54 protein-coding genes, 1 pseudogene and 1 riboswitch (2 of these 56 cut by a window edge) are annotated in these 57,671 nt (G+C 40.3%); of the genes and pseudogenes, 26 read left to right on the forward strand and 29 right to left on the reverse strand.

Going from position 1 to position 57,671, the window contains the following annotated elements:
* The 8 genes from ung to MTP24_RS13370 all read right to left on the reverse strand — a co-directional run.
* A protein-coding gene (ung, locus tag MTP24_RS13335; protein ID WP_243531625.1) for a uracil-DNA glycosylase crosses the window boundary here: on the reverse strand, nt 1–512 show its 5' portion. 151 nt of this gene lie to the left of the window's left edge; the window shows 512 of its 663 coding nt (coding positions 1–512); the start codon lies at nt 510–512; its stop codon lies beyond the left edge, outside the window.
* Nucleotides 512–1,369, reverse strand: a complete 858-nt coding sequence (locus tag MTP24_RS13340; protein WP_243531627.1) for a cobalamin-binding protein — start codon at nt 1,367–1,369, stop codon at nt 512–514. The genes ung and MTP24_RS13340 overlap by 1 nt, the downstream gene beginning before the upstream one ends.
* Nucleotides 1,369–1,968 (reverse strand): cob(I)yrinic acid a,c-diamide adenosyltransferase, encoded by a 600-nt coding sequence (cobO, locus tag MTP24_RS13345; protein WP_006793153.1) that lies wholly within the window; start codon nt 1,966–1,968, stop codon nt 1,369–1,371. Before cobO ends, MTP24_RS13340 begins: the two co-directional genes overlap by 1 nt.
* Nucleotides 1,961–3,442, reverse strand: a complete 1,482-nt coding sequence (locus tag MTP24_RS13350; protein ID WP_243531629.1) for a cobyric acid synthase — start codon at nt 3,440–3,442, stop codon at nt 1,961–1,963. The genes cobO and MTP24_RS13350 overlap by 8 nt, the downstream gene beginning before the upstream one ends.
* Before the next feature lie 2 nt (nt 3,443–3,444).
* On the reverse strand, nt 3,445–4,449 hold the full coding sequence (locus MTP24_RS13355; protein ID WP_008128980.1) for an iron ABC transporter permease: 1,005 nt from the start codon (nt 4,447–4,449) through the stop codon (nt 3,445–3,447).
* A gap of 1 nt (nt 4,450) precedes the next feature.
* Complete coding sequence (locus tag MTP24_RS13360; RefSeq protein ID WP_058429722.1) at nt 4,451–5,251, reverse strand: ABC transporter ATP-binding protein; 801 nt, start codon at nt 5,249–5,251, stop codon at nt 4,451–4,453.
* A 75-nt stretch (nt 5,252–5,326) separates the two neighbouring features.
* A riboswitch (cobalamin riboswitch) is annotated at nt 5,327–5,466 on the reverse strand.
* A gap of 47 nt (nt 5,467–5,513) precedes the next feature.
* Nucleotides 5,514–6,443 (reverse strand): porin, encoded by a 930-nt coding sequence (locus MTP24_RS13365; protein ID WP_243531631.1) that lies wholly within the window; start codon nt 6,441–6,443, stop codon nt 5,514–5,516.
* A 185-nt stretch (nt 6,444–6,628) separates the two neighbouring features.
* On the reverse strand, nt 6,629–7,483 hold the full coding sequence (locus MTP24_RS13370) for a LysR family transcriptional regulator (RefSeq protein ID WP_008128976.1): 855 nt from the start codon (nt 7,481–7,483) through the stop codon (nt 6,629–6,631).
* Between the two features lie 91 nt (nt 7,484–7,574).
* Here MTP24_RS13370 and MTP24_RS13375 point away from each other — a divergent pair, with 91 nt between their 5' ends.
* Both MTP24_RS13375 and MTP24_RS13380 read left to right on the forward strand, forming a co-directional pair.
* On the forward strand, nt 7,575–7,949 hold the full coding sequence (locus MTP24_RS13375) for a DUF413 domain-containing protein (RefSeq protein WP_243531633.1): 375 nt from the start codon (nt 7,575–7,577) through the stop codon (nt 7,947–7,949).
* Nucleotides 7,950–8,034: 85 nt separating this feature from the next.
* A pseudogene (locus tag MTP24_RS13380) lies at nt 8,035–9,271 on the forward strand (diguanylate cyclase).
* A gap of 8 nt (nt 9,272–9,279) precedes the next feature.
* Here the strand turns inward: MTP24_RS13380 and rarD are convergent.
* Nucleotides 9,280–10,200, reverse strand: coding sequence for an EamA family transporter RarD (gene rarD / locus MTP24_RS13385; RefSeq protein ID WP_010556565.1), 921 nt, complete (start codon nt 10,198–10,200; stop codon nt 9,280–9,282).
* Between the two features lie 51 nt (nt 10,201–10,251).
* Nucleotides 10,252–10,707 carry a thioesterase family protein gene (locus tag MTP24_RS13390; protein ID WP_171047556.1) on the reverse strand — a complete coding sequence of 152 codons (456 nt, stop codon included), beginning with the start codon at nt 10,705–10,707 and terminating at the stop codon, nt 10,252–10,254.
* A 107-nt stretch (nt 10,708–10,814) separates the two neighbouring features.
* On the opposite strand from MTP24_RS13390, the gene recQ reads away from it, so the two are divergent.
* The 4 genes from recQ (at nt 10,815) to MTP24_RS13410 (ending at nt 15,436) form a co-directional block, all read left to right on the forward strand.
* Nucleotides 10,815–12,638 (forward strand): DNA helicase RecQ, encoded by a 1,824-nt coding sequence (recQ, locus tag MTP24_RS13395; protein ID WP_008128967.1) that lies wholly within the window; start codon nt 10,815–10,817, stop codon nt 12,636–12,638.
* Between the two features lie 7 nt (nt 12,639–12,645).
* Nucleotides 12,646–12,930, forward strand: coding sequence for a DUF3630 family protein (locus MTP24_RS13400; RefSeq protein ID WP_138739873.1), 285 nt, complete (start codon nt 12,646–12,648; stop codon nt 12,928–12,930).
* Between the two features lie 104 nt (nt 12,931–13,034).
* On the forward strand, nt 13,035–14,744 hold the full coding sequence (locus tag MTP24_RS13405; protein WP_243531635.1) for a ShlB/FhaC/HecB family hemolysin secretion/activation protein: 1,710 nt from the start codon (nt 13,035–13,037) through the stop codon (nt 14,742–14,744).
* 119 nt (nt 14,745–14,863) lie between these two features.
* Nucleotides 14,864–15,436 (forward strand): mechanosensitive ion channel domain-containing protein, encoded by a 573-nt coding sequence (locus tag MTP24_RS13410; protein WP_243531637.1) that lies wholly within the window; start codon nt 14,864–14,866, stop codon nt 15,434–15,436.
* Between the two features lie 60 nt (nt 15,437–15,496).
* Here the strand turns inward: MTP24_RS13410 and MTP24_RS13415 are convergent, their stop codons facing one another.
* The 3 genes from MTP24_RS13415 to MTP24_RS13425 all read right to left on the reverse strand — a co-directional run bounded on the left by MTP24_RS13415 (nt 15,497) and on the right by MTP24_RS13425 (nt 17,944).
* Nucleotides 15,497–16,555 carry a succinylglutamate desuccinylase/aspartoacylase family protein gene (locus MTP24_RS13415; protein WP_006793167.1) on the reverse strand — a complete coding sequence of 353 codons (1,059 nt, stop codon included), beginning with the start codon at nt 16,553–16,555 and terminating at the stop codon, nt 15,497–15,499.
* Nucleotides 16,542–17,447: a 30S ribosomal protein S6--L-glutamate ligase gene (gene rimK, locus MTP24_RS13420; protein ID WP_243531639.1), complete on the reverse strand. Its 906-nt coding sequence runs from the start codon at nt 17,445–17,447 to the stop codon at nt 16,542–16,544. Before rimK ends, MTP24_RS13415 begins: the two co-directional genes overlap by 14 nt.
* A gap of 74 nt (nt 17,448–17,521) precedes the next feature.
* Nucleotides 17,522–17,944, reverse strand: coding sequence for an ATP-dependent zinc protease (locus tag MTP24_RS13425; RefSeq protein WP_058552430.1), 423 nt, complete (start codon nt 17,942–17,944; stop codon nt 17,522–17,524).
* Between the two features lie 268 nt (nt 17,945–18,212).
* Between MTP24_RS13425 and MTP24_RS13430 the strand changes: the two genes are divergently transcribed.
* Nucleotides 18,213–19,184, forward strand: a complete 972-nt coding sequence (locus MTP24_RS13430; protein WP_243531640.1) for a zinc transporter ZntB — start codon at nt 18,213–18,215, stop codon at nt 19,182–19,184.
* A 219-nt stretch (nt 19,185–19,403) separates the two neighbouring features.
* Here MTP24_RS13430 and rraB read toward each other — a convergent pair whose 3' ends face one another.
* From rraB to MTP24_RS13475, 9 genes are all read right to left on the reverse strand, one after another.
* Complete coding sequence (gene rraB / locus MTP24_RS13435) at nt 19,404–19,739, reverse strand: ribonuclease E inhibitor RraB (RefSeq protein WP_006793171.1); 336 nt, start codon at nt 19,737–19,739, stop codon at nt 19,404–19,406.
* Nucleotides 19,739–20,452, reverse strand: a complete 714-nt coding sequence (locus MTP24_RS13440; RefSeq protein WP_006793172.1) for a 1-acylglycerol-3-phosphate O-acyltransferase — start codon at nt 20,450–20,452, stop codon at nt 19,739–19,741. Before MTP24_RS13440 ends, rraB begins: the two co-directional genes overlap by 1 nt.
* A 225-nt stretch (nt 20,453–20,677) precedes the next feature.
* Nucleotides 20,678–22,975: a DNA topoisomerase IV subunit A gene (gene parC, locus MTP24_RS13445; RefSeq protein ID WP_243531643.1), complete on the reverse strand. Its 2,298-nt coding sequence runs from the start codon at nt 22,973–22,975 to the stop codon at nt 20,678–20,680.
* A gap of 10 nt (nt 22,976–22,985) precedes the next feature.
* A complete protein-coding gene (locus MTP24_RS13450) occupies nt 22,986–24,080 on the reverse strand; it encodes a PQQ-dependent sugar dehydrogenase (RefSeq protein ID WP_243531644.1) in 1,095 nt (364 codons plus the stop codon).
* Nucleotides 24,081–24,109: 29 nt separating this feature from the next.
* Nucleotides 24,110–25,999 carry a DNA topoisomerase IV subunit B gene (parE, locus tag MTP24_RS13455; protein ID WP_243531646.1) on the reverse strand — a complete coding sequence of 630 codons (1,890 nt, stop codon included), beginning with the start codon at nt 25,997–25,999 and terminating at the stop codon, nt 24,110–24,112.
* Between the two features lie 42 nt (nt 26,000–26,041).
* Complete coding sequence (locus MTP24_RS13460; protein WP_008128958.1) at nt 26,042–26,602, reverse strand: YqiA/YcfP family alpha/beta fold hydrolase; 561 nt, start codon at nt 26,600–26,602, stop codon at nt 26,042–26,044.
* Nucleotides 26,587–27,372: a metallophosphoesterase gene (locus MTP24_RS13465; RefSeq protein WP_243531649.1), complete on the reverse strand. Its 786-nt coding sequence runs from the start codon at nt 27,370–27,372 to the stop codon at nt 26,587–26,589. Before MTP24_RS13465 ends, MTP24_RS13460 begins: the two co-directional genes overlap by 16 nt.
* Nucleotides 27,359–27,817, reverse strand: coding sequence for a DUF1249 domain-containing protein (locus MTP24_RS13470; RefSeq protein ID WP_243531652.1), 459 nt, complete (start codon nt 27,815–27,817; stop codon nt 27,359–27,361). Before MTP24_RS13470 ends, MTP24_RS13465 begins: the two co-directional genes overlap by 14 nt.
* Nucleotides 27,818–27,850: 33 nt before the next feature.
* Nucleotides 27,851–28,489, reverse strand: a complete 639-nt coding sequence (locus MTP24_RS13475; protein WP_008110587.1) for an NUDIX domain-containing protein — start codon at nt 28,487–28,489, stop codon at nt 27,851–27,853.
* Between the two features lie 151 nt (nt 28,490–28,640).
* On the opposite strand from MTP24_RS13475, the gene tolC reads away from it, so the two are divergent.
* The 3 genes from tolC (at nt 28,641) to MTP24_RS13490 (ending at nt 31,638) form a co-directional block, all read left to right on the forward strand.
* Complete coding sequence (gene tolC / locus MTP24_RS13480; protein ID WP_243531654.1) at nt 28,641–29,996, forward strand: outer membrane channel protein TolC; 1,356 nt, start codon at nt 28,641–28,643, stop codon at nt 29,994–29,996.
* A gap of 98 nt (nt 29,997–30,094) precedes the next feature.
* A complete protein-coding gene (gene lpxL / locus MTP24_RS13485) occupies nt 30,095–31,021 on the forward strand; it encodes an LpxL/LpxP family Kdo(2)-lipid IV(A) lauroyl/palmitoleoyl acyltransferase (RefSeq protein WP_010556574.1) in 927 nt (308 codons plus the stop codon).
* Nucleotides 31,022–31,065: 44 nt separating this feature from the next.
* Nucleotides 31,066–31,638 carry a toxin co-regulated pilus biosynthesis Q family protein gene (locus tag MTP24_RS13490; protein ID WP_033025327.1) on the forward strand — a complete coding sequence of 191 codons (573 nt, stop codon included), beginning with the start codon at nt 31,066–31,068 and terminating at the stop codon, nt 31,636–31,638.
* Between the two features lie 98 nt (nt 31,639–31,736).
* Here the strand turns inward: MTP24_RS13490 and glnE are convergent, their stop codons facing one another.
* Complete coding sequence (gene glnE / locus MTP24_RS13495) at nt 31,737–34,529, reverse strand: bifunctional [glutamate--ammonia ligase]-adenylyl-L-tyrosine phosphorylase/[glutamate--ammonia-ligase] adenylyltransferase (RefSeq protein ID WP_243531655.1); 2,793 nt, start codon at nt 34,527–34,529, stop codon at nt 31,737–31,739.
* A 77-nt stretch (nt 34,530–34,606) separates the two neighbouring features.
* Between glnE and MTP24_RS13500 the strand changes: the two genes are divergently transcribed.
* The 6 genes from MTP24_RS13500 (at nt 34,607) to ruvX (ending at nt 39,206) form a co-directional block, all read left to right on the forward strand.
* Nucleotides 34,607–35,500: a hypothetical protein gene (locus MTP24_RS13500; RefSeq protein ID WP_138529104.1), complete on the forward strand. Its 894-nt coding sequence runs from the start codon at nt 34,607–34,609 to the stop codon at nt 35,498–35,500.
* A 73-nt stretch (nt 35,501–35,573) separates the two neighbouring features.
* Complete coding sequence (locus tag MTP24_RS13505; RefSeq protein WP_006793185.1) at nt 35,574–36,050, forward strand: hypothetical protein; 477 nt, start codon at nt 35,574–35,576, stop codon at nt 36,048–36,050.
* 88 nt (nt 36,051–36,138) lie between these two features.
* Complete coding sequence (gene rsmE, locus MTP24_RS13510; protein WP_006793186.1) at nt 36,139–36,873, forward strand: 16S rRNA (uracil(1498)-N(3))-methyltransferase; 735 nt, start codon at nt 36,139–36,141, stop codon at nt 36,871–36,873.
* Between the two features lie 76 nt (nt 36,874–36,949).
* Nucleotides 36,950–37,900: a glutathione synthase gene (gene gshB, locus MTP24_RS13515; RefSeq protein WP_008132396.1), complete on the forward strand. Its 951-nt coding sequence runs from the start codon at nt 36,950–36,952 to the stop codon at nt 37,898–37,900.
* Between the two features lie 170 nt (nt 37,901–38,070).
* Complete coding sequence (locus MTP24_RS13520; protein ID WP_008132397.1) at nt 38,071–38,628, forward strand: YqgE/AlgH family protein; 558 nt, start codon at nt 38,071–38,073, stop codon at nt 38,626–38,628.
* Between the two features lie 128 nt (nt 38,629–38,756).
* On the forward strand, nt 38,757–39,206 hold the full coding sequence (ruvX, locus tag MTP24_RS13525; protein ID WP_006793189.1) for a Holliday junction resolvase RuvX: 450 nt from the start codon (nt 38,757–38,759) through the stop codon (nt 39,204–39,206).
* Between the two features lie 73 nt (nt 39,207–39,279).
* On the opposite strand, the gene MTP24_RS13530 is transcribed toward ruvX, so the two are convergent.
* Together MTP24_RS13530 and MTP24_RS13535 are read right to left on the reverse strand one after the other, a co-directional pair.
* On the reverse strand, nt 39,280–40,410 hold the full coding sequence (locus MTP24_RS13530) for a PilT/PilU family type 4a pilus ATPase (RefSeq protein WP_138529105.1): 1,131 nt from the start codon (nt 40,408–40,410) through the stop codon (nt 39,280–39,282).
* Between the two features lie 9 nt (nt 40,411–40,419).
* Nucleotides 40,420–41,460, reverse strand: a complete 1,041-nt coding sequence (locus MTP24_RS13535) for a type IV pilus twitching motility protein PilT (protein WP_006793191.1) — start codon at nt 41,458–41,460, stop codon at nt 40,420–40,422.
* A gap of 2 nt (nt 41,461–41,462) precedes the next feature.
* Here MTP24_RS13535 and MTP24_RS13540 point away from each other — a divergent pair, with 2 nt between their 5' ends.
* The 8 genes from MTP24_RS13540 (at nt 41,463) to MTP24_RS13575 (ending at nt 48,519) form a co-directional block, all read left to right on the forward strand.
* Nucleotides 41,463–42,176: a YggS family pyridoxal phosphate-dependent enzyme gene (locus MTP24_RS13540; protein WP_138529107.1), complete on the forward strand. Its 714-nt coding sequence runs from the start codon at nt 41,463–41,465 to the stop codon at nt 42,174–42,176.
* A 17-nt stretch (nt 42,177–42,193) separates the two neighbouring features.
* Nucleotides 42,194–43,015 carry a pyrroline-5-carboxylate reductase gene (gene proC / locus MTP24_RS13545; RefSeq protein WP_006793193.1) on the forward strand — a complete coding sequence of 274 codons (822 nt, stop codon included), beginning with the start codon at nt 42,194–42,196 and terminating at the stop codon, nt 43,013–43,015.
* 27 nt (nt 43,016–43,042) lie between these two features.
* Nucleotides 43,043–43,576, forward strand: coding sequence for a YggT family protein (locus MTP24_RS13550; protein WP_006793194.1), 534 nt, complete (start codon nt 43,043–43,045; stop codon nt 43,574–43,576).
* A gap of 59 nt (nt 43,577–43,635) precedes the next feature.
* Complete coding sequence (locus MTP24_RS13555; protein WP_008132403.1) at nt 43,636–44,082, forward strand: DUF4426 domain-containing protein; 447 nt, start codon at nt 43,636–43,638, stop codon at nt 44,080–44,082.
* 4 nt (nt 44,083–44,086) lie between these two features.
* Nucleotides 44,087–44,686 (forward strand): XTP/dITP diphosphatase, encoded by a 600-nt coding sequence (locus MTP24_RS13560; protein WP_243531657.1) that lies wholly within the window; start codon nt 44,087–44,089, stop codon nt 44,684–44,686.
* On the forward strand, nt 44,683–45,819 hold the full coding sequence (gene hemW / locus MTP24_RS13565) for a radical SAM family heme chaperone HemW (RefSeq protein ID WP_243531659.1): 1,137 nt from the start codon (nt 44,683–44,685) through the stop codon (nt 45,817–45,819). Before MTP24_RS13560 ends, hemW begins: the two co-directional genes overlap by 4 nt.
* An 84-nt stretch (nt 45,820–45,903) precedes the next feature.
* Nucleotides 45,904–47,736: a DUF885 domain-containing protein gene (locus tag MTP24_RS13570; RefSeq protein ID WP_006793198.1), complete on the forward strand. Its 1,833-nt coding sequence runs from the start codon at nt 45,904–45,906 to the stop codon at nt 47,734–47,736.
* Between the two features lie 114 nt (nt 47,737–47,850).
* Complete coding sequence (locus tag MTP24_RS13575) at nt 47,851–48,519, forward strand: hypothetical protein (protein WP_243531661.1); 669 nt, start codon at nt 47,851–47,853, stop codon at nt 48,517–48,519.
* A gap of 135 nt (nt 48,520–48,654) precedes the next feature.
* Here the strand turns inward: MTP24_RS13575 and MTP24_RS13580 are convergent, their stop codons facing one another.
* A complete protein-coding gene (locus tag MTP24_RS13580; RefSeq protein ID WP_010556584.1) occupies nt 48,655–49,371 on the reverse strand; it encodes an SIMPL domain-containing protein in 717 nt (238 codons plus the stop codon).
* 113 nt (nt 49,372–49,484) lie between these two features.
* Here MTP24_RS13580 and MTP24_RS13585 point away from each other — a divergent pair, with 113 nt between their 5' ends.
* Complete coding sequence (locus MTP24_RS13585; RefSeq protein WP_243531663.1) at nt 49,485–52,154, forward strand: bifunctional acetate--CoA ligase family protein/GNAT family N-acetyltransferase; 2,670 nt, start codon at nt 49,485–49,487, stop codon at nt 52,152–52,154.
* A gap of 130 nt (nt 52,155–52,284) precedes the next feature.
* Here MTP24_RS13585 and MTP24_RS13590 read toward each other — a convergent pair whose 3' ends face one another.
* The 3 genes from MTP24_RS13590 to MTP24_RS13600 are packed head-to-tail and all read right to left on the reverse strand — an operon-like array spanning nt 52,285 to nt 57,444.
* Nucleotides 52,285–56,811 carry an EAL domain-containing protein gene (locus tag MTP24_RS13590; RefSeq protein ID WP_243531665.1) on the reverse strand — a complete coding sequence of 1,509 codons (4,527 nt, stop codon included), beginning with the start codon at nt 56,809–56,811 and terminating at the stop codon, nt 52,285–52,287.
* Between the two features lie 25 nt (nt 56,812–56,836).
* Nucleotides 56,837–57,238 (reverse strand): GNAT family N-acetyltransferase, encoded by a 402-nt coding sequence (locus MTP24_RS13595; protein WP_243531667.1) that lies wholly within the window; start codon nt 57,236–57,238, stop codon nt 56,837–56,839.
* Nucleotides 57,239–57,240: 2 nt separating this feature from the next.
* The gene (locus MTP24_RS13600; RefSeq protein ID WP_243531669.1) at nt 57,241–57,444 is read right to left on the reverse strand and encodes a DUF3283 family protein; all 204 of its coding nucleotides are present in this window, start codon (nt 57,442–57,444) and stop codon (nt 57,241–57,243) included.
* 124 nt (nt 57,445–57,568) lie between these two features.
* Between MTP24_RS13600 and MTP24_RS13605 the strand changes: the two genes are divergently transcribed.
* Nucleotides 57,569–57,671 carry the beginning of a transporter substrate-binding domain-containing protein gene (locus MTP24_RS13605; RefSeq protein ID WP_243531671.1) on the forward strand. It continues 596 nt past the right edge of the window, so only the first 103 of its 699 coding nucleotides appear in the window; its start codon is at nt 57,569–57,571; the stop codon falls past the right edge of the window.

Genomic DNA, 57,671 nt, shown 5'->3' on the forward strand with positions numbered 1-57,671 from the left:
TTTCCTTTTTTTTGCGCATGTGCGCCCCATAAAATAAATACTACACCTTCGCAGTTCGCGTTAATATGGTCAATAACATTATCAGTAAATTGCTCCCAACCTAAATGTTTATGGGAGTGGGCCTGCCCTTGCTCTACCGTTAAAACAGTATTTAGTAAAAACACGCCTTGTTCTGCCCAGCTTTGTAAGTAACCATGCTCAGGAATAACAAAGCCATCAATATCTGTAGCTAGCTCTTTGTACATATTTTTAAGCGAGGGTGGGAGTTTTTTTACCTCGGGCATAACAGAAAAACACAACCCATGAGCTTGCCCTTCGCCGTGGTAAGGGTCTTGCCCTAAAATTACCACCCTAACATTGTTTAGCGGCGTGGCATTAAATGCATTAAATACGTGCGACTCAGGAGGGTAAACAGCAATACCTTCCGCTCGGCGGTTTTCAACTGCATTTAAAGTTTGCTGCATATAAGGGTGCTGTAGCTCGTTTTGTAAAAATGTATCCCAGTCGCTCATTACATACTCTTTATTATTTTTCGTGACGTGTCTATTTTATCACACATATCAGCAAGCCCATCTAACATACGCGGTGTAAAACGGTGAAGTAAATCGGCATTAACGCGAATAAACTGGTTATTTGTAACCGCAGGCACTTCTGGCCATGCCTGCCAATTAACATTAGGCTGCGGGGTATTAGATTTTTCGTCAGGAATAATAATAATTTGAGGCTTAGTAACAATGACATTTTCAATGCTGATTTGTGGATACGGGGTCGTGCTATTAGCAAACACATTATTTACGTGACAGGTATTTACTAGTTGGCCAATCCATGTACTTTCACTGATTGTCATCATAGGCTCAGCCCATAACTGATAAAAACCAGATATAGGCTGCTTCCCTTGCTGGTTTTTAATAATAGCGGCTAACTTTTGCTTAAAAGCTTTAGCAACCTGTTGGCTTTGCTTTTCGTACCCTGTTAGTTTACCAAGTGTTAGTAGCTCAGTTTGCACGGCTTCTATGGTTGTAGGGTTACTTAAATGAACTTTAATACCCAAGCGCTCTATTTGTGCGATATCTTCCTGCTGATTTCCGCTTTTCCAAGCAATCACTAAATCAGGTTTTAAGGCTAATAATTTCTCAAGAGAAATACCATAGTACCCGCCAATGCGAGCTATATTTTTTGCTTCATATGGGTAATCGGCATAGTCAACGGTGCCCACAATATTGTCACCTGCACCAATGGCAAATAGGTTTTCGACTATGTGTGGGGCAAGCGCAACTATACGTAGTTTTTTAATCTCAGGCGCTGAGTTCGCCACAGCATTGCCTTGTAAACTAAGCAGCATTAAACCTATAAAAAGCAATTTAAACACTAGTAGTCAAACCCTTCTAACGCTTTTACACCTGAGTCGAATGCGTGTTTTACATTACGTACTTCGCTCACTGTATCGGCAAGGTCAGTCAATGCTCTGTGCGCTGCGCGTCCTGTGATAATGACCGACTGCATAGCAGGGCGATTATTAAGTGCGCTTAGTACTTCGTCTAAGTCGATATAACCATAAGTCACCATATAGGTTAGCTCATCAAGTAACACTAAGTTAATACTGCTGTCAGCAAGCATGCGCTTTGCCTCTTGCCATGTTGCTTGTGCTGCTAAGGTATCGGCTTCTTTATTTTGTGTATCCCACGTAAAGCCAGTATTCATTACAGCAAATTCAACCCCTGCGCCTTGTAATAAATTACGCTCACCACACTCCCATGTCCCTTTTATGAATTGACACACAGCGGCTTTTTGACCGTGGCCAACACAGCGTGCTACCACGCCAAAACCAGAAGTCGATTTACCTTTACCATTGCCAGTAATAACCTGAAAAATACCTTTAACCTCTTGCGCGGCTTCAACACGGGCATCTACGTGTTCTTTTACTTTTTGCTGGCGCTGTTTGTGTTTGTCGTTTGTTTGTTCAGTCATTATTATGCCCTTTATAAATCGAGGTAACTTGCGCTATATCTAAATGTGTTTCGCACATGGTTGCTAAACGCGCTAACTGCTGTTCGCGGTGTGTATCAATACTTATTGGATCAATATTTAAATCTGGCTTTACCCATTTTAAAATTTCCATCGTGGCGTTGGGCTCATCAAATAAACCGTGTAAATAAGTGCCCGCAATTGCGTTATCGTCACTTATAAAACCATCTGTTTTAAACCCATTTGGATGCTGACTAAAGGTAATTAAAGGGGTCTTTAATGCATTGCCTTTACTTACTCCCGCATGGATTTCATAACCACTACATAAAGTTTGTCGATTATTTAGCTTTAAAGTGGCCGTCACTTTACTTAATACTTTTTGCGATGTGAGTGTGGTTTCAAAATCACATAAGGCTAACCCACTCACACTTTTTAATGACGACTCAACACCCTCGGGGTCGTAAATTATATTACCCAGCATTTGCATTCCCCCACAAATTCCAAGTACTTTTCCACCATAGCGTAAGTGGCGTTTTATCTGATTATCCCACCCTTCGTTTATCAAAAAATTTAAATCGCCAAGTACGTTTTTACTACCAGGCAATATAATAAGATCAACATCAGGAATGACCTGCGTATGGCGTATATAGTTAACATTAATATTTGGGTGTAAACGCAGTGCGTCAAAATCGGTATGATTACTAATATGCGGCACTAATAATATTGCAATATTGATAGTTGCATGGGTAACGTTATTGTTTATTGCAACAGCATCTTCCGCGTCGAGAGTTAAATCGTGAAGGTATGGCAGTACTCCTAAAACAGGCTTACCCGTGTATTGCTCTAACCAGTCAAGCCCTCCTTGAAGCAAACTTATATCACCTCTAAAACGGTTAATTACAAAACCCTTTACACGTGCTTGCTCAGATCCGCTAAGTAATGCCAATGTCCCCACTAAATGAGCAAATACACCGCCTTTATCTATATCAGCAATAATAATCACTGGGCAGTCTACTTTTTCAGCGTAGCCCATGTTAGCTATGTCGTTTTCACGCAGGTTTATTTCAGCGGGGCTTCCCGCACCTTCCACCAATAAAAGATCAAACCGTTTTGCTAAACGCTCGTGTGATGTAATGACAGCGTCCATGGCGACTTTTTTATAATCGTGGTACTTGCCGGCTTCCATGTTGCTAATCGCTTTACCATGAATAATAACTTGGGCGCCTGTATCGCTATTGGGTTTAAGTAATATCGGGTTAAAGTCGGTTTCGGGCTCTACCTTAGCAGCAATAGCTTGCAAGGCTTGCGCACGACCAATTTCGCCACCGTCGTTTGTCACTGCGCTATTAAGTGCCATATTTTGTGGCTTAAACGGTGCGACTTTTATGCCTTGATTTGCAAATACTCGGCAAAGTGCAGCCACTAAGGTGCTTTTTCCCGCATCCGAGGTAGTGCCCTGTATCATGAGTGTTTTCATGGCTACACCTTAGACTTTCTAAAAAAGAGTAAACTTAAGAAAAACGCACTCCCCATAGCGGCCGTGATCACCCCTACTGGCAACTCTTGATTTTGAAGTAAAGAACGAGACAGTACATCGACCCACACCATAAATGTGCCTCCTGCTAAGCTTGTTATTAATAGCCCTGCTACGGTGCCTTGTGAAATAAAAAAGCGCACAATATGTGGCACCATTAATCCAACAAAACCAATACCGCCACACATTGCCACCAGCACAGCGGTTATTAATGAGCTTAAAATTAGCATCAGCAACCTAAATCGATGCACTTTAACACCAAGGGTTATGGCACTTTCGTCACCTAATAACATGGCATTAAGCTGGCGCCTAAAACTAATCATTACGCAGGTGCACAGTGTAATCACTAAAAAGGGTATCCAAAGCGTTGCCCACTGCGCACGTGCAAAACTTCCTAAGGTCCAAAATAAAATAGCTGCAACGGCTTGCGGCTCGCTCCAATAAAGCAACAAACTCGTAAATGCACTAAATAAAAACGAGAGTGCAACACCAGCAAGTAACATAGACTCAACTTGCCCGCCCTGCTGCCTTGTGGCAATTAATATAAGTAAGCTCATTGCTAATAAGCTACCAAGCAAGGCTGCGGCCGAAAGCATAAAACCCGCGCTAATTCCCACAAATGCCATAAGTACAACTACACCAAACGAAGCACCTGACGATATACCGAATAAGTAAGGATCGGCTAGTGGGTTACGTGTCACGGTTTGTAAAATTAGCCCAGCGATAGCTAACCCGGCACCGGCTAAAAACGCCAATAATGTACGGGGCATTCTTAATTCAAAAATAATACGGCTGGTGAATGAAGCATCATTTAAATAAATAAAACTGTTAAATACATCCTGTATTGAGGTATCTGCAGCACCAAAGCTCAATGCTAAAAATAAACTTACTAAGGCAATAGTAATGCAAATAATCAGTGCAACTGAATGGCGTACATGCATTGCTAACATATTATTTGTAACCATAAAAGTAGGTAATATGAGGCGTAACTTTACCCAATTGAGATTCTTGAGGATGGTTACTAACCTGAGCGCATACACCAAATACATCATCAAGCATGTGCTCAGTCAGTACCTCTGCAGGAGAGCCGGTATGCGTTATTTCTCCATTTTTAATGACGACAAGCTCATCACACATAGCGCTAGCCAAATTAAGATCATGAAACGAAGCAAATACTGTAACACCAAGAGACTTTGCCAGCTCCATTACCTGTATTTGATATTTAACATCAAGGTGGCTAGTGGGCTCATCCATAATTAACAGCTGAGGTTGCTGAACAATAGCACGTGCAATGAGTGCCCGCTGCTTTTCGCCCCCAGAGAGCGATTCAAAATTTTGATTTGTGTGCAGCTCAAGCCCTACCGTTTTTATAGCTAGAGTGATTTGTTGTTTTTCGCTTTGCGATGTTGAACTAAATAACGATTTATGAGGCGTTAGGCCAAGAGCCACAACATCAAATAACGACAAATTAAAATGCGATGGCGCCTCTTGTAAAACAACAGCAACGCACTTTGCATATTCATCACTTTTAAGCTGCCAAATATCATGGTTATTAAACTCTATAACCCCTTCATTAGGCTTATTAAAACGATATAAACAACGCAGTAAACTCGACTTACCTGCGCCATTAGGGCCAATTAAGCCCACAAATTTACCTTCGGGTATTTGCACATTAATGTGTTTGAGAATAGGTTTATTTGCTATTCCCCACGAGAGATTTTGAACGTTTAATATTGGTGCTTTAGTTTGCAATACTCTGTCCTAGACACGAGTACCCACTTGTAATGCAACCACCAAAAAGGAGTACATTAAAATTAGCATGAGTAGGCCCGCTCATTAAAAATTGATTTGTATCTGACTTAAAGCATAGCGCTAATTACAGTTGCGGGAACAGTTGAGGAATTGCACCTCATTCCAAATGAAGCTCTATTATGGGCGGGTAAGTAAATAATTTAAAGCAAAAAAAACCGCGCTAATTACAGCGCGGTTAAAAAGGGAGTGTTTTAACTCGTCGTTAAAACTTATATTCCATACCTAAACCTAAGTAATCTTGGTCTACGTTGTTGTCCATATCAAAGCTTGAGTAAAAGCCAAATACTTTAATGTTTTTGTTAAGCTTGTGATCAACACCCACTGAAATAGCTGTTTTATCATCACTATCGTCAAAGTCCATTGCTTGGTACTGAACTTTAAACGTGTTTTTACCCATGTTGTATGCTGCATTTAATAAGTAACCGTCACCTTCAGCTGAACCGTCTACTTTTTCTTGAGTTTGGTACATAGCACCGAGTTTAAAGTCTTCAACTTTACCTTGGATTGACGCACGTACTACATCGTAACCATTTACTTCGCTGTCAGCTGCAATTGAGGCATATACCGCGCTCTTTTTAAGTGCTGAATCACCGTATGTTACAGCCATTGAATAACCGTTATCTGCATCTACATCGTCTTCAGCAATAAAAGTAGCAAGTACTTTAAAGCCTTCGTATGAGTTAGAAGTATACGTGATTGAATCACCTAAACGGTTTTCACCCTTGAATACGTTTTTAATATCGCCTTCAAGGTCATTAAATAAATCGAGTTTACCTTGCGCTTGTTTAAACGCCGTGTCGTTACGACCCACTACTACCTGACCAAACGAGCCTTTAACACCAACATATTGGTTACGCGCAGAAATATTATCGTCGTCGCCTTTTGAGTCTGCATCTGTTACATCAACTTGAAACTCAAACTTATAAACTGCTTCTAAGCCATCGGTAATTTTTTCTGAACCTTTAAGGCCAAAACGAGATGCATTACTTTTAATTTCAGTGAACGACCCTTCGCCGTCATCTGTAGACTGAACAGTCACATTTGCTTTACCGTAAACATCAACGTCAGCAAGTACATTAAAAGATAAACCACTTAGCAAAGCGACACATAAGCTCGATTTTACAAATTTCATGTTATTTCCTCGATAATCACAAAAGACTAATTTTTAAAACGACTGCAGTTTGTCACCACTAAATGACAGAAATATTACAAATGAAATATTTTTGACTTTTAAAGTTAATAAAACTGCATTATTTATGAAATCAAAAGGACATGAACATCAATCATACAAATATGTCCCCACTTAAAATCCAATTACTAAGCATGTGCCTTAATAGTAGGTAGTAAATTTATGAGTGTTTCTATTAGTTCCTTTTGTTCGTTATCTCTATGGTAGGCTACAAATATATCTCTTGACGTATTTTCTACATTTTTTACATGAAATAATTCACCATTTTCTAAATGTTGCTCAACCAAAACATGTGGAATAAATGCGCTACCACCACATTGTAGTATTAAATCTAACGCAATTCGTCCGGTACTTGTTCTAAAGTAAGGAGGCGTTTTACCGGTAAACTGGCGTGCATGCCAAAGTGAAAATGTCGTTCCCCAGTCAACATACACGTACTGATTATCAAAAAAGTTTTCGTTTGTTGCAGTGTCATACCCACTTACAGGAATAATAGGCAGTTCACAAATACGCTCAACAACTAACTCATCTACTTTTGGTGGATCAAATAAAATGGCTAAATCAAGCGTGCGCTCAAGCAATAATCGCGTGCTTTCTTGCTGGGCTTTAACTTCAGCAACCAAAGAGACTCCCGGCATAGCCGACACAATATTAGTAATACCAAACTGCAAAAAGGCATCCCAAATATTAGGCGTCCCTGCCAAGCTAATTTGTTTATGCATATTATCAGCAAGGGCTACATCTACTTTGGCGCGCTGCATACCAGTTATGATCATTTGCGCATGAGGCAACAACCGTTCACCAGGCGCTGTTAATTGAATATTATTACGCTGGCGAATAAATAAATTAACACCAAGCCCTTGCTCTAATTGACGAATACGAAAACTGACCGCCGACTGCGTTATATAGAGGTTCTCTGCGGCTTTACCGAAATGACGCGTGCGCACTACTTCAACAAATGTTTTTAATAAATCGATATCCACTTTTTTATCCTCACGATAAAAATAACTTGTTTAAAAAATTGCCAAACTTGCATCATACTCCAACTAATTAATAGGGTATGAGGATATAGCTATGAGCATTAACATTTCACTACTACGCCAAGCATTTGTTAGCCAACGTCAATTTTATGATGATCAAAATTTTCCACGTGGTTTTAGCCGCAGCGGAAATTTCACCTTATTAGAAGCCAGTATACTAGAACAACATGGCATTGTTTTAAAAGGTTTATATAGTAAGACGATTGAACCACAAAATGAGCACCAAGAAAATTTTGTAGCCGTAGTAACTGGCTCACAAGAACCCACTAATCCGATTGAACGAGCATGGCTGAAATACCTAAAGCTCACTACTTGTAAAACGAAGTTTCATACCTTATTTGGCCGCTCAAAAATATCGAGCCCTGCGCCAATAAATCATGAAAGTTTTTCAGAATCAGATACCCTATAACACACTCAGCTATTTGCTTTTTGGCGCTTTTACGGTTACAAAGTGTATTAAGCAATTTTTTTGCATAATATAAACTGGGTGTTCCGTGAAGCGAAAAATATTAATAGTTGAAGATACACCTGCTATAGCGCTTGTGCAGAAACATATAGCGCTAAAAGTAGGCTACGAAGTAGATGTAGCAGAAACGTTAGCACAAACAAAAATACTAATTAGTCAAAATAATTACTTTTGCGCTGTTGTAGATTTTATTTTGCCTGATGCGCCTAATGGTGAGGCAGTACCGTGCACAATTAACGCAGAAATCCCTACCATTGTCATGACGGGTAGCATTGATAAAAAAAACACGTGATACTGTTGAAAAATTCCCAATAATTGATTACATAATAAAAGAAAATAAACAAGCCTATCAATACCTTGAAAAACAACTTAAGCGTTTGCCTCGCAACGAAAGTGTAAAAGTATTAGTTGTTGATGATTCTATATCTACCCGCCACTATATTGTGAGCTTATTGTTACGTCATAAATATCAAGTATCTGAAGCTGAGGATGGCAAGCAAGCACTTGAAATGTTGGCAAAGTCACCCGACATTTCAGTGATCATCACTGACAACGAGATGCCCAACATGAATGGCGATGAGTTATGCAGTGAAATTCGCAGATTATACAATAACGACGAAAAAGCAATTATTGGTATTTCAGGCGCTGACTCGTCGGAGCTATCTACTTTATTTTTAAAAAATGGCGCAAATGACTACCTCCATAAACCCTTTAATAACGAAGAGTTATATTGCAGGCTAAGCCAAAACGTCGACATGCTTCAACAAATAGCCACAATTAAGCGCCAAGCGAATACGGATTACCTTACTGACCTACCTAATCGTCGTTACTTTTTTGAGCAAGCAAATACGTCTTTAAAAGCGCTCAGCCTTAAAAAGGCAAACGGCTCACTGGCTATGATTGATATAGACCACTTTAAATCTATTAACGACACATATGGCCATGATGCAGGCGATCAGGTTTTAAAAGGGCTGGCTATTTGCTTTAAAAAATACTTTGAAAAATATTTAGTCGCGCGTTTAGGTGGCGAAGAATTTGCCGTTTACTTTGCTGATGAAAACACCCCAGAAGCACTGAAGAGACTGGAAGGGTTTAGGTATTTTGTAGAAAATAACAGCCAAGAGTTTAGTAAAGAAAAAATAAAACTGACCATTTCAATAGGCTTTTCTGGCGGGCCCGTTTATCAAATGGATACATTATTAAAACAGGCCGACCAAAAACTTTATGAGGCTAAAGAAGCTGGTCGCAACCAAGTAACTAGCTAAATAAATAGTTAAGCAACTTCGGCGGCTGTAATGGCCGCTTTTTTACGCTTACGTGATTGATGATAAGAATCCCAACTAAAGATAGCCAGAGCACTCCAAATACATGCAAAGGTAATAAGCCTTTCTGTATCAAATACCTCATCGTAAAACACCACAGCAAGTATAAACATTAAACTAGGCCCTATATATTGAAAAAAGCCTAGGGTTGTATATTGCAAGCGCTTAGCGGCACCTGTAAAGCAAAGCAGCGGCAATGTGGTAACAATACCAGCACTAATAAGAAGTAAATTAGTAAGCCAATCGTTATTTGGCAGGCTTGAAGTAGCAGAAGGTGCCATCATCCACCAATAAACCAACGCCACTGGTAGTAATATTAACGCCTCGAGCAAAATGCCCGGCAACGCCTCAACAGGAAGCTTTTTTCGTAACAGGCCATAAAGTGCAAACGATATCGCGAGTGAAAAAGCAACAACAGGGAACGAGCCAAAACTCACCAACTGTAATATCACACCCGAGAACGCAAGCCCAACAGCCACACCTTGAAATTTTCGGAGGCGTTCACCTAAAAAAAGCATGCCTAATAAAACATTTAACAGAGGATTTATGTAATAGCCTAAACTTGCATCGAGCATATGGTTATTGTTAATCGCCCATATAAATAATCCCCAGTTAAAACCAAGTAGCCCCGAGGTGACAACCAGCATTAGCATCAGTTTGGGCTGTATTATAATGTGCTTAATTTTACGCCAGTACTTTAGAACACTCACCACTAAAATTAAAAATACGACTGACCACACAACACGATGCATTAATATTTCAAATGCAGTCACATGTTGTATTAACTTGAAGTAAATGGGAGCAAGACCCCACATAACAAAAGCAAGACAGGCAAATATTGCGCCTTTACGCTGCTCGGTAACAATTGGCATAGTAAACACTTAGTGATTTAAAAGGTCGCCAGTTTACTCGCCAAATAGGTTTTATCCAACTAAATACGTGCCCGTGCCAAAAGCGATTTGTACAGATTGCTCATTATGTAATTCCATTCGGCACACGCACACTTTATTACCCGAACGAATAAGCGTGGCACTGGCGGTAAACACATCCCCTTTTCCTGGGCGCAAATAATCGGTGCGTAAATCAATAGTGCCCAGTGTTGCTAATTTTTTTTGTACACTGTTCATATCTAAATCGGTCAGCTTATCTATCACACTCGCCGCTGCGAGCATACCACCGACGTTATCGAGCACCGCTGAAATAATCCCACCATGAAGAATTTTTTGGGCTGGGTTACCTATAAAAACATCCTGCCACGGGAATGTAATTTTAGCTTGTTCTGGGCTAAGTGATTCTACCGATATATTTAAAAATTGATTAAACGGCATACCATTTACGAATAGCGCTCCCATTTGTTCAATTAACATTTCTTTATTCATTATTATTCTCTGATATTAATAGGTACATCGAGTAAAACATACCTTGTTTAAAACTACGAGCGTAAAGCTAAAGACATCTTATAAAAAAAACACTAAAATACCCGCCAATGAATACATCTACACTACCTTCAAGCACCTTAGTGCGAAAACCCGAGACTGTCCTCAAGCAAGTGTTTGGTTACAGCGAGTTTCGAGATGGCCAAAAAGCCGTTATTGATGCCGCTTTAAATGCTCAGGACACACTTGTTTTGCTACCCACTGGTGGCGGAAAATCTGTGTGTTATCAAATTCCGGCGTTAGTTCTTGAAGGGGTGACCATTGTTATATCGCCACTTATCTCGCTTATGCAAGATCAAGTCGCGCAGCTTCAAGCTTTGGGTGTAAAAGCGGCATATGTTAATAACAGCCTAGCTCGCGAAGAACAACAACGTGTTTATCAGCAACTTCACCAAGGGCTAATTAAACTATTGTATGTAGCCCCCGAAAAAGTATTACAACGTGATTTTTTAGAGCGATTATCGCATTTAAAAATTAGCTTATTTGCGATCGATGAAGCGCATTGTGTGTCGCATTGGGGTCATGATTTTAGACCGCATTATTTTCGCTTAAACGAACTTAAGCAACGCTTTGCCCACGTGCCTATGATGGCCCTTACAGCGACGGCCGATAAAGCCACACGCTTTGATATTGTTGAACAGTTAAAACTTCAGCAGCCTTACATTCATACTGGCAGCTTTGATAGACCTAACATTCGTTACACCATAGAAGAGAAATTTAAACCTATGGTGCAACTATTACGCTACTTGAAAGAACAAAAAAACCAAAGTGGCATTATTTATTGTACTAGCCGAAAGCGTGTTGACGACATAGCAGAAAAACTTGCCGACGCAGGCCTTAATGCAGCCGCTTACCATGCAGGTATGAGCAACGAACAACGCCAGTTTGTGCAAACAGGGTTTGCCCGTGACGATATTCAAATAGTGGTGGCAACCGTGGCTTTTGGTATGGGGATTAATAAGCCCAATGTACGTTTTGTTTTGCACTACGACATTCCCAAAAGTATAGAAGCGTACTATCAAGAAACAGGAAGAGCAGGACGCGATGGCTTAGCCGCCGAAGCAATTATGTACTTTGACCCTGCCGATATAGGCCGTGTAAGGCGCTTTTTTGAAGATATTGACGACGAACAACGTCGCCGTGTAGAAGAGCAGCGCTTTAATGCCATGGCAAGCTTTGCTGAGGCACAAACGTGCCGCCGTCAGATACTACTTAACTACTTTAGTGAATACCAACGCGAGCAATGTGGTAACTGTGATATTTGCTTAAACCCACCAAAAAGCTTTGATGGTACGCTTGTTGCCCAACAAGCGCTTTCGTGTGTATACAGAGCTGAACAGCGATTTGGTTTAGGATACATTGTAGAGCTATTACGTGGCGCCAATACGAGTCGTATTCGCGATAACAACCACCATCAGTTGAGCACTTACGGCATAGGTAAAGACAGAAGCAGTGAGTTTTGGCTAAGTATTTTACGCCAATTAATCCACCAAGGATTACTAAGCCAAGATATAACACAAGGCGCCTCTTTGCGCTTGACCGAAGCCGCCCGTGCTATATTAAAAAGCGAATACGCGCTGCAATTAGCTGAACCTCGCTTACAAGCAAAACACGTATATCAAGATAAGCTAGCGCAATTTAATTACGATAAAAAACTATTTGCTCGCTTGCGTTCATTACGTAAAGAACTTGCAGATGCCGACGATGTGCCACCGTATGTGGTATTTAATGATAAAACGTTAGCCGAAATGGCGCAGCTAATGCCCACGAACGACAGTGAGTTTTTAAAAGTGTCAGGCGTTGGTTTTACCAAGTTAAACAAATACGGCGGAGCTTTTTTAACAGCAATTCGCAACTACTTAGCCACACAATAAGCCAATTATGAGCAAAATAGATTACGACCACACGCACCAATGCATCATCATTACCCCAACAGAGCCGCCACACGATGAAGACTTTGAGCTGTGGAGTACCTTATTCCTACATTCAGACGATATCGCTATTAGCGAGTATTCGGCGGGAGCGGATAGGCATCAGGTACGTTTTTCTTATAGCCAACAAACGTTTAATTTAAATTACGAGCATTACAGTCAAAGTATTTGGATTAACGGCGAAGGGCCTGAAGCTGAGCACTTATTAGCAGCGCTGGCCTATTACTTAAGCTAAATTAATTATTTTGTTAACACCCATGCTTTTTACTTACAATTAAATAACAATGATGTAAGCTGATATCACGGTAGTCGTTTGCTACGCAGTAGATAAGAGGCTTAATGGTTAGTAATACGTGTTTTTCGCCCTATAGTGTTGGGTTATTTTGTCTTTTTATATTAATGCCTTGCGCCTTTGCTGAGCAATTTCCTTCAAACATTGGTAGCTGCCCTCTTGAATCATCAATACATTTGAGTGAAGAAAAACTACGTCGCCAACTCAGCGATGAAACGCTTCTCGTTGCTACAAAACCAAATGCAAAAATTGCCACTATTACGCTAGAACAACTCAATGTATTTAATACTGCGCTGGAAGAAGAAAATAACGCACTGTTTAGATTTGCTAACCGCGCACACATTCAAACTGAGCCTGAGGTAATTAAAAATTTACTGCTTTTTAACTCTGGCGATATTTACGATGCTAAAAAGCTTTCTGAATCGGAGCGCCTGCTGCGAAAAGAAAGCTACCTATACGACGCACAAATTAGCGCAACAGAAAACTGTGATGGCGATATAGATGTTAAAGTAATTACCCGTGATTTATGGACACTCTTGCCAGAAATAAACTTTAGCCGCAGCGGTGGAGAAAATAAATCGAGTATTGGTTTTAGAGAATCAAACTTGTTTGGCTGGGGTAAAAGGTTGTCTTTTTCTCGTACAACCGACAGCGACCGCAGCGGTTATTTATTTGTTTACGACGATCCTAATATTTTTTCTAGCCGCTACCGTGGTCGCGTAGAGTATGCCGATAACAGCGATGGAAAGCGTCATTTACTTGAGCTTACTTATCCATTTTATGCCATAGACACACCTTACAGCTACGGTATTTTAAGCTACTCAGAGCAGCGAGAAGAATCCTTATATCGGCGTGGTAAAGAAATTAGTGAATTTGATCAAACAACCGAACTCAATCGCATTTTTATTGGTCATTCAAAAGCACTCAGTAATAGATGGACCCAGCGAATTAGCTTAGGTTATGTAGATGAGCAGCATAAATTTAATGCTATTCAAACCACGTTTGAGCCTATAGCTAAAGATAGAAGCTACAGTTATCCCTATATTAGCGGCCATTGGTTTGAGGATAATTTTATTAAGGTGCGTAATTTTGACAGCATTTATCGCACTGAAGATTTAAACCTAGGTTGGAATGCACAAGCATTACTCGGTTACTCAGATGAGTCATTAAGTGATGACGATAGCCGCTTGGTGTATTCGCTTAATGTTAAAACAGCGCATTTTTCTGGCGATAATACGCTTTGGCGTTTTAGCACGAACCTAGAGGGGTTTTGGAACGAAGAACAAAAGCAACTCGAAAACTTTAAAGCGACCTCGCAAGTACAATATTATCTAAATACAAGTGTTGATCAATCCTGGTATGTAAAAGGTCGCGTACAATATGCAAAAAACCTAACAGCCGACCAACAGCTTACCTTAGGTGGCGAGACAGGCCTGCGTGGTTACCCTATGGATTATCAACATGGCGACCGTAGCTTTTTAGTGAACCTAGAAAAACGCTATTACTGGGAGTACGATTTGCTACAATTATTTAAAGTAGGTGGCGCAGGCTTTATAGATATTGGTAGGGCATGGTTTAATGACCAAACAAATGGTGAAAATAATCATGTTCTCAAAAATGTAGGCGTTGGTTTGCGCCTAGCACCAAGTAGAGCAAATGCAAGAACTATGATCCACCTTGATATAGCCGCCCCCATAGATAGCGCCGACGATGTCGACTCTGTACAGTGGCTTGTCAGTGTAAAAAAATCTTTTTAAATAGCTACTTAGCACCAAAATAACACGCTAAACTAAGGCCTTTAAGCTAGTTAAGACTCATCTAACACGTTGCTTTATTTACTACTTTTAATTGTCACATAACTGCAAAAGGCGCTCTTTTGAAATTTTTAGATGTTTTAGAATTAATAACCGATCAATATAAACTCATCGTGACCGTTATTGCCTTGTTACTTTTCCCAGTGCTATTAAAGCTAACTAAAAAGTTACTTGAAAAAGCCATTAAAGGTAAAGTTGATTTGCACCGTAAATACCGCGCAGAGTTACTTCTTAAAATTATTCTTGCCTTTGTCATGTTATGTTTAGTGCTGGTATTTTGGGGTATTGAACTAAGAGGATTATTGGTTCTAGGCTCGTCACTATTTGCAATGTTAGGTGTAGCGCTATTTGCAGCATGGTCATTATTAAGTAACCTGACCGCGTTTTTATTAATGTTTATTCAAAACGACTGCCGTGTTGGCTTTTGGGTACGCATTATCGATGGCGCAAACCATATTGAAGGGCGAATTGTCGAAATGGGCTTAATGAATGTCGTACTTGAACATATTGATGGGCACCGCGTCATTTACCCTAATAACTTATTTGTTACCCGCCCTGTTTTGGTTTTAAACGCAGAACCTAAACCATCAAAAGCACCTGCTGTTAAACGTATTATAGGCCCTAAAAAATCATAATTTTTATATAAAAAAAGCCGCTTTAATGATTAAAGCGGCTTTTTACTAATTGCTTAAGTATTAGTTATTTAGCTCTGCAGTTTTTAGCTCATCTTCTAAATCATTTATTCCATCAATAAATGTTTCTAGCTGCTGCTCAACCACGCTATTGTCGTTTGCAAAGTAAGCAATGTGGAATACAGCATCGCCTTCATTTACTAATGGCATAGTTTGCTGACCTATAATAATCCCACTTCGTGGCGCACGCAGTTCTAGCTCAGAATCACCAAGTGGACTACTTATAAACGCCAGTACTTGCCCTTTTGTCACACGCTCTCCTAACGAAACTTGAGCGCGCACAATACCATCTACTTCAGCACGCACCCAACTAGTTGAACGCGCAATGATAGGCTCAGGTATTTTTTTAGGGCGTTTACCACGCATCATTTTTAAATGACGCATTACATAATCAACACCTTGTACACCTGCGGCTATTGCTATGGGATCAAAACGCAGCGCTTCACCCGCTTCGTAAGTAATAACCGGTATGCCTAAATTCGCCGCTTCACTTCTTAATGAACCATTACGCAATGACGCATCTATTACTGCTGGTGTGCCAAAGGCTTTAGCCATCTGCGCCGTAGCCTCATCCGCCAAATTTGCACGTATTTGTGGCAAGTTTGTTCGGTGTATAGCCCCAGTATGTAAGTCAATAATATGTGTGCAATGCACTGCAACTTGATTGAAAAACATATACGCCATACGACCCGCTAGCGACCCTCTTTCAGAACCTGGAAAACTGCGGTTCATGTCACGACGGTCGGGTAAATAGCGCGACTTATGAATAAAACCAAACACGTTAACAATGGGTACAGCGATAAGCGTGCCACGTAGCTGGCTTGGATCTATTTTAGCCAGTAATTGACGTACAACTTCTACCCCATTTAATTCATCACCATGAATAGCGGCACATACCATCAGTACAGGGCCTTCCATTACGCCATTAACAACCTCTATTGGTATATTAAGGGGTGAGTGGGTATAAAGCTTTGCAGCTTCTAAAGCTAACGTTTTGCGTTCACCAACACCAATGCTTTCACCTAATAAAGTGAAAGGACGGTTAATTTTAACCTTTGCCACGAGTTGCGGTTCCTTTGATTGAGGCATTTTTTTCGATGAAATCAATCACCATGCCAGCAATGTCTTTACCTGTTGCTATTTCTATACCTTCAAGACCTGGTGATGAGTTAACCTCCATCACTAAAGGCCCACGAGATGAGCGAAGTAAATCTACACCTGCTACATTTAAGCCCATAGCTTTTGCTGCAGCAACGGCGGTTTTACGCTCTTCAGGCGTAATACGAACTAGTGTAGCGCTACCACCACGGTGAAGGTTTGAACGGAACTCACCTTCTTGCGCTTGGCGCTTCATCGCTGCAATTACTTTATCGCCTAACACAAAACAGCGAATATCCGCACCACCCGCTTCTTTAATATATTCCTGAACCATAATGTTAGCTTTTAAGCCCATGAAAGCTTCAATTACGCTTTCAGCCGCTTTGCGCGTTTCAGCAAGTACAACACCAATACCTTGTGTGCCCTCTAGTAACTTAATCACAACCGGTGCACCGCCAACCATTTCGAGTAAATCTTTCACGTCATCAGGTTTGCTCGCAAAACCTGTAACAGGCATGCCTACGGCCTTGCGTGACAATAACTGCAATGAGCGTAATTTATCGCGCGAACGAGAAATAGCCACAGATTCGTTGACAGGGTATACCCCCATCATTTCAAATTGGCGTAAAACTGCACAGCCGTAAAAGGTGACTGATGCGCCAATACGCGGCACAATTGCATCAAAATCTTTCAGATTTTCACCACGATAGTGAATTTCCGGCTGTTCAGAGTTTATATTCATGTAAGAGCGAAGTGCGTCTATTACTTTCACTTCGTGCCCACGAGCCTCTGCAGCCTCGATTAAACGACGTGTTGAATATAACTTTCTGTTACGAGATAAAATACCGATTTTCATAGTTAAAACCTTAACTAAATTTTACAGCATTAGTGCTTAATGGCTGCTTTTTTGCAGCATAAGCCCAATACTTTTTATAATAAATGAGATAAAGCCGTGTCAACAACGACACGATTCTCCATGGCTGTTCGACCTAGCAACATTCTAAACTTCATGGTTGCGCGGCTTGTGAGGGTGACTTCAATAGGCCAGCTATGTTCACCCGCGTGTAATGTTGTTTCTATAAAATAACGCAATTGCTTTTCACCACTGGAGCTGGTTACGTATTTCATTTTTTTCACTTTAGCATTACAAGTAATTTGAGTTTCTTCGTCATCTTGTAATGGTTGAGCTATAAATTTAACCCACTTTTCGCCATCAACTTCGTATTCTTCAATGTTAATAGCATGAATACATGAAGTACGCGCACCAGTGTCAACTTTAGCCTTGATCCGCTCAATACCAAGCTCAGGTAAACTTAACCACTCACGCCAACCTATTGTTATTTTTGTCGTCATAAATGTGCCCTTTGTAAAAAAGAGGTTTATACGCTATAGAAATAAAAAGACCAACAAAATAAATTTATCTTACTGATGAATCAATTTGATTGATCTTTAATGTCTATTAGTCTCACAATGCACGTCTTGCTGCAATATAATCAAACCAGCATTTAAGCTAGACCAATAATTTAAAAAGTACCTTAACTTATTAAAAGTAAATATGTTTTGGTCAGTTAGATACACTATAGTTTATAGTATTAAAATTACACTATTATGAGACATTATTATGATTAACGGTTTGCTTCACGCCCTAGTGCTTGATGAAAAAGGCGGTGCTCGCGCTATACAAAGCAGCGAAGATCTTCACAACTGGCAACCTGAGCAAGGCAAATTATGGGTCCATATGGATTATAGCCAACCCGATGTTGTGAACTGGCTCAAACACTGTGAGCTTTTAACCGATTATGAGCTAGAGTCATTTACGGCAGATGAAACACGCCCACGTATCACTCAGTCTACAAATGGGCACTTGCTGTTTTTGCGCGGTGTAAACTTAAACCCGGCGCAAAGCCCAGAAGACATGGTGTCGGTACGTTTATTTATTAACGAAAATATAGTCATCACTTCGCGTAAGCGTCGCCTTTTATCTATTGACGATGTACTTTGTTCGTTAAAAGACAATAAAGGCCCGTGTTCTATATCAGAGCTTGTGTGTGCTATTACACAAAAGCTAACTTCACGTATGCAAAGTGTTATTAACTCGTTAGATGAAACACTTGATGGCTTTGAAGAAGAAATAGACGAGCCAAGTAAGCGTTTTGACAACCAAGCGCTATCGCAGTTACGCCGCCAAACTATTGCGCTTAAGCGTTATTTAAAGCCTCAAAAAGAGGCGCTCACTACAATGGTAAACGGTCATTATGAGTGGCTTTTAGATGACGATAAGGCAAAGCTAAACGAAACCACTAACTTACTTATTCGCTACCTTGAAGAGCTAGACAGCTCAATAGAGCGTGCACAAATTATTCAACAAACAGTTACTAACCATGTTTCTGAGCAGCTAAACCAACGTATGTATGTGATGTCGGTAGTAGCTGCCTTGTTTTTACCGCTAGGCTTTTTAACAGGTTTGCTTGGGGTAAACGTTGGGGGAATTCCTGGTACAGACAACCCCTATGCATTTACGCTGTTTATTGTTTTTTTAGTGATACTTACTGGTGGTATTGGTGTGTATTTTAAAAATAAAAAGTGGCTCTAATAGTATTAAATAATCTATCTGGAGGCTGAAAAATAATGTCGATGACAGGGAAAATATTTTGTTATTCTAAATACCTAAGTTTAAACCATTGCCTCCCAGGTTTAGCCCTTCTAGTTTATTAAGTATTGATATGAACCTTATATAGCCATCAATTAAAAACTAAAAAGGCGCGCATTATTAAATGCTCGCCTTTTTTATTTTTCATACTTGAGTCGCTAATTACTCTTGAAAGTAAGTGCCCCAACCGTCGTACTCAACGTCGCATTCGACAGCAAGTGCTGCTAGTTTATCAACGTCTTCCATAATGACGTCTACGTCTAGCTCAGCTTCTACGACTATGTCGAAGCTCCAAATTTTGCTGCCGTCTTCAAGCTCAAGCTCTGCTGGCTCTTCAACATCGTAGCCTAATTTAAAAGCAGCCAATGCGGCTTGCTCTAGTTTAGGGAAGTCTTCACACACAAAGTGGTGCTCTACTTCATAAAGTATTTCAGGATCTGATCCATCTTCAAGTAGTGAACTTACGATGTCTTCACTTATTTCGCGCCAGTTTTCCATTATTTCTCTCTCACTTGAGCATCTAATTCGTTTATTTTAGCAGCCATAACAGTATGTACGTTTTGAGCGTGCTCTCGCGCACTTATACTTTTATCAAGTGATATAGGCGCTAACATTTCGATGTAAATTGTACCATTATCCCAACGATTTAGCTTAATGGTTTTATGCGTTGTATTCATACACACGGGAACCACTGGCACGTCCGCACTCATCGCGGTATGAAAAGCACCTGTTTTAAAAGGTAATAAACCGCGCCCATAGCTTCGTGTACCTTCTGCAAATACCCATATAGATAACCCATTTTTCTTAATTTTTTCAGCTGCTTTTGAAATAGTACCAGCCGCTTTTGAACGATTCGCTCTATCTATTAAAATATTGCCCGACAGCCAATAAAGTTGGCCAAAAAATGGGATCCACTTTAGGCTCTTTTTACCAAGGCTTACACAGTTTTTTGGTACCATTGCTGGTACTGTAAATAAATCATAGCTATTTTGATGATTTGCAACGTACACTGCAGGGCCAATATTCTCAGCATCTTGATGGCGTGTCAGCACTAATTTAACACCGATCATTTTGGCCATAGAACCAAACCAACCTGCAATTATGTGAACATTATTTGGGTGAAAAGGCCTGACTAATGAAAGTAATAAACCAAAAATACAACTCAATAATATAAACATAAACATAATAAAAACACGTATTACAGCTAACAAACTCGTTCTCCAAATCAATTGTGTGCGGTGCGCATGTCATTACGCACTATGACACTATTATAGCGTTATTTTGTGACACAGACGAGACAATAGCGAACAACTGTACGCTGAAATAGAGTCAATGCTAAAATTAATTGCTCAACACATAACAATAAAATGGTAAAAATTGGGCTCTAAAAACAAAAACGGCCTGCAATTGCAGGCCGTAATACGTGAGCTCAGAGCTTATGATTCATCTGCTGTACTTTCAACAGGCTCTTCATCTTGAGGCGTTAGCTCAACAACGGCTTCATCAACACGCTGCAAGCCTCGCGGTAACTTGTTACCTCGACGACCTCGTTCACCATGGTAATGCTCTAAATCTGTTGGTTTAAGGGTTAGCTTGCGTTTACCGGCATGCAATGTAACGCTACTTCCTAGAGGGACAACAGCCAGTACTTTCACAAACTCTTCACGAGCCTGTACCTTTGCAGCAGGGATAGAAATAATTTTATTCCCCTTACCTTTACCTAGTTTAGGTAAATCGCGTAGTGGAAATAAAAGCATGCGTCCTTCATTAGAAATAGCCATACAGTAATCGCTAGCTACATCGCTCACTCTAATTGGTTTGAGTAAAATACCGCCTTTAGGCACACTCACTAACGCTTTACCGTTTTTGTTTTTACTCACAAGATCTTTAAAATCAGTGATAAAACCGTAACCCGCGTCCGATGCCATAAGTAATACTTGGCTATCTTCAGCCATAACAACGTGCTCAAAATTTGCACCTGTTGTTAAGTTAAAACGCCCAGTCATTGGCTCGCCTTGGCTACGTGCCGACGGTAAACTATGTGCATCAGTTGCAAATGCACGCCCTGCTGAATCTAAAAATACGGCGGGCTGATTACTCTTACCGCGAGCTGAAGCTCTGTAGGCATCGCCTGAGCGGTAACTTAAACCTTCTGCATCCAAGTCATGACCTTTACCAACGCGTGCCCACCCTTTGTCAGAAAGAACAACAGTCACTGATTCTGATGGAATTAAATCTTTTTCATTAAGGGCTTTAGCTTCCGAGCGCTCGATAACAGGAGAACGACGATCGTCGCCATACATTTCTGCCGCTTCTTGAATTTCTTTTTTAAGCAACGTTGACATACGGCGGTCTGAACCAAGCGTGAGTTCTAATTTATCACGCTCTTTAGCAAGCTCGTCTTGCTCACCACGAATTTTAAACTCTTCAAGTTTAGCTAAATGGCGAAGTTTTAACTCTAAAATAGCTTCTGCTTGTATATCGGTTAAATCAAAGCGCTGCATTAAAATAGGCTTTGGCTTATCTTCACTACGAATAATTTCAATCACTTCATCAATATTTAAGAATGCTGCTAATAAGCCTTCTAAAATATGTAAGCGTGCGAGTACTTTATCTAAACGATACTGCAAACGACGACGAACAGTTTCGCGCCTAAACATGAGCCATTCACTTAAAATACTACGCAGGTCTTTGACTTGCGGGCGGCCATCTAGCCCGAGCATGTTTAAGTTAACACGGTAGTTTTTCTCTAAATCGGTGGTCGCAAACAGGTGAGCCATTAATGGCTCAGCTTTAATACGATTAGAGCGCGGTATAATCACTATACGTGTTGGATTTTCGTGATCTGACTCGTCACGTAAATCAGCAATCATAGGCAGTTTTTTCGCGTTCATTTGCGCTGCTATTTGCTCAAGTACTTTACCGCCTGAACACTGATGCGGAAGCGCGGTGATCACTATATCGCCTTGCTCTTCGGTATACACCGCACGCATTTTAATTGAGCCTCGACCGGTTTTATATATTTTATGAATGTCGGCTTTTGGGGTAATTATTTCTGCATCGGTTGGGTAGTCAGGTGCGTGTACTAGCTCTAATAATTCATCAAGCTCTGTCTTTGGTTTATCGAGTAATAAACAACATGCACTGGCTACTTCTCTCACGTTATGAGGCGGAATATCAGTTGCCATACCAACAGCAATACCAGTAATGCCATTAAGTAAAATATGCGGTAAGCGTGAGGGCAATACAACCGGTTCGTCTAGTGTACCATCAAAGTTTGGTGTCCAATCTACTGTGCCTTGGCCAAGCTCTTTAAGCAGTACTTCAGAAAACTTAGATAAACGCGCTTCAGTATAACGCATTGCAGCAAATGATTTTGGATCATCAGCAGCACCCCAGTTTCCTTGACCATCGACAAGTGGATAGCGATACGAAAACGGTTGCGCCATAAGTACCATGGCTTCGTAACAAGCACTATCGCCATGAGGGTGATATTTACCGAGTACGTCACCCACGGTACGAGCTGACTTTTTGTATTTAGCTGCGGCCGATAAGCCTAATTCGCTCATCGCGTAAATAATACGACGCTGCACTGGTTTTAAGCCATCACCAACATGTGGCAAAGCACGATCCATGATGACGTACATGGAATAGTTTAAATAGGCGTCTTCAGTAAAGCGCCCCATTGTTTGTTGCTCTATTCCTTGCATTAGCAAGGTATCTGTATCACTCATTAAAGCTTACCTAGTTTTTCTTATAGCTTACGCGGTAGATTACATTGGCGTAATCGTCACTTACTAACAGACTGCCGTCACCTAACTCTGCAAATGCAACTGGGCGTCCAAATGTTGTTTCGTCTTTCATAAAGCCGGTAATAAACGGCGTGTATTTAGTCACACGGCCTTGCTCTATTGTGGCTATAGCTACTTTGTAGCCTGCTTTTTTACTACGATTCCATGAGCCATGTTCAGCAACAAATAACTGCTCTTTGTAGCTTGCTGGGAATTGTTTTGCGTTGTAAAAATGAATACCTAGTGGTGCCACATGGGCAGGCAATGCGAGCGCAGGAGACGTGTAATCAGCAATATTTTTTCCCTTACCAAATTCAGGATCACTAATCGCACCGGCATGAATATAAGGGAACCCAAAGTGCTCCCCTTCTTTACTTACGCGGTTTATTTCATCTGGTGGAATATCATCGCCCATCATGTCGCGGCCATTATCACTAAACCACAAAGCCTGAGTACTTGGATGAAAATCAAAACCAACGGTATTTCGAACGCCCTGCGCTATTGTTTTAATTTGCTTGGTTTCTACGTTTAGTGAAAAAATACGACCAAAGCGCTCGTCTTCGGCGCAAATATTACAAGGTACACCGACAGGAATAAGCAATTCGCCTGTGGGTGTGAAGCGTAAAAACTTCCAGCCATGGTGGCGCTCTGAAGGCAATGCGTTGTAGATCACATCAAACTTTGGATCTTTTAATTGGGTGTCTATATTTTTAAAGCGAATAATACGATGCACTTCACCTACGTATAAATCACCCTCTTTAATAGCCAGCCCTGAGGGCATATTTAAACCCTCTGCAATCACAATTTTTTTATCGGCTACGCCATCGCTATTATGATCGATAAGCGCATACACATTACCTGCTTTGCGCGAGCCTGCGTAAACAATGCCTTTTTTTGATACTGCAATTTGGCGCGCATTTTCAACGTCGTCTGCAAATAAACTAAGTTCAAAACCAGGCGCAACACTAAGCTTGTCTAGTATGTTTTTAGCCATTGCAGGCGCACTTATTAAACACAGTAACAATACACTTGCTAGTAGTTTATTCATTTCTATCTCCTAGTGGCCAACACGTATCATTATACTTGTGCCTTGTTACCATGATCTTCTAACCATTGGCGCCTGTCTGGCGAACGCTTTTTAGCAAGTAACATATCCATCATTTCCATGGTTTGAACTTCTTCATCAAGTGTTAGCTGAACTAAACGTCTTGTATTTGGATCCATGGTGGTTTCGCGAAGTTGCAGTGGGTTCATTTCACCCAATCCTTTAAATCGCTGTACGTTTACTTTACCGCGTTTTTTTTCTGCTTCAATACGGGCCAAAATACTGGTTTTTTCATCTTCATCTAGGGCGTAATATACCTCTTTACCAATATCTATTCTAAATAGTGGTGGCATTGCTACGTATACATGACCTGTTTTTACTAACTGCGGAAAGTGTCGAACAAACAAAGCACATAACAGTGTGGCAATGTGAAGACCATCAGAGTCAGCATCGGCCAATATACAAATTTTATTGTAGCGTAGCCCGCTCATGTCGGCTGAATCAGGATCGATCCCTAAAGCCACCGAAATATCATGCACCTCTTGCGAAGCTAATATTTGCCCTGACTCAACTTCCCACGTATTTAAAATTTTACCACGCAGCGGCATTATTGCTTGAAACTCACGATCTCGCGCTTGCTTAGCCGAGCCACCAGCAGAGTCACCCTCTACTAAAAATAGTTCAGTACGGTCGTTATCTGCTGCACTACAGTCGGTAAGTTTACCTGGTAATGCAGGGCCCGCTGTAACGCGTTTACGCACTACTTTTTTAGCGGCTTTTAAACGACTTTGTGCGTTTGATATACACAGCTCAGCTAACAACTCTGCTGTATCTGTATGTTCATTTAACCAAAGGCTAAATGCATCTTTTACAACACCCGAAACAAGTGCCGCACACGTGCGTGAAGACAGTTTTTCTTTTGTTTGGCCGGCAAACTGAGGGTCTTGCATTTTAACCGAAAGCACATAACTACAGCGCTCCCATATATCGTCTGGGGTAAGTTTTACACCACGAGGTAATAGGTTTCTAAATTCACAAAACTCGCGCATGGCCTCAAGTAAGCCTTGGCGTAAACCATTAACATGCGTACCGCCTTGCGCAGTGGGAATTAGGTTTACATAGCTTTCAGCAATAGATTCACCGCCCTCTGGCAGCCATACCACAGCCCAATCAACACCTTCAATAGCGCTTTTAAACTCACCCACAAATGGGTCTTGTGGCAGCGTTTCGAAACCTTTAACCGCTTCAATTAAATAATCTTTTAAGCCGGTTTCGTAAAACCATTCTTGCGTTTCTTTTGTTTGTTTATTAACAAATTTAATACGCAAACCAGGGCAAAGTACCGCTTTGGCTTTTAATAAATGATTAAGCTTGGTAATAGAGTAATTAGCAGAGTCAAAATAGTTGGCATCGGCCCAAAAGCGAACGGTAGTCCCGGTGTTACGTTTACCGACAGTGCCTATAACGTTTAAATCTTCAACTTTATCACCGTTTTCAAAGGCCATTCTGTATTGCTGTGCATCACGGCGAACCGTTACTTCTACACGTGTAGATAATGCATTTACAACTGAAATACCTACCCCGTGTAAACCACCTGAAAACTGATAGTTTTTGTTTGAGAATTTACCACCGGCATGCAGCTTAGTAAAAATAAGCTCTATACCTGGAATACCTTCCTCTGGGTGAATATCTATGGGCATACCACGACCGTCATCACTGACTTCAAGCGAGTTATCTTCGTGTAGAATTACGTCAATCTTAGTTGCATGGCCCGCCATAGCTTCATCGACACTGTTATCGATTACTTCTTGGCCTAAATGATTTGGGCGCACAGTATCGGTGTACATCCCGGGGCGTCTTTTTACCGGATCTAATCCATTAAGTACTTCAATGGCTTCGGCGTTATAATTTTGATCACTCATAGTTTTTATCTTTATATGCGCTAAGGCTATGCTTAACTAGTTTTACGTGATTTTAAGAAAATCTACAATACTTGCAAAGGTTTGTTCAAAGCCAAGATAGCTATGATCGCCACCAAACTCGATCCTTTGCTTACATTGCGAATAATAGTTTACTGCGTGTTGAAAATTTAACACTTCATCGCCTGTTTGCTGTAATAAATACAGTAATTCAGGGTGCTTTAGGTCATCAACAGCCAACGCTTTTAAAGCCGCTATGTGGCTGCTATTCAATTCATAATGATAATCTTGATACGGATTATAATTTAAACCAAGCAACGGCTTTAATAAAGTGTATGGCGCAACCGCGGGATTTATAACCACAGCAGGAATTTGATAACGCTGCGATAAATACGTGGCAAAAAATCCGCCTAATGAGCTTCCTAATAAAACAGTATTAGGTGTAAGTAATTGCTCAAGCGCTATGATGGCTTGTATGGGCTCATGGTTTAGGCACGGTACACAATAGTCAACGTCATAGTGTGCCATAAGCTCGCCAAAGCGCACAGCTTTATATGATTTATCTGAGCTATTAAAACCATGAATATAGATTACCCGTTTAGCCATACTACTTCCATATCTGTGCTTATATTCTCTTTATTCGTGCTTACACATATTAGCCTGTATGCTGGCCCATGGTCTTGCTGTATCCATTGGGGGCTGTGTTTTTTAAACTGCACTGAACTGGCTGGGGTCGCGTAAATGGGAAGCGCTCTAAACGTTTGCATGTATTCATTATGCACATGACCATGAAACAAGCCTAAAACGTTTTCGCTATTAACTAAAATATTAAGTAATTGCGGCCCGTTTTCGAGCATGTGTTTGTCTAGGTAGCCATCAATGGGGAGTGGGTTATGGTGACAAAACATAATTTTGGAACTCGCCGAAGCAAACAGCTGTTCGGTAATTTCATTCAAATGCGTGCCTGTTACCCACCCTGCAGGCGTTGGCCCTTTAGAATTAATAAGAAGTAACTCAACGCCATTTGCCACTATATGTTTAGCGCGATTTATTTGCCCACCACTCATTCGGTTAAGCTGAGCAATGTCATCATGGTTACCTGGAACCCAAAAAACAGGGCATCTTAAATCACTTTGGTTAATCAGCTCACTAAATAAAAAATAGGACTCTGCGCTATGATCTTGTGTAAGGTCGCCGCCAAATATTACAAAATCAAGGGATTGCTTAGCCATATGAGCCAGCGCCTGTTCAAAGTAATTCGCCGTATTTACGCCAAAGTACTCACCTGCTTTATTTGAGAATAAATGACAATCAGTAATATGTGCTATGCGTAGCGACGACTTATCAATGAGGTAAGGTTCATCAAACCAAGCCATTATTTACATCCCAATTCAGCGTTGCTTGTCCGTGTTCTACACAGGCTACAAGCCAGTCGTATAAAAATGCATTAAGTTGATATTTTTCATCTTTTTGATGCATTTTTGGATTAGGGTAACCATAAGAAGGCTTAATACGCTGATGATAATCGTGATGGATAATTTCAGCCACTTTAGCATCGTGATACAACCTCACAGTTAAATAAAGCGGTGCAATCCCCTTTACCATGCCGCTTAGCTGCTTAATAGAAATATCCATAGTGTATTTTGCACTGCCATCAATCGTAGTCGCAAACTCACTGTTCCCCAACTTCACTTCTCGGCTGCAGCCAATCGCTCGTTCAGCCGGTAACAATTTTAAAAGTCGTAAGTAGTTGTGCTCACAAAGCGTTAAATACTTTGGGAGGCTTTGGATATATCTATTTGTTGCTAATTGTACTGTCAAAATACCACCATTATACTGTGAGCCAATTTGTGGCTATGAAGAAGAGTCTGTCCACTTGTGTTTCATTTTTTCATGGTTAAGTGCAAGCCACTGCATGCAAATAACAGTTGCAGCATTATCCATTTCACCATTGTTGAGGCGAGTTAGCGCATCATCAACGCTGAGTACATGAGTTTTTATATCTTCACCTTCGGTTTCAAGGCCATACACACCAGACTCAACGTCACTTAAATCGGCTCGTGCTAGGTATAAATGTAACCGCTCTGTTGTACCTCCTGGGCTTGAAAGGTACGAAAGCATAAATTCAAGCTCTGTTAAATTAAGCCCAGCTTCTTCGTACGCTTCTTTCTTTACGACCGATTCATAATCGTCACTGCCGTCAGTCATTCCAGCAATACATTCTAGTAGCCAAGGTGAATGTTTACTTTTAATAGCCCCTATACGTATTTGTTCTATTAAAAGCACAGTGTCTGATATGGGGTCGTAAGGCAACACAGCAATGGCGTCTCCACGCTCTAAAATCTCGCGACTAATAAGTTCTGATTTACCGCCCGCAAACAAGGCATGTTCAAACTGATACAAATCAACCTGAAAAAAGCCTTTATACAAATTTTTGACCGGCTTTACGCTGACATCTTTATGCGTAAACTGAACAAGTTTTTTATCTGGCACGTAAGCATCCTCTACTTATTAAAAACTTTGAAGTACGTTAATATATTCTGTTACATTTCGACGCACTGTTTTACTCTTTTTATTTTTAGTTATTACGTAAAACAGGTTACCATGGTTTTAGTATAAAAATTGTCTAAGGACCGAACAACACATGAAAAAGAACATTCTTGCGGCGCTAGTTAGTTTATCATGCGCATTAGGCACAACAGCAGCAAACGCTGAAGATTTACTACAAGTTTTTGAAATTGCAACGGCCAACGATCCTACCGTTTTAAAAGCAAAAGCCCAAGCAGACGCACAATCTTACCAAGCAGATACTGCAATGGCTGCATTATTGCCGCAAATTGGTTTAACAATGGGTTATACAAAAAGTGACTCAACCTCTTTTCAAAGTGTGACGGATTTATCAAACCAAGTTAAAGTCGAAAGCGACTCTGATCAGTTCACCCGTGGTCTTAGCTTAAGCCAAACTTTATTTGATTTAGGCGCATGGAACTCATTAGACATTGCAGACAAACAAGCGTTGCAAGCAAATGCTCAATACGACTCGGCTAAACAAAACTTAATTGTTCGTGTTGCGGAAGGCTACTTTAACGTTTTAAGTGCGATTGATAACCTTGAATTTATTAAAACGGAAAAACGCGCCATCGAACGCCAGCTTGAACAAACTAAACAACGTTACGCTGTTGGTTTAACGGCAATTACCGATGTACACGAAGCACAAGCACAGTTCGACAACTCTGTTGCACAAGAAATTATTGCTAATAACTCAGTAGAAACAGCGCGTGAGCAACTACGAGAAATTACGGGTAAATATCACGCTAAGTTAGACTTTTTAAATACAGAGACATTTTCTACAACTAAGCCAGCTCGAGACTCTAGCGACTTTTTAAATATTGCTAAAGATAAAAATATTAGCTTGCAAGTTGCTAAAGTAACCGTAGATATAGCGCAAGATCAAATTAAACTGGCAAGAGCGGGTCACTATCCAAAGCTAACCCTAAGTGCAAGTTATGGCGACTCTTTAACAGATACAGATATAAATGGTACAAGCCTAACTAGACAACCTCGTGCAGACTCAACCTCAGTAGGCCTTAACTTTAGCCTGCCTTTATACTCTGGAGGTGCAACAGTTGCAGCTACTGATCAAGCACGTGCATTTTACGTGGCAGCTAGCCAAGATTACGAAGCCAATTACCGCGCAATTACCCGCACGGTTATTACGTCTTACAATCAAGTAGTGTCTGACATTGCAACCTATAAAGCGTTAGAGCAAGCTGTTGTATCTGCCCAAAGTGCTTTAAAAGCAACAGAGGCAGGCTTTGAGGTCGGTACGCGTACAATTGTTGATGTACTTGTAAGCACACAAAACCTATACAATGCTAAACGTAACCTTGCTGATGTACGTTATCGTTATGTCCTGTCTACTCTGCGCTTAAAGCAAGCGGCGGGTACACTAACAAGCAAAGACCTAGCAGCTATAAACCAGGGTTTAAAAGCAGTCTAAGCAGTCAAAAAACACATACAAAGCCAGCTACATGCTGGCTTTTTGTATTTTACAGCGCTTAGCGTTAAACTAGCGTTTTTAATTTTAGAGCAATTTTTGTGGTCACCTCATCTCCTTTTAAAGCATCTTTTTTAGGCCCTCGATACTGGCTAACGTGGATTGGCGTTTTTTTCTTATACCTAATTTCTTGGCTTCCGCAAAAACTTCAATTAGCCCTAGGCAAACTACTTGGCCGTTTAGTTCATAAATACATGAAACGCCGCCGACACATTGCCGAAGTAAATATTAAACGCTGCTTTCCTGATATGAGCGACGAAGATCAAAAAGCATTGGTGCTAAAAAATATGGAAAACACTGGCATTGCGATGGTTGAAACCGGAATGGCATGGTGGTGGCCGCAGTGGCGAGCGAAAAAAGCTTTAGGGTCTTTAAAAGGGCTTGAACACTTCGAACGAGTGCAACAATCTGGAAAAGGCGTACTGTTACTAGTACCTCATGTTTTACACCTTGAAATGGCAGGCCGATTAATGGGGTTGGGCTGTATGGGTATCGGTTTTTACCGCCCGCACAACAACCCACTAATGGAGTACTTTACGACTAATGGCCGCCTTCGCTCTAATGAATACTTGGTCGGTAAAAAAGACGTAAAAGGCTTACTAAAAGCCTTAAAAAATAAAAAAGTGTGCTACTACCTACCCGATCAAGACTACGGCCGTAATCGCTGCGAATTCGTCCCTTTTTATGCAGTGCAAGATACCGCAACTACAACAGGTACACTGATGTTTGCTGGCAGTAAAAATTGCGAAACTATGAGTTTGATTACCCGCCGAGACGAAAGTGGAAAGTACCATTTAGAAATTATTCCAGAGCTTGAAAACTTCCCAAGCGGTGATGACAAAGCCGATGTCACGCGTGTTAATCAACGCATGGAATTATCAATTAATGCCGCACCAGAACAATACATGTGGCTACATCGCCGTTTTAAAACGCGACCAGATAAAAATACTCCTTCATTTTACAAATAGTAATGGTATAACAATAACAGGAACAAATAAGGGTGGTTGTTGTAATGTGGTTTTGGATTAGGTACTTGTCATTTGCAGTCATATTAATAGCGCTTGCTGCGTACTTTTTAATGGGAAATGTTCCAACATTAGATTTAAAAGAATCTAAAAATGCCGCTGCCGAAGGGTTATCTCGCTTTTATGCCTCGATTCGAAATCAAGTTAAAAGCAACAAAGAGCGCGACCAATACGTATTGAGTTTAAAAAAGCCAGATCAAACTGTCGATAGAGTTTTAGAACAGCGTACGCGTACTGTTACCCCCATGCCAGCAAGTTGGACAGGAAGTGTGGAGCCTAGGCGCTTCGAAAACGGTTCAACATTGAAAGATGTTTTAGTTGAGTATGCTAAAAGCGAAGGCATTGAGCTCTATTGGTACTTAAGTAAAGACTATGTCGTTAAAGATCATTTTAGGGTCGACAGTAATTTCACCTCAGCCCTGTACCAAGTAGGCAGAGCTATAAATGATGACTTTGAACACGAGGTTTACACCTACTTTTGTAATAAGCAAAGAGCGGCAGTAATTACTGAATTGCCCTCTGAGTTTGTGCGTGCTAACTGCTTAAAACTCAACATATGAGTTAGATAAAAAATCACGCTTTTGCGTGATTTTTTTATCAAAGCACATCACTTAGAGTGTGTTTGCTTATAAAGCAAATAAATGTGATTGAACAAATCCTACAGCTCAAAAACCGCTTTCCAAATGGCAGTCACATTATTGATGTCTTGTAAAAACTGCTCGCGTTCAACTAACTTTCCTTGCTGATCTAAGCTGAGTACGTGGTAACACGAACGGTAGTCAATATACGCTTTAATTAACTGCTGCTTTTGCTCTTTTGTAATACAGCCTATTTTAGCAGCATCAGTAAGTATTCTTACATTATCTGAAAATACACTTAGTTGCTCGCTATCGTGTGCATTTTTAAGAACAAGGTATTGTGTAATAAATTCAATGTCGGCCATGCCACCAGCATCTTGTTTTAGGTCAAATAACTGCGTGTTCCCTTTTGCAAGGTGGCCGCGCATTTTCTCTCGCATTTTAATGACATCATCTTTTAATACAGCCGTTTCACGCGCTTGGCAAAGTATATTTTTACGTATTTGCGAAAAGCGTTCTTCTAACTCATTTTGACCTAAAATAATACGAGCACGAACCAGCGCTTGATGCTCCCATGTCCATGCTTGTGTTTGTTGATAGTGATTAAAGCTCTCTAAATTGATAGCAAGTAAACCCGAAGCACCCTCTGGGCGAAGACGTGTATCTAACTCGTATAAAATACCCGACGCCGTTCGCGTATTAAATAAGTGCATTAAACGTTGGGCAAGTTTTAAATAAAACTGCCGAGAATCAATCGCTTTATCGCCATTGGTTTGACTCGAGCCATCGTGATTGTGAACAAACACAAGATCTAAATCTGAGTCGTAGCCCACTTCAAAACCACCCGTTTTACCATAGGCAATAACGGCAAAACCCTTGTGTTCATTGTCAGTGTTTGGCGGCATGCCAAAACGCTTTACCGTGTTATGCCATGCAATGTTTACAGCCTGCTCGACTATGGCTTCTGCCAATGCGGTTAAGTGATCGCTTACTTTCATAACATCCAAAACGCCAGTGGCATCTGCGGCAGCTATCCGTAATTGATGAGTTTGTTTAAACTGCCTTAACGACTCCATTTGTAGCTCTAAATCGTCGTGCTCTATGCGTAAAAAATATTGACGTATTTCGTCTTTATAAGCGCTAAGTGGTGTTGGTTTATAAAGCACGGCAGGGTCAATTAATTCATCAAGCAAAATTGGGTAACGAGAAATATGCTCGCCAATCCACTTACTATGACAACACAAAGAAACTAACTGCTTTAACGTGCCAGGGTTTTCATATAGCAATTCTAAGTAGGCAGTACGCGAAATAATTTTATTAAGAATTTGGCACACAGTACCAAATACTATGGCACTGGCATTAAAGTCGCTTAGCTGTTTAAGCATGGCTGGCATGAGTTTATCAAGAATCTCACGCCCTCGATTTCCAACTTTTACTTTAGATAAACGTAATTTAAAGTCTTGCAATGGTTCTTGCCATTCGTCTTTAGGTTCATTTAAAAAACTGACATCACAATGATCCCACGCACTTATAAATGTACCTTCACACGTGTCTAGAGGCTCTGTTTCTTCCCCTATTACCTGTATAAACTCATTGTGCACCTGCGCCATTACCTGCTCAATTTCATTTACTGACGCTGCAAAGTCTGATTGCGATAATAGGTAATTTAATCGTTGTTGGTTTATTTCATCATCAGGCAAAGTTTGTGTTTGCTGATCGTCGAATATTTGCAGGTATTGCTCTACTTTTCGTAAATAAAGATAATTACCTTTCAGCTCTTTTGCTTCGTCGTCATCAATAACTTGGTTTAGTGCTAACTGGTTTAACGCATTAAGTAATGATTGCGTCTGTAAATTAGCCTCTCGCCCGCCGCGTACCATTTGTAGTGCTTGAACAATAAATTCAACTTCTCGTATTCCGCCAGCCCCCAGTTTTATATTATTGGTTAAACGTTTACGGCGAACTTCTTGCGCAATCATGAGTTTCATTTTACGAAGCGATTCAATAACTGAAAAATCAATATAGCGTCGGTATACGAAAGGTTTAAGCAATTGATTAAATTCATCCCAATAGTGATTGGGCCTACCAATTAAACGACTTTTAAGCATGGCGTAACGCTCCCAATCACGCCCTTGCTCTTGGTAATAATCTTCAATAGCGTTAAAACTCATGACCAATGGGCCACTTTCACCAAATGGCCTAAGGCGCATATCAACCCTAAATACCTGCCCATCCCCTGTTGTTTGGTTAAGTGCTGCTATTAACTTTTGAGCCACTTTTGTGTAAAACACCTGCGCCTCAATACTTTTTCGGCCGCCTTGAGTTTTAACACTTCGAGGGTATGCAAATATAAGGTCGATATCTGAAGAATAGTTAAGTTCTTTGCCACCTAACTTGCCCATACCAAGTACCATTAAAGGCAAAGATTGCCCTTGCTCATCTACAGGCTCACCATTAAGTGTGGCCACCTGCGCATGGGCCCACTCGTTAGCGCTTTGAATTAACTTATCAGCGAGCTGGCTAATATACTCAATACTATCTGCAATTGGGTTTTCACAACATAAATCTAAAAAAGCGACTTTAAGCCAGTATTTTTCACGATATTTGCGAAGTATTTGATGACACTGTGCTTCGTTTATATCTGCCAGTGTTAAGTTTTCGAAGGGGGAAAGTATGTCTCTACTTTTAATTTCGTCTTCACATAGTAACCCGCTTTTTAAATCAGGCTGAGACTGAATACAGCGCCAAGCAAAGTCGCTTAACGCTAATAACCTTACAACTTCGTTTTCTATAGGATGCTGCGGGTACAGCTGCTCATAGCGCTTTAACCCAAGTTTTTGTAATTGAATAGGAAGTTGTATTGCGTTACTCATCAATCCTCTCTTTTATATCATCAGTAACCGTACTAGAATGATTAAAACCTTTAAGGTTAACTCTAATTAGGACAACCATGTCATATTTATCTTTATCTAACACTAGTTTTGTTGCGATTACTATTAGTTTTGTTGTTATTTGCTTAACTATTTTTTCATTAAGAATAATAACTCAAATTAAATTAAAACAAGCGCTTAAAGATGAATTAGCCCAGCATGATAACTTTGCCATGGGGATCAATTTTGCTTCAGAGATTTCGGTTGTTATTGCAACTATTGCCTTTTTATTTGATGAAATAAGTGTAAGTACCGCACAATCTAATCCACTTAAAGTAGCGATATTAGTGTTGCTGTTGTTTTCATTTATAAAAGTGGGACATTTGATTCACCGTAAGTGGATTTTGCATCGTTTTAACGAAGAAGCGGCCATTTTAAAACAAAATGTATGCGCCGCCTTAGTAGACTCTGGCATGCTAATAGCTAATTTCATTATGACCTTAGGCCTTTACACATGGACCCACACTCAAGGCTTCAGTAACTTATTAATCGCGTTAGTCAGCTTTTTTTTACTGCAAGGTATGTTTGCACTTGATAGTAAAATACGCGAACATCGTTTTGCAAAAGCCAATCAAGGCGCTTCGCTACAAAGTAATTTTAATTTAGAAAATACCTCTATTGGTATTCGCTATGCTGGTAAATCAATTGGTTTAGCGCTTGCCTCGTATGCAGGCTTGTCGAGTGCTACGTTTCAAAACGGTAAAATGGTTGAAAACCTATTTACACTGGTAATGCATTGCGGTGTAATGTGGATACTGTTGTATGCGTTAACATTTATTGTAAAAAAAATATCACTACCCAATATTGATGCAGCACTTGAAGTTGATCATCAAGACAACATAGGTATTGCTTGTATTGAATTTGCTGTTTTTTGTGCAATAGGCTATTTACTAATTAGCATGTTTTCTATTTAACATTAAACACTTTTCGCTTGGGCTTACACAAAACTTGCTTACAAAACACTTTGCTTAATTGCACTGGGACATTATGCCATTTGAAGTTACTAACTATCTATTAATCGATATAGATAACGAATTTAGCAGAGCGTTTGCTGGTCACTATTTTAATAGTGCAAAGCGAGATGCCCCAAGTACCTTAGTCATTGCAGGTGCCAATACTCGCCAGTTAGTTAAAATGATGTTTGATGAACTCATTAAAGATTATTGTTATTGCGATTTTGAAAACGAAATTAGCGTTTCTGAGCTTGCCAGTTATTTGCATGAACATCACGACATTAAAGGTGTATTGTTTAATCAAACCGATTATTTACTGGCTGATGAAAAACAACGTTTTATTTATAACTCACTGCATGAAAAACGTTTTTTAGTCACTCAAGATGAAAGTGGTTTTGCTTTTAGCCCTGTAAAAGACGAAGGCTTTTCAAACCACCTATCTTGTCACACCGACATAGCCGATACATCAGTCGATATAATTGAGTTAACAGAGTTACTTAATAAACAATAAACAATAAACAATAAATAATTGCACCTAGCTCGCAGCTTACTTAACATAGTGGTATATAACTTTATCGCCAACTTATAAGTGAAATCACATGCGAGTTCCTCATATTTACCAAGCGTCTTCTATTACACTAAACACTCCCGTGTCACTCGATGACGATGCAGCTGGCCACATAGGCAGAGTACTTCGCATGAAAGTAGGCGAACATGTGTCTATTTTTAATGGCGAAGGTGGTGAATACCTAAGTGAAATTATAGAAGTGAGTAAAAAAAATGTAGTGGTTATGCCACAGCAGTTTAATCCTCACGACGTAGAATCACCATTAAAAATTCACTTAGGCCAATGCGTATCGCGTGGTGATAAAATGGACTTTACAATTCAAAAGTCAGTTGAGTTAGGTATTACCGAAATCACCCCTATTTTTAGTCAGCGCTGTGGCGTAAAGCTCATTGGCGACCGCCTTGATAAAAAGCATCAACAATGGCAAAAAATAGCGATTGCGGCAGCCGAGCAGTCGGGGCGAAATTATGTACCGGTTGTTCACCCCCCTATAGACATAAAACAGTGGCTTGAGCAATCAACTAACGCGATAAAGCTCACGCTTCACCCTCGCGCAGAACACAGCATTAAAACCATTACTGTACCTGAAGATGGCGTTCGGTTTTTAGTCGGCCCAGAAGGCGGCTTTACTGACGAAGAAATGGCACAAACTAAACAACAAGAATTTGTTGATATTCGTTTAGGGCCACGTGTTTTACGAACTGAAACCGCCGCTTTAACGGTCTTAAGTGCATTACAGCTACAATTTGGTGATTTAGCTAATTGAAATAGCTAAAAACACCCTCATATCAAAGCTATTAGTAAACTCTAGTAGTAATTACACATAGATTAAGGCACAGCGCATGGCAATTAAATTAGGTATTATTTCAGATCCTATTAGTGGGTTTAACATCAAAAAAGACACCGGCTTTGCAATGATGATGCAGGCGCAAGAGCGTGGCTACGAAATTTACTATATGGAGATGGATGATTTATCACTTCGTAAAGGTAAGTCTTATGCCACCGCTGCCAAAGCGCGTGTATTTAACAACGAAGAAAAATGGTACGAACTAGAAGAAAAAACCACCATTGCCCTTGCCGATCTTGATGTAATTTTAATGCGCAAAGATCCGCCGTTTGACACTGAATACATTTACGCAACGTATCTTTTAGAGCGCGCTGAAGATGAAGGCACGTTAATTATTAATAAACCACAAAGCTTGCGTGATGCTAACGAAAAGCTGTTTACTGCATGGTTTAGCGAACACACGCCAGATACCTTAGTTACGCGCAGCCAAAAACAAATTCGTGAATTTTTAGCTGAGCATAAAGACATTATTTTAAAGCCACTTGACGGTATGGGCGGCGCATCTATTTTTCGTGTTAAAGAAGATGATGCAAACATAGGTGTTATTTGCGAGACCCTAACCGAGCATGGCAGCCGCTATGCCATGGTACAAAATTATGTTCCTGCTATTACACAAGGCGATAAACGCGTTCTTGTGGTTGACGGTGAAGTCATTCCCTACTGCTTAGCGCGTATTCCACAAAACGGTGAAACTCGCGGAAATCTAGCCGCAGGCGGTCGTGGTGAAGCTCGCCCATTGAGCGAGTCAGATATGAGAATTGCACAGGCTGTTGCGCCCACGCTTAAAGAAAAAGGCCTTGTATTTGTTGGCCTTGATATTATTGGCGACAAACTAACCGAAATTAACGTAACAGCACCTACGTGTGTGCGTGAAATTGAAGCCGCGTATGATATATCAATCACAGGTATTCTTTTTGATGCTATTGAGAGAAAATTAGCTAAATAGTCTAGCCTCAGGTTAAATAAATTAAAGTGACTGAACACAATGCGTTTAACGTTTAAATATTAATGCAGCACTTGCTGTATTAATATTTTAATAAAATCAGTTAACTTATTTAGTTATAAAATACAGGGTTGTGCCATACTCAAAATTCATTAACTGAAAGGGTGAAATCTATGCAGTCATTAGAAAATCATTTTTTAATCGCCATGCCGTCAATGCAAGACCCTTTTTTTAAACGTGCTGTTACGTATATTTGCGAGCACAATGAAGATGGGGCAATGGGATTGGTGATAAACCAACCCATCAACGTAACCGTTGGTGAGCTACTTGATAAAATAGAAATCGATAACGACAAAACCCAGCAAGCAGCTAAAGTGGCTGTGTTTGCAGGTGGTCCAGTTAAAACAGATAGAGGTTTTGTGCTTCACTCCCCTAAGCTCGGGTATACCTCAAGCCAAAAGCTCAGTAGTGATATTATGATCACCACCTCCAAAGATGTGCTAGCAAGTTTAACGACAGCACATGCCCCTGAGCAGTTTATTATCACCTTAGGGTATGCAGGTTGGGAACAAGGCCAATTAGAACAAGAACTGCTTGATAACAGCTGGCTAATTATAGAAGCAGATCCGGCCATTATTTTTAACACGCCCGCTGAAAAACGATGGGAAAAAGCCGTTTCAATGCTTGGCTTTGATATAGGCCAACTAAGCCCTGAAGCCGGGCATGCTTAAATATCCCCTTTCTAAATTAAGTTCATAATATAAATTCACTTGGAAATAGATACGCTATTACAAGTGAATTTTTTTATGTAAACCTTTAACATAACGGCTTGAAAAGCAGCCTAAGTAAAACATTATCAATGACAAAAAGAACATTTAAGCCACAAGGCGAGCGCACCGTAATGGGATTTGATTTTGGCACTAAAAGTATTGGTATTGCCGTAGGGCAAGAACTCACCGGCAGCGCATCAAGCCTTAAGGCCGTAAAAGCGCAAGATGGTATTCCAAACTGGGATCATATCGCAGTACAAGTAAACGAATGGCAACCAGATTTAATGGTGGTCGGTTTACCGCTTAATATGGATGGCACTTCACAAGAGGTGACATTCAAAGCTAAAAAGTTTGCTAACAGGTTACATAATCACTATGGCATTCCTGTACAAACACAAGATGAGCGCCTAACAACTGCTGACGCAAAAGCCCGTTTATTTGAGCAAGGTGGTTATAAAAATTTAGGTAAAGGAAATGTAGATAATATGTCTGCGGTAATTATTTTAGAAAGTTTTTTTGAATCATTTTACGGTGAGTAACGCTGTAATTAGGTGTGTTAAATACTAAAAAAGCGCGGCTGGAAAGTCGCGCTTTTTTAAAAACAATAACTAATTAGTTATCGTCATCCCCCATTCCATCAATAGTGACACCTTGTAAAAAGCCCGCACCTTGTTGTTCGTTATTGCGCAGTTTAATCATCAAGCGTAAGTCATTTGGTGAGTCAGCATGATGCAATGCATCTGCATAGTTAATACGTTGCTGCCTGTATAACTCAAAAAGGGCTTGGTCAAAGGTTTGCATGCCCATATCGTTAGATTTAGCCATAGCCTCTTTAATGCCGCCAATATCGCCGTTTTTAATCAGCTCTGCCACCATAGGTGAATTAAGTAATATCTCTATTGCGGCAACGCGTCCTTCGCCATCTGAGGTAGGTATTAATTGTTGAGCTACAATGGCACGTAAGTTAAGTGCTAAATCGTATTTAAGCTTGTCATGCTTTTCTTTTGGTACCAAATGCATAATACGGTCAATGGCTTGGTTGGCATTGTTGGCATGCAGTGTAGCCACACATAAATGCCCTGTTTCAGCAAAGCTTAATGCGTATTCCATGGTTTCTTGCGAGCGTATTTCACCAATTAAAATAACATCAGGAGCTTGACGTAATGAGCTTTTAAGCGCCGACTCAAAACTATCTGTATCGAGCCCTACTTCGCGTTGGGTAATAATACTTTTGCGGTGCTCATGAACAAACTCAATAGGATCTTCAATTGTTAAAATATGACCTCGTTGGTTTCGGTTTCTGTAGCCAATCAGGGCTGCTAATGAGGTCGACTTACCGGTTCCTGTTCCACCAACAAACAAAACTAAACCGCGCTTAGCCATAATGACGTCGGTGAGTGTCGAGGGTAGGCCCAAATCACTGATATCAGGGATCTGTGTCACAATTCGGCGAATAACCATACCTGCTCTATCGCGCTGCCAAAACGCAGAAATACGAAAACGCCCTTCGTCGGTTGCAATAGCAAAGTTACATTCTTTAGTAGCATGAAACTCCGCTTTTTGCTTTTCGCTCATCGCAGACTCAACCAACTGCAAAGACTCTTCGTCAGTGAGTTTGTCATCGTCCAATTGAATTAGTTCACCGTTTATTTTTGCACTAACAGGTAAACGGCTAGATACAAATAAATCAGAGCCTTTTTTCTCAATCATAGTGATTAAGTAACGGTTTAAAGATAAAGTCATTCTAATTCCTTAACCACCAAATTGTGTTTTGTCTTGCGCTTTAGCTTGCGCTGCGGTGTTGGTCACAATGCCTCGGTTAACTAAGTTTGTTAAACATTGATCCATTGTTTGCATACCAATTGATGCCCCCGTTTGAATAGACGAGTACATTTGTGCAATTTTGTCTTCTCGAATTAAGTTACGTATGGCGGGTACACCAATCATAATTTCATGAGCAGCCACTCGCCCACCGCCAATTTTTTTAAGGAGTGTTTGTGAAATAACCGCACGCAATGACTCAGACAACATAGAGCGTACCATTGCTTTTTCTTCACCAGGGAATACATCAATAATACGGTCAATGGTTTTGGGCGCTGAGGTTGTATGCAACGTACCAAACACTAAATGACCGGTTTCAGCAGCGGTCATCGCTAGGCGAATAGTTTCTAAATCACGCAACTCACCCACTAATATAACATCGGGGTCTTCACGCAGCGCACTACGTAGTGCGTTTGAAAAACTGTGTGTATCACGATGTACTTCACGTTGGTTAACTAAGCTTAACTTGTTATCGTGAACAAATTCGATTGGATCTTCAATCGTTAAAATATGATGATGCTTATTTTGATTTATGTAATCAACCATGGCCGCAAGTGTTGTTGATTTACCCGACCCTGTTGGCCCGGTAACAAGCACTAACCCACGCGGGTTGTCTGATATTGTTTTAAAAATATCTGGCGCGCCTAAATCATCAAGTGTTAATACTTCACTCGGTATAGTACGAAATACTGCCGCGGGACCGCGGTTTGAATTAAAGGCATTAACACGAAAGCGAGCAAGATTAGGAACCTCAAACGAAAAATCCACCTCAAGGTTTTGTTCGTAATCTTTGCGCTGAGTATCATTCATAATATCGTAAACTAAACTGTTTACGTCTTTATCTGCAAGGGCTGGTATATTAATGCGGCGAACATCACCATCTACGCGTATCATAGGTGAAACACCCGACGATAAATGTAAATCGGATGCATTGTGTTGCACACTAAACGCTAATAATTCGGTAATATCCATTTATGACTCCACAACTGGCTGATAATTATATGGTTACAATAGCAGAACGACTCACTTGCGCCTACGCAAGAATTTCAAACGCGGCAAAAAACACGCACAGAAGCAAAGATGAAATAACCTTGCTGGCGGTGTCTAAAACCAAACCTAGCGACGATATCGTTGCTGCCTACGATTATGGCCAACGCCAGTTTGGTGAGTCTTATGTTCAAGAAGCTGTAGATAAAATAGCTCAACTGCACACATATAGCGATATCATTTGGCATTTCATTGGCCCTATCCAGTCAAATAAAAGTGCTTTAGTGGCAGAAAATTTTGATTGGGTACAAAGCGTCGATCGAATCAAAATAGCCAAACGCCTCAACGCTCAGCGCCCAACCAGTAAACCACCACTTAATGTACTTATTCAGGTAAATATTAGCGCCGAGGAGGCAAAGTCGGGCTGTCATCCGGATGACATCGCTAGTCTTGCTGAGTTTATTAGCCAATGTGATCAGTTAAGATTACGTGGTTTGATGGCTATTCCTGCAAAAAGTGACGATCCAACTACACAAACTCAATATTTTGAGCAATTACAAACTTGCTTTGATAAACTAAAGACCCAATATCCACAGTTAGACACTCTATCTATGGGTATGAGTAATGACGTTGAAGCCGCAATTAGTGCAGGCTCAACTATGGTGAGGATCGGAACAGACATTTTTGGAACACGAACTTAAAAGGTAAAAACAGATTTATGTCAGATAAAAAAATCGCATTTATAGGCACAGGTAACATGAGCTACGCTATTATTGGTGGCATGGTAAAAAACGGCTTTGACGCAAACAACATCATTGCGACTAACCGCAACCAAGAAAAGCTTGCAAAGGTAGCAGCCGATTTCAAGGTGCAAACCACCAGTGACAATAACGAAGCCCTACGCGATGCTGATGTAATTGTTTTGTCTGTAAAGCCACAAATGATGGGCGATTTATGTAAATCGTTTCAAGAGTCTGGCATCGATTTCAGTAATAAACTATTTATCTCAGTAGCTGCTGGTTTAACAGTAAGCCGCTTGCGCGAAATGTTAGGGCAAGATGTAAAAATTGTACGTTGCATGCCTAATACGCCGTCTTTATTAGGGCGTGGCGTGTCAGGCTTATTTGGCGCTGGCGAAACGCAGCAAGAACATGAATTTGTTCAACAAGTATTTGAGTGCACAGGTATTGTGGTGTGGGTCGAACAAGAAGCGCAAATTAACGATATCATTGCAGTAACAGGTTCATCACCAGCTTACTTTTTCTTATTTATGGAAGCCATTGAAGAAAAAGCAAAAGCGCTTGGCTTTAATGATGAAGATGCTCGTCGTTTAGTACAACAAACAGCACTTGGCGCAGCAGAAATGGCATTAAGCCAACCAGAAATTAGCATTTCTCAGCTACGCGCAAACGTAACATCTAAAGGCGGTACTACACATGCCGCAGTTGAGCATTTAAAAGACGAAGGCTTAACTAAAACCGTTGGCGATGCGATGGATGCGTGTATTGCTCGCGCGATGCAAATGGAAAAAGAACTTTAAAACTACTTTATTATTAAAGGTTACACTATGAATGCCATGCAATTTTTGATCAGTACTCTGTTTGATTTGTTTTTAATGGTGGTACTACTGCGTTTTTGGCTACAGTGGGCAAAAGCCGATTTTTACAACCCAATGAGCCAATTTGTGGTTAAAGCAACGTCGTTTGCAGTCAACCCTTTACGTAAAATTATACCCGGGTTAGGTGGGCTTGATCTAGCCTCACTATTGCTGGCATTTATTGTAGCTATTGCCAAAATTAGTACTTTAATGTTGGTAATTTACGGCGCATGGGCTGCGCAACCCGTGTTTATTCAAGCTCTAATTACCGTAATAAAAGAAGGCTTAAACTTAGTATTTTGGGTATTAATTATCCGCGCAATTCTCAGCTGGGTAAGCCAAGGCTACAACCCTATTGAAGCGGTTTTCCACCAGCTTACTGAGCCAATGCTCAAGCCACTTCGTAAAATTATTCCACCAATGGGTGGGTTAGATTTATCAGTACTTGTATTAATTATTGGTATTCAGTTTTTGCAAATGCTGTTAATGGACTTTTTAGCTTAAGCTTTTGTTTTAAGTAAAAGAGGCCTTATGGCCTCTTTTTTATATTTTTGGAGTGAACAATGAATCGATTAATTAAATTTTGTTTTATTGCTTGTTTAACATTCGCATTTAACGCACACAGCGAACAAACATTGGGCGGGCAATATAAAGAACTTGGCCCGTGGCAAGTACATTACATTGCTTTTCCATCAACCTTTATTCAGCCACAAATTGCCAAGGCTTATGGGCTTGAGCGCAGTGGATATAAAGGGATTGTTAATATTTCTGTGTTAAAAAACAATACAGGCAATACAGCTCAAAAGGCCAAGTTATCTGGCACAGCCAGAAACCTACTTGGCAACAAACAAACGCTTAACTTTAAAGAAGTAATTGAAGGCGAGTCGATTTATTACCTTGCCCAAGTCGATTTTACAAACGAAGAAATACTGCGCTTTGAAATTGAAATACAGCAAAGTAATCAATTTCAAACACTGCAATTTCAGCAAAAATTTTACGTAGATAAATAATATTATGAACAAAACTTTAGTCCTTGCCACGGGTAACCCTGGCAAAGTAAGTGAGCTGGCCAACATGTTAAGCCCACTTAATATTAATGTAGTTCCACAAAGTGATTTTAACGTTGGCGAAGTAGCCGAAACAGGTACTACCTTTGTTGAAAATGCTATTATTAAAGCCCGTCATGCAGCTAAAATTACGGGTATGCCAGCCATAGCTGATGATTCCGGCTTAGAGGTTGATGGTTTAAATGGTGCACCGGGGGTTTACTCTGCTCGCTTTGCTGGTGAGAGCGCAAGCGATCAAGACAACATAGATAAACTACTTAATGATTTAGGTAATAACCCAAATCGTAAAGCGCGTTTTTGGTGTGTATTAGTATTAATGCGCCACGCCGATGACCCTACCCCGCTTATTTGCAGCGCAAGCTGGGAAGGCGAAATTACACAAACCCAACATGGCGAAGGCGGGTTTGGTTACGACCCGGTATTTTTTGTTGAAGAGCAAAACTGTACCAGCGCCGAGTTAACCAAAGAGCAAAAAAATGCTGTGAGCCATCGCGGTCAAGCACTACAAGCTTTGCTAAATGAGCTACAACTAAAAGGCGGCCTGTGACTCTTCCTCCTCTAAGTTTATATGTGCACGTACCTTGGTGCGTTCAAAAATGTCCTTACTGCGACTTTAATAGCCATGGACAAAAAGGCGACATACCAGAAGCCGAATATGTTCAGCATTTAATAGACGATTTAAAAGCCGATTTACACTTAGTTGAAGGGCGAAAAATTCACAGTATATTTATTGGTGGCGGTACCCCAAGTTTATTGACCGGTGATGCTTATACACGCCTACTAAACGAAGTAGATAGCCTTATAGGCCTTGCCGATAACTGTGAAGTAACCCTCGAAGCAAACCCAGGCACAGTAGAAACGGGCCGATTTAAAGAGTATGTAAAAGCAGGTATAAACCGCATTTCAATTGGCATACAAAGCCTGCAAAGCGACAAGTTAAAAGCGCTTGGCCGCATTCATGGTGCTAACGAGGCGACCCATGCAGCAGAGCAAGCCAAGGAGGCTGGTTTAAATAGCTTTAATCTTGATTTAATGCACGGCTTACCAGGGCAAACCCTAGACGATGCATTAAGTGATTTAAAGCAAATTATTGCCCTCGATCCGCCACATATTTCGTGGTACCAACTTACCATAGAGCCTAATACTCAGTTTGCATCTAAACCGCCAACACTTCCTCAAGATGAAACTCTGTGGGATATTCAAGAACAAGGCCAAGCACTACTTGCAGAAGCAGGTTATATACAATACGAAATTTCAGGGTATGCAAAACCGGGCTATCAATGCCAACATAACTTAAATTATTGGCGGTTTGGCGATTATCTGGGGATTGGCTGTGGTGCTCATGGTAAGGTTACCAATGCAAAAACCGGCATAATTACCCGAACTGAAAAGGTCAAACATCCCCGTGGCTACATGGATATGGTAAAGCCTTATTTGTATAAAAGCTGGCACGTTGAGCAAGACGATTTAGCTTTCGAGTTTTTTATGAATCGCTTTCGCCTTGTCGAACCATGCCCGATTGAAGACTACAGTGCGCTAACTAATCAGCCATTGCAAAGCCAACAAGCAGCTTTAAATAAAGCCATAAACACCGGTTTATTAATAGAAAAAGACGGTCACTGGCAAGTGAGCCTTAAAGGGCATCGCTTTTTAAATGACCTGCTAGAATTGTTCGTATAATGCATTGGGCGTTATACGTCATGTAAGCGAATACATGAAAAATTAAAATACCCTAATGGGTTTCTAACAACAAAAGGGAAAACAATGCGTAAACTTACCTTTATTGCAGCAGCTGTGAGTGTTGCACTCCTTGCTGGTTGCCAACAAGCACCACAACAATCTGTAACCACCCCAATTGTACAAGCGCAACCTGTACAAAGCGAAATTGACAAAGCCAATGCGTTTTTTGAAGATACCTTTAACCGTGATGTGATGAGCAGCCCGGTTTACCAAACTTACATGGGTATTAAAAAAGATTACGATAAGTGGGATGACGGCAGCGAAGAGCAAAAACTCAAAGACCTCGCTGAAACTAAAGCCGACTTAGTTGCCCTAAACGCGATTAACCGCGACCTGCTAGACGATGCAACTAAAGTAAGCTACGACTTAAAAAAACAAGACTTAGAAAGCTCAATTGCTGACTTTAAATGGCGTTACCACAACTACCCTGTAAACCAAATGTTTGGTACACACTCTATGGTGCCTGCATTTTTAATAAATCAGCATTCAATTAGTAATGTTAAAGAAGCAAAAGACTACATTTCGCGTTTAAATGGGGTGCCTACGGTATTTGACCAATTGGTAACTGATTTAGAAACACGAGCAGACAAAGGCATTATTGCGCCTAAGTTTGTGTTTCCACATGTTATTGATTCAAGCAAAAACATTATTCAAGGTGCACCATTTGAAAAAGGTGACGATTCAACACTTTTAGCAGACTTTAAACGCAAAGTAACGGCACTTGAAATCAGCCAAGACGAGAAAGATGCACTTATCAATGAGGCAACTGACGCGTTAAAATCGGCAGTTAAACCAGCTTACTCAAAGCTTATTAACTACCTAGCACAACTTGAAAAACGTGCTGACGACCGTGATGGTGCTTGGAAATTACCTGAAGGTAATACCTTTTACAATAATGCACTTAAACGCACAACCACCACTGATTTAACTGCAAAAGAAATTCATGCAATTGGCCTATCAGAAGTAAGCCGTATACATGACGAAATGCGTGAAATTAAAGATAAAGTAGGCTTTAAAGGCGACTTAAAAGCGTTTATGCAGTTTATGAAAACTGATAAGCAATTTTACTACCCAAATACAGCAGAGGGTAAACAGCGCTACCTTGACGAAGCAACAGCTATGATCGACACAATGAAAGTGCGTCTTGATGAGCTATTTATTGTTAAGCCAAAAGCCGACCTTAAAGTAAAAGCAGTTGAAGCTTTCCGTGAAAAAGCGGCGGGTAAAGCATTTTACCAACAGCCTGCGCCAGATGGTTCACGCCCAGGTATTTACTACGCAAACCTTTACGACATGGAAGCGATGCCAACGTACCAAATGGAAGCACTGGCTTACCATGAAGGTATTCCGGGTCACCACATGCAAATAGCTATTTCGCAAGAACTAGAAGGTGTGCCTAAGTTCCGTAAATTTGGCGGCTACACAGCCTACATTGAAGGTTGGGGTTTATACTCTGAACTTGTACCTAAAGAAATGGGTATGTACTCAGACCCATACTCAGACTTTGGTCGTCTTTCTATGGAATTATGGCGCGCGTGCCGTTTAGTGGTTGATACCGGTATTCACGCAATGAAGTGGACTCGCCAAGAAGGGATTGATTACTACGTGAATAACACCCCTAATGCCACTTCTGACGGCGTTAAAATGGTTGAACGTCACATTGTAATGCCTTCGCAAGCAACGGCTTACAAAGTAGGTATGTTGAAAATTTTAGAACTACGTGAAGACGCTAAAAAGCAACTTGGCGACAAGTTTGATATTCGTCAATTCCACGATGTAGTGCTAAAAAATGGCCCAGTACCACTTAACGTACTAGAAAACTTTGTAAATGAATGGGTAGCAAGCAAAAAAGCTTAATCCCAATTTATAAAGCTCACTAAAAGGTCGCTTATGCGGCCTTTTTTGTATTTTGTACCAATTGGCAATAATAGGTTAAGCTAAACAAAAAGGTATTTAAGAGGCGCAAAAATTATGGAGTTATGCATACAGTTACTTAACGCACGTATTTCAAAGCATCAATTAAATGAACTTGATAATGACTTTAAGCAGTTAAACCAATCACAACAAACACAGCAGCTTAATCATCTATACGAAAGCGCTTTGCGTATGAGTATTAAGTACGATTTTATGCAAAATGTAGCAACACGTATTTTAGCAAGCAATACCCCACCTGCACCTTTTATTAATCAGTTAACAACCACAGATGCCTTGACGTTTTTTACTCCTGCGCTTAGAGAAAATAAGGGCTTCTTGGCACAAGATACCCAAGGCAATAATGTGTTACACACTGTATTTAAACACGCTAATGCCCAAAAGCTGGCATTTAACTATATACGCTCATTAATGTTATTTGAGTCTAACGATGACTTAGTAAAAGCGCTTGCCCAACCCAATGCTCGTGGCTTAACACCTGTTGCTTGTTATATTGCGTATGCAAATAAACCAAGCACGCCGGTTAAGCATGAATTTTCAGCACTGTTAGCCTTGATGGAAATAGAACAAAAACAAAACCCAACAGCTAAACAGCACTTGGTAAATATATTAAAAGGAACAGATCTTAACGAAACCAGTATTTTACTTAGTGCTGCATACCTGCAACGTTCAACCGCGCAAGTTGCACATTTAGTTAAAGCGGTTTAGGACGTGAGAACCTTGATAGATTAAGCGTTGGCTAATCGAGTAACTATTTTACCAAGGTACCAAATTTGTAACCTAATGAGTTACATAAATACTAAACACACCGCTATAAATTTAACCTAGAATAATAAATAGATCCTAGTCGTTTAAGTAGTATTCAACAGTGGTTACTACTCTTACGTTTTTTATTTGTGGTGTATTTGAATCGCGATTAGTAATACTAAACTGCCCTTGGCGAGCTGTTTTTATTTTTCCTAGTTTTGAATTGGAATCCCTAGCAAACTTGTTAGCTACTTCGCGGGCTTTTTCAGTTGCTTGTTGAACCATGGCCGGTTTCACATCGTTTAGCCCTGTAAAAATATACTCAACACGTGTTTCGTAACTATCTTGTACTATGGCAATATTTTGTTTAGCTAATTGGCTTACTTTGCTCAGCGCATTTTGCACCTTGTCTACAGCGCTAGAATAAACGGTCATATTTGAACGAACAATGTACCTAAATTGCTGGTTTTCATTGCCGTACTCGCGCGCCTGTTTATCAACAATAGATTGGCTACCAAGTGATATTTCGGCGTCATCAAAACCATGCAGTTTTAAAAATGCGATCACGGCAGCGTTTTTTTTCTCAACCCTATTTACCAACTTTTCAAGGTCGTTATCTGCATCGCTAAATTGCAAAGGCCATATAACAGTATCGGCAATCACCTCTTGCTCTGCTAATCCTTTAACTTGTACTGTACGCTCCATTTCTTTTACATTTAGTGCTGCACTTTTTAAAATAAACCCTAAGCTAATTAAGCCTAGGCTTAAAAAAATAGCCGCCAGCACAGTGTGAAAACCAGGTGTTTTAATCACAGTAAACTCCTTGATTGATATCAATAATACGTATCTATAAACTCGAAATAACCTGTTAAACAGGGTACATTGAGACAATGTATAACGCAAAATTTTAAAGCTAAGGAAACGCAATGAGCCTAAAGCGAATTAGTCAGTTTTTTAATCCAAGCTCAGTGGCAGTGATAGGCGCGTCAAATAATGCCTCTCGTGCCGGTTTTGTCGTTATGCGTAATTTATTACAAGGCGGTTTTAAAGGACCAATCATGCCTGTAACGCCAAGCTATAGCGCTGTTCATGGCGTACTTGCATACCCGTGTATTAATGATCTACCTAAAGTGCCTGACCTTGCCGTTATTTGTACCAATAAAAATACCCTGTTCGACATTATTAGCCAACTAGGCGAGCTGGGCTGTAAAAGCGCTATTATTATTGCCGATGGCTTAACGAACGATCAAAAAAGTGCGCTAAAAGCATGCGCCCATAAACACAACGTTACTTTATTAGGCCCTAATAGCTTAGGGCTATTAATTCCCCATATTGGCTTAAATGCCAGCTTTTCTCATACAGTGGCAAGCCCAGGTAAAATTGCCTTTGTGTCGCAATCTGCAGCAGTTTGTTCCACTATTTTAGATTGGGCTAAAAATAAAGATATTGGCTTTTCGTACTTTGTTTCTGTGGGAGGGTGTTTAGATATTGATTTTGATGAGCTGCTCGACTTTTTAGGGCGTGATTCAAAAACTAAAGCTATTTTACTTTATATTGATAACATTGAAGACATCCGTGGCTTTATTTCGGCCGCAAGAGCGGCTGCATTTAGTAAACCTGTTATTGCCATAAAAACAGGAAAGACAAATGCTGGCGCTCTTGCTGCAGAGATCCATTCCGGTGGAAAACAAAGCTCTGATGCCGTATACGATGCGTTATTTCAACGTGCGGGTATGCTGCGCGTTAACGACCTACGAGAGCTATTTGCTGCAACACAAACGCTCGCCATGCACCCAAAATTATTGCAAGTTGAACAGCTCACTATTTTAACAAATGGAGGAGGTCCGGGTGTTATGGCGGTCGATGAGCTAATTCAACGATCTGGGAAATTAGCAGTTCTTAGTAGTGAAACACGCAGTGCGCTTAATCATGTTATTCCCCGCTCAGAAGCAACCTCCAACCCGATTGATATTTTTGGTGACTCGGCACCAGCGCGTTACAAACAAGCATTAGAAATATTATTGCATGCAAAAGAAGTAAAAAACTTATTGATAATACATACCCCATCGGCACTGGCTCCAAGTGAAGACTATGCCAGTGTTATTGTTCAAGCGCTGCAAACGTTGCCCAAAATGGCTCGCCCTTATGTGTTTACCAACTTTATGGGTGAAGATGCTTCATTCGCAGCCAGAAAAATATGCGCTAACAATGCAATTCCTACTTATCGAACACCTGAAGGCGCTGTCGGTGCGTTTATGCACTTGGTATCGTATCGTCGAAACCAAAAACATTTAACGCAAACGCCAGAGTCTAACACTGACGATGGAAAAATAAACAAAGCTGCTGCCACAAGGTTAATAACTGAATATTTAGATGAAGAACAAACCTATCTACCCACTCATAATGCAAGCCAAGTACTAAGCCACTATGGTGTTGAATGTATTGAAACTAAAGTGGCGTACACACCCACTGAGGCAAAAGAGCAAGCAATAGAGCTTGGTTTTCCCGTTGCGCTTAAGCTTATAAGCCCAAGTATTGCTTCTAAGTCTGAAGTCGGCGGCGTGGTTTTAAATCTAAACGATGCCAATGAAGTTGAGCAAACCGCATTTGCGATGCTTATTCGTATTAAAAACACTTATCCGGATGCCACTATTGATGGGTTTTCACTCCAAAAAATGGCACCGCGTGCAGGTGCAAACGAGCTGCGGATTGCAATTAAAACAGAGCCTAATTTTGGCCCCGTTATTTTACTTGGTGAGGCAGGTACAGGGCTTGAGTACGCTCAAGCGGCAGTGGCTCTCCCTCCACTTAATATGAACTTGGCTAAATATTTAATTGCTGCCGCACATGATAAAGGCGTATTAAAAGATCGCATTTTACCTGAAAAGGTCGACAAATATCGTTTATGTGCGTTGCTCACGCGTATTTCACAGCTCGTTGTGGATCAACCCGATATTAGCGCAATGGAACTTAACCCAATACTTGCAAGTAACGGGCAATTTTTAGTACTTGATGCCACCATAACGCTAAATCGATACCAGTCAAAAAGTAACCGCAAACGGTTATGTATTCGCCCCTACCCTATAGATCTTGTAGAAATAGTAACGCTAAAAAATAATACTCAAGCAACGCTTAGGCCAATAAAGCCTGAAGATGAACAAGCCCATAAGGCATTTGATCAATCACTCAATAAAGATGATCGTTACAAACGCTTTTTTGGCGAGTTACCTCAATTTAACCACGATCAACTTGCTAAAATGACTCAAATTGATTACGACCGAGAAATGGCGTTTATTGTTTGCCAACGCTTAGAGGGAAAAACACGTACCTTAGGGGTGTCGCGTGTGATTATGGATCCCGACAACGTGCATGCCGAGTTTGCTATTGTGGTTCGTTCTGACTGCCAGGGCTTAGGGCTAGGTCGAATTTTAATGAATGCTGCAATTAACCATTGTAAACGCCAAGGCGTTGAATGGATTGAAGGTATAACACTACCAGAAAACACAGGTATGATTGAACTTGCCCGCAAGTTGGGCTTTAAAGTAAGCCGCGATTTTGAAGAAGGCAGCATTAACATGGTGCTCAACACAAAATAAACTCAGCCCAATAACTTACGTTATGTTCAGAGCGCCTAAAACCAGTAAGGCGCTATAATATTGCTTTAACAACTTAACGTGCACTGTGCTCAAAAGGGCTAATAACACCATTTTTGATATTTATGACCGCTTATCTATGATCTGCGTGTAGGTTACTACTAAAAATATCTTGCCAGTCACGTACTATAAGCGCTGGTACATCTTCTCTTGGAACAGGCTTACTAAATAAATAGCCCTGAAAATGCTTGCACCCTAACGCGGTTAAAAATAGAAGCTGCTGCTGGCTTTCAACGCCCTCAGCCACACACTCTTTGCCTAAACTGTGTGCCAATGTGAGTGTTGATTCAATAATTGCCTCATCATCAGAATCAATGCCGATGTCTTGAACAAAACTTCGATCAATCTTAAGCACATCTATAGGAAAACGCTTTAAGTAAGTTAGCGATGCATAGCCGGTACCAAAGTCGTCCATATAGAGTTTACAGCCTAACTCTTTTAGCTTTTTCATACTTTGCAGTGCAAGGTTTGAGTCACGCATTAAAATAGATTCTGTTATTTCAAATACAATAGCCTCTGATGGCACGTTAGCATTAATAAGCGCTTTTTTAATCTCTGGCACAAGCTCTATAAATTCAAAATCTAATGCCGATAAGTTAATCGATAAATACAAATCAGGAGATGCTTTTCGCCATTCGTTAAGCTCATTTAATGCTCTGCCAAAGGTTTGTAGCATTATTTTAGTTATTAAACCAACACCTTCAGCCGCCAACGAAAACTCCTGTGTTTGGATTCGTTTATTTTCAGGCCAGCGAAGTAATACTTCAAAGCCTTCAGTTTGATGTGTGTGAGCATTTATAATAGGTTGGTAGTAATTACAAAACTCATGCTCTTGATAGGCTTTTGTTAACTGTGATTCTAAATGAAGGGCTTTTTGAACATGCTGATTCATTTCTTGTTTGTAAAATTGATAATTACTTTCAAGCGCACCTTTGGCATGATAGAGCGCAATGTTTGCCGCCTTCAGTAAGGCACCACTTTGTGTTGCATCATCAGGAGAAATAGCAACACCAATGCTTAAATTAATATTCACTACTTGGTCGTTAATACTTATATTTTGATTCACGCAATCCATAAGTTTGGTACAAATAAGTAATACCTCTTCTATTTGGTGAATATCTTCAACCAGGACCACGAATTCATCACCACCAAATCGTGCAATACTGTCTGATGAACGTAGTGAGCATTTTAATCGCTCTGCAACTTTTTTAATAAGTTCATCGGCGACTTCGTGGCCTAATGAATCATTAAAATATTTAAAGCGCTTAATATTAATATGTAAAAGCGCAGCTTTGCATAAGTGCTTTTGGGCTTGCTCAAGGGCATGCTCAACTCTATCATTAAACAACGTACGATTTGGTAAGCCGGTTAACACATCAAAGTTAGCGAGTTGGTGCAGTTCACTCTCTGCCAGTTTTTGTGCGTGTATATCCGTTAAAATAATCACGTAGCTGCTTAAGCGTTGTTCTGTATCAGCAACCGCACTTATTTTAACTAGCACATGGCGCGACTCTCCATTGTGAAGGCGTACCATATCTTCACAAGAAAAATGCTCCCCTTCTGAGAGCTTTTTCATAATACGTAAGTAATCAACACGGCTTTTAGGCGACATACCTAAGTTTAACGCCCTACTTGAAATGGGCTCTGCAGCAAAGTTAAAAGCGGTTTGCAGTGATTTATTAGAGGCACGAACATTAAAGTTTTTATCGAGAATAAAAACCCAATCACGAGTTTGTTCAAATGCAGCAGTAAATAAGCGTGCGTGCTCTTCAAATACCATTTCACGGGTCATGTTAGTGTATGTACCCGCTACTTTTTGAGGCGTTTTTTCATCCCACTCAACCACTTTGCCAAAGTCTTTATACCAACGCCAATAGCCTTTGGCATGACGTACACGGTATGTACAGTTAAAGTAGCCTTTATCGGTCGACAAAAACTCTAACCACTCTAAACGAAATAGTTGTTTTTCTTGCGGATGTATTTTAGCCAAGTATTCATCAAGGCTTACAGTATCGTGCTTATAACCCAGCTCATTAATTAAACGAGGCTGATAAATACTTGGATTACTTGACTGCCAATCCCATACGCCAGACTCACTGCCTTCAAGGGCAAGCTTTAAACGGGACTCACTGTCTTTACTTTCTTTATGCGCAGCCAATAAGATACGTTGAATTTTATTTCGTCGCCTGACCCACATTGCAATAAAAAATAAAAATAAAGCGCCGTATAACACCATAAAATAAGGCGCACGCCAAAGTGGGTATTTAACCTTTATTTTTAATGTAGCTGGCTTGGTAAAAATTCCCGTTAAGGGGTCTTTAGCCCAAACTTTTAATGTATAACTACCAGGGTTTAACTTAGGAAATAGTACTCGGTTGTTATTTCTTGCGTAGGTTTTTTGCCCGTTATCAAGCTGGTACTCATAAATAATACGTTCTTGATTACTAAAAGCCATTGCAGAAAAAGCCACTTCAAGACCAATGTCATCGTGGTTTAAAACGACTTCATTCAGAGGTTGCCTTAAATCGCGAGATAACTCTCGAGACATTAAATTTACCCGCGTTATATTTACATGCTCTATAAGCGGCTTATAACTTTGGTTTTCCATTGGATGAAAATACGTTATTCCTTTTAACCCCCCATATACAATGCGGCCATCATTAAGCTGCGCCATTGCTGAGCTATTAAATTCAGCCGATAAAAGCCCCTCGGCTGTACTAAACTGCTGAAAGTGGAGCGTTTCTGGATTTAAACGCCAAATTCCTTTATGGCTACTCATCCAAATCATACCGTCGTCGTCAAGCACCATACTGTAAAGTAATGTACCTAGTTTATTCTTATCAAGATCAATAGTATGAAGGTGTTCATACGTTGATGAATCAATACCAATTAAGCCAAAGTTAGAAAGAGAGATCCACAACACGTTGTTATTATCAATTACGTATGAAAGCACACTAATTGCAACGTTTTCATGTTGTTTGGGTACTTTATAAATCATTTCTAACGCAAGGTTGTTAGGGTTTAATTGATATAAAATACCGGCATTAAAAAAGAGTGGCCAATCAGGCTTATTCGGTAAAGCGGGTAAAAAACCATGCGCTAAAAAAGGGTTAAATTGTGCCAACTCACCGCCCAATCGTGTCACAATTTTGGTGTCTATATTATAAACAAACGCGCCATGGTCACGATGCATAAAATATAAATCGCCATTTGGCATTAAAGCAACACCGTGTACCCACCCTGAGATATGATCTTGGTTTGCCGCATTTTTTGTTATAGGTTCAGTGACTTGGTACGTATTTGGATCAAAAATATACAAGCCTCGATTTGTATTAAGCCAAAGCATATTTTTATAGGGCATAATTTGCCAAACACTAAACTCGCGTGTGTAAGCGTCAGCTTTATAATCTTTTAAATATACTTTGCTGGTATTGGTTTTTAAATCAACCTCAGTTAAGCCATTATTGGTTGCAAGCCAGAGCTTTTCGTTAAATTCAGTTATTCCCCATATTGAATGGTGAGATAAACCTGCGCCACCCAGCACACTGCTATCAACATTGTTAAAATGATACGTATCTTTTGATAGGTAAAAGGCACCATCACTTTTTGTGGCCACCCATACGCCACCAGACTTATCTTTGGCCATATCAATAATACTGGTGTCGGCTAAGGTATATTTACTTTGAGTGATTCGTGTATTTTTGATTAACTCACCACTGTTTAAATCAAATTTGAATAACCCTTTGTCTGTCGCAAGATCGATTTCACCTTGGTTGTACTCTATTTTCCACACATTTAGGTCGGCAAGTAGCACTTTATTTTTGAATGCGATATCGGGACGTTCAAACATGCTTGGTAAATCACTAATATCAACCTGATACATACCTTTGACCGTACCGACTAATAATTGGTTATTTTCACCCAACTCAAACGACTTAACATTATTTTGGTAAACATGCGCCGCCTCGCCTTTTAAATGCTGTAATGGACGAGTTAAATCATTAGCAATATCATGAACGTAAGCACCGTGAGAGGTCGCTATAAAAATGTAACCGTTATAATGAAACAAGCTTCTTACTAATGTATTTTTGTATTCTTTAGGCAGCTCAAAAACAGATTCAATCACACCGCTTTGAATATCGAGCTTCGCAAAATCTCGACCTCGTCCAATCCATAGTGTTTTTGAATCAGCCGCTAGCATGGTAAATACTGATTGATTAAAAATTTGCTCTTCGTTGCTTGGAGGACTTAAAAATTGCTTGTAAGTATCAGTGGCTGGATCATATCTAAAAAGACCCTCGAGTAATGAGGCAATCCAAATATAACCGTCTACGTCTTGGTATATTCTGTCAATAATTGCTTCTTCTAGCTCTCCATTTGGGCCATTAATCGGGGTTACTTGATACCCATCGTAACGGTTTAATCCCCCTTCGGTAGAAAGCCACAAATACCCGTTATTATCGATGAGTATGGTATTAACGTAGCTTTGTGATAGGCCTTCACTGGGTGATAAACGCTTAACTTGTGCACCAGCCTGGCAACTCACTATAGTTATTAAAACTAAGCAGCAACTTAAAATCCAATTAACGCCCTTACTCATGGTCATTCCATATGGTTTTTTATTTTTATGGGTACTCTAGTGCGACAATATTACGGTGCTTATACATATCAAAAAGTACGTGTAGCTCAGCAGTATATGTTAACACTTGGTTAAAACCAATACTGAGGTATAAATCGACTATGTTTTTAAATGCAAAGGTATAAACATGCATGTGTTGATGCTTCAAAAGATCAGTTATTAATTGCTTTGCTAGCCCTTTTGAGCGGTGTTCTTTGGCAACATAAACCGTGGATAAAAACAAAAAATTGGATTTATGTTGCACCCTACATGCAGCCACTATTTGCTCATCTAAGTATATAACCCATACTTGATCTTGCTTATTAGCGCGCCCGCTAGCCCCATGTAGTTTGTAAAATTTATTTACTAAGGGTGTTTTTACTTTATCTAATAATTGGGTGGTATACATTTTTAACTAAGCATTAGTGCCAAATATTGCTCAAACTTTTGTTTTAATACCGTTTGCTCTGCTATTGGACGGCTATGGATTGTATTATAAACTTGCTCGCGTGTTTTTTTATTACGCTTAATTTGGTATGCCCAAAATGAGGCTTCATAGTCGAGCTGGATTTGGTACTTATCTTCACGTGGTAATAAACATAGGTTAAAACTCACAGGATTTCCTCATTCTTTATATGGCTTAGGGTGTAATACATAGCTTGCAGTGCTGGGCAAAAAGCAAGCACCTTGTTATTATACGCGTCTTATTAATTTATCTCAGCAGTAATTGGAAATGATAATGCAAAGTCGCTTTAGTGTATTGTTTCTATTAACGTGTTTTATGTTGAGCACGGCATGTTTTGGCAATCAAAACACGCTCACATTTAACCGCCCTGATAACG

It is taken from the genome of Pseudoalteromonas sp. APM04 (assembly GCF_022809815.1).
Lineage (GTDB): Bacteria > Pseudomonadota > Gammaproteobacteria > Enterobacterales > Alteromonadaceae > Pseudoalteromonas > Pseudoalteromonas marina.

Coding starts and splice junctions, on each gene's coding strand:
- MTP24_RS13570 (WP_006793198.1), top strand. CDS start 45,904: ATGCGTAAACTTACCTTTATTGCAGCAGCTGTGAGTGTTGCACTCCTT.
- MTP24_RS13595 (WP_243531667.1), bottom strand. CDS start 57,238: ATGTATACCACCCAATTATTAGATAAAGTAAAAACACCCTTAGTAAAT.
- parE (WP_243531646.1), bottom strand. CDS start 25,999: ATGAGTGATCAAAATTATAACGCCGAAGCCATTGAAGTACTTAATGGA.
- rsmE (WP_006793186.1), top strand. CDS start 36,139: ATGCGAGTTCCTCATATTTACCAAGCGTCTTCTATTACACTAAACACT.
- MTP24_RS13450 (WP_243531644.1), bottom strand. CDS start 24,080: ATGAATAAACTACTAGCAAGTGTATTGTTACTGTGTTTAATAAGTGCG.
- MTP24_RS13425 (WP_058552430.1), bottom strand. CDS start 17,944: ATGACGACAAAAATAACAATAGGTTGGCGTGAGTGGTTAAGTTTACCT.
- ruvX (WP_006793189.1), top strand. CDS start 38,757: ATGACAAAAAGAACATTTAAGCCACAAGGCGAGCGCACCGTAATGGGA.
- MTP24_RS13500 (WP_138529104.1), top strand. CDS start 34,607: ATGTCATATTTATCTTTATCTAACACTAGTTTTGTTGCGATTACTATT.
- MTP24_RS13560 (WP_243531657.1), top strand. CDS start 44,087: ATGAACAAAACTTTAGTCCTTGCCACGGGTAACCCTGGCAAAGTAAGT.
- MTP24_RS13405 (WP_243531635.1), top strand. CDS start 13,035: ATGGTTAGTAATACGTGTTTTTCGCCCTATAGTGTTGGGTTATTTTGT.
- MTP24_RS13575 (WP_243531661.1), top strand. CDS start 47,851: ATGGAGTTATGCATACAGTTACTTAACGCACGTATTTCAAAGCATCAA.
- MTP24_RS13355 (WP_008128980.1), bottom strand. CDS start 4,449: ATGTTAGCAATGCATGTACGCCATTCAGTTGCACTGATTATTTGCATT.
- MTP24_RS13430 (WP_243531640.1), top strand. CDS start 18,213: ATGATTAACGGTTTGCTTCACGCCCTAGTGCTTGATGAAAAAGGCGGT.
- MTP24_RS13375 (WP_243531633.1), top strand. CDS start 7,575: ATGAGCATTAACATTTCACTACTACGCCAAGCATTTGTTAGCCAACGT.
- MTP24_RS13530 (WP_138529105.1), bottom strand. CDS start 40,410: ATGACTTTATCTTTAAACCGTTACTTAATCACTATGATTGAGAAAAAA.
- glnE (WP_243531655.1), bottom strand. CDS start 34,529: ATGAGTAACGCAATACAACTTCCTATTCAATTACAAAAACTTGGGTTA.
- rarD (WP_010556565.1), bottom strand. CDS start 10,200: ATGCCAATTGTTACCGAGCAGCGTAAAGGCGCAATATTTGCCTGTCTT.
- parC (WP_243531643.1), bottom strand. CDS start 22,975: ATGAGTGATACAGATACCTTGCTAATGCAAGGAATAGAGCAACAAACA.
- tolC (WP_243531654.1), top strand. CDS start 28,641: ATGAAAAAGAACATTCTTGCGGCGCTAGTTAGTTTATCATGCGCATTA.
- rraB (WP_006793171.1), bottom strand. CDS start 19,739: ATGGAAAACTGGCGCGAAATAAGTGAAGACATCGTAAGTTCACTACTT.
- MTP24_RS13365 (WP_243531631.1), bottom strand. CDS start 6,443: ATGAAATTTGTAAAATCGAGCTTATGTGTCGCTTTGCTAAGTGGTTTA.
- MTP24_RS13550 (WP_006793194.1), top strand. CDS start 43,043: ATGAATGCCATGCAATTTTTGATCAGTACTCTGTTTGATTTGTTTTTA.
- cobO (WP_006793153.1), bottom strand. CDS start 1,968: ATGACTGAACAAACAAACGACAAACACAAACAGCGCCAGCAAAAAGTA.
- MTP24_RS13590 (WP_243531665.1), bottom strand. CDS start 56,811: ATGAGTAAGGGCGTTAATTGGATTTTAAGTTGCTGCTTAGTTTTAATA.
- MTP24_RS13490 (WP_033025327.1), top strand. CDS start 31,066: ATGTGGTTTTGGATTAGGTACTTGTCATTTGCAGTCATATTAATAGCG.
- rimK (WP_243531639.1), bottom strand. CDS start 17,447: ATGAAAATCGGTATTTTATCTCGTAACAGAAAGTTATATTCAACACGT.
- proC (WP_006793193.1), top strand. CDS start 42,194: ATGTCAGATAAAAAAATCGCATTTATAGGCACAGGTAACATGAGCTAC.
- MTP24_RS13505 (WP_006793185.1), top strand. CDS start 35,574: ATGCCATTTGAAGTTACTAACTATCTATTAATCGATATAGATAACGAA.
- gshB (WP_008132396.1), top strand. CDS start 36,950: ATGGCAATTAAATTAGGTATTATTTCAGATCCTATTAGTGGGTTTAAC.
- MTP24_RS13540 (WP_138529107.1), top strand. CDS start 41,463: ATGACTCCACAACTGGCTGATAATTATATGGTTACAATAGCAGAACGA.
- recQ (WP_008128967.1), top strand. CDS start 10,815: ATGAATACATCTACACTACCTTCAAGCACCTTAGTGCGAAAACCCGAG.
- MTP24_RS13465 (WP_243531649.1), bottom strand. CDS start 27,372: ATGGCTTGGTTTGATGAACCTTACCTCATTGATAAGTCGTCGCTACGC.
- MTP24_RS13390 (WP_171047556.1), bottom strand. CDS start 10,707: ATGAATAAAGAAATGTTAATTGAACAAATGGGAGCGCTATTCGTAAAT.
- MTP24_RS13520 (WP_008132397.1), top strand. CDS start 38,071: ATGCAGTCATTAGAAAATCATTTTTTAATCGCCATGCCGTCAATGCAA.
- MTP24_RS13400 (WP_138739873.1), top strand. CDS start 12,646: ATGAGCAAAATAGATTACGACCACACGCACCAATGCATCATCATTACC.
- MTP24_RS13535 (WP_006793191.1), bottom strand. CDS start 41,460: ATGGATATTACCGAATTATTAGCGTTTAGTGTGCAACACAATGCATCC.
- MTP24_RS13460 (WP_008128958.1), bottom strand. CDS start 26,602: ATGGCTAAACGGGTAATCTATATTCATGGTTTTAATAGCTCAGATAAA.
- MTP24_RS13555 (WP_008132403.1), top strand. CDS start 43,636: ATGAATCGATTAATTAAATTTTGTTTTATTGCTTGTTTAACATTCGCA.
- MTP24_RS13585 (WP_243531663.1), top strand. CDS start 49,485: ATGAGCCTAAAGCGAATTAGTCAGTTTTTTAATCCAAGCTCAGTGGCA.
- MTP24_RS13350 (WP_243531629.1), bottom strand. CDS start 3,442: ATGAAAACACTCATGATACAGGGCACTACCTCGGATGCGGGAAAAAGC.